This window comes from Bradyrhizobium sp. RT6a (genome assembly GCF_040547675.1).
Lineage (GTDB): Bacteria > Pseudomonadota > Alphaproteobacteria > Rhizobiales > Xanthobacteraceae > Bradyrhizobium.
Genome location: NZ_JBEPQC010000005.1, coordinates 1 through 57671 on the forward strand (window position 1 = coordinate 1; position 57671 = coordinate 57671).

42 protein-coding genes and 8 pseudogenes (1 of these 50 running past the window's edge) are annotated in these 57671 nt (G+C 57.8%); 27 read left to right on the top strand and 23 right to left on the bottom strand.

The features are described 5' to 3' along the window. The 3 genes from ABIC03_RS25450 to tnpA all read right to left on the bottom strand — a co-directional run. A partial coding sequence (locus tag ABIC03_RS25450) for an IS66 family transposase (protein WP_354062050.1) occupies positions 1-314 on the bottom strand: 314 nt, incomplete at its 3' end. Positions 315-383: 69 nt separating this feature from the next. After that, positions 384-740, bottom strand: coding sequence for an IS66 family insertion sequence element accessory protein TnpB (gene tnpB / locus ABIC03_RS25455; protein WP_007606730.1), 357 nt, complete (start codon positions 738-740; stop codon positions 384-386). After that, a complete protein-coding gene (gene tnpA / locus ABIC03_RS25460) occupies positions 737-1171 on the bottom strand; it encodes an IS66-like element accessory protein TnpA (protein WP_354062052.1) in 435 nt (144 codons plus the stop codon). Before tnpA ends, tnpB begins: the two co-directional genes overlap by 4 nt. Positions 1172-1410: 239 nt before the next feature. Here tnpA and ABIC03_RS25465 point away from each other — a divergent pair, with 239 nt between their 5' ends. Next, positions 1411-1692 carry an IS3 family transposase gene (locus ABIC03_RS25465; protein WP_354062054.1) on the top strand — a complete coding sequence of 94 codons (282 nt, stop codon included), beginning with the start codon at positions 1411-1413 and terminating at the stop codon, positions 1690-1692. Next, positions 1581-2063 (top strand): IS3 family transposase, encoded by a 483-nt coding sequence (locus ABIC03_RS25470; protein ID WP_354062629.1) that lies wholly within the window; start codon positions 1581-1583, stop codon positions 2061-2063. The genes ABIC03_RS25465 and ABIC03_RS25470 overlap by 112 nt, the downstream gene beginning before the upstream one ends. Positions 2064-2127: 64 nt before the next feature. On the opposite strand, the gene ABIC03_RS25475 is transcribed toward ABIC03_RS25470, so the two are convergent. Next, complete coding sequence (locus ABIC03_RS25475) at positions 2128-3021, bottom strand: hypothetical protein (RefSeq protein ID WP_354062056.1); 894 nt, start codon at positions 3019-3021, stop codon at positions 2128-2130. Further along, positions 3014-3253: a hypothetical protein gene (locus ABIC03_RS25480; protein WP_354062058.1), complete on the bottom strand. Its 240-nt coding sequence runs from the start codon at positions 3251-3253 to the stop codon at positions 3014-3016. The genes ABIC03_RS25475 and ABIC03_RS25480 overlap by 8 nt, the downstream gene beginning before the upstream one ends. Positions 3254-4412: 1159 nt before the next feature. Here ABIC03_RS25480 and ABIC03_RS25485 point away from each other — a divergent pair. The 3 genes from ABIC03_RS25485 to ABIC03_RS25495 are packed head-to-tail and all read left to right on the top strand — an operon-like array spanning position 4413 to position 7617. Continuing rightward, the gene (locus ABIC03_RS25485; protein ID WP_354062060.1) at positions 4413-6014 is read left to right on the top strand and encodes an amidophosphoribosyltransferase; all 1602 of its coding nucleotides are present in this window, start codon (positions 4413-4415) and stop codon (positions 6012-6014) included. Continuing rightward, the gene (locus ABIC03_RS25490; RefSeq protein WP_346283412.1) at positions 6014-6697 is read left to right on the top strand and encodes an HAD family hydrolase; all 684 of its coding nucleotides are present in this window, start codon (positions 6014-6016) and stop codon (positions 6695-6697) included. The genes ABIC03_RS25485 and ABIC03_RS25490 overlap by 1 nt, the downstream gene beginning before the upstream one ends. Then, entirely contained in the window at positions 6694-7617 is a 924-nt protein-coding gene (locus tag ABIC03_RS25495) for an NAD(P)-dependent oxidoreductase (protein ID WP_283018053.1), read from the top strand. Before ABIC03_RS25490 ends, ABIC03_RS25495 begins: the two co-directional genes overlap by 4 nt. Before the next feature lie 50 nt (positions 7618-7667). Here the strand turns inward: ABIC03_RS25495 and ABIC03_RS25500 are convergent. Together ABIC03_RS25500 and ABIC03_RS25505 are read right to left on the bottom strand one after the other, a co-directional pair. Next, positions 7668-8045 (bottom strand): annotated as a pseudogene (locus ABIC03_RS25500) (IS66 family transposase); the annotation flags it as partial. Between the two features lie 1131 nt (positions 8046-9176). Continuing rightward, positions 9177-9365 carry a helix-turn-helix domain-containing protein gene (locus tag ABIC03_RS25505; RefSeq protein ID WP_283018814.1) on the bottom strand — a complete coding sequence of 63 codons (189 nt, stop codon included), beginning with the start codon at positions 9363-9365 and terminating at the stop codon, positions 9177-9179. Between the two features lie 991 nt (positions 9366-10356). On the opposite strand from ABIC03_RS25505, the gene ABIC03_RS25510 reads away from it, so the two are divergent. The 5 genes from ABIC03_RS25510 to ABIC03_RS25530 all read left to right on the top strand — a co-directional run bounded on the left by ABIC03_RS25510 (position 10357) and on the right by ABIC03_RS25530 (position 15243). Next, the gene (locus tag ABIC03_RS25510) at positions 10357-10737 is read left to right on the top strand and encodes a hypothetical protein (protein WP_354062062.1); all 381 of its coding nucleotides are present in this window, start codon (positions 10357-10359) and stop codon (positions 10735-10737) included. Positions 10738-10827: 90 nt separating this feature from the next. Next, on the top strand, positions 10828-12615 hold the full coding sequence (locus ABIC03_RS25515) for a PQQ-dependent dehydrogenase, methanol/ethanol family (protein WP_354062064.1): 1788 nt from the start codon (positions 10828-10830) through the stop codon (positions 12613-12615). A 50-nt stretch (positions 12616-12665) separates the two neighbouring features. Further along, positions 12666-13283, top strand: coding sequence for a c-type cytochrome (locus ABIC03_RS25520; RefSeq protein WP_354062066.1), 618 nt, complete (start codon positions 12666-12668; stop codon positions 13281-13283). Next, on the top strand, positions 13280-13933 hold the full coding sequence (locus ABIC03_RS25525; RefSeq protein WP_354062068.1) for a hypothetical protein: 654 nt from the start codon (positions 13280-13282) through the stop codon (positions 13931-13933). The genes ABIC03_RS25520 and ABIC03_RS25525 overlap by 4 nt, the downstream gene beginning before the upstream one ends. A gap of 584 nt (positions 13934-14517) precedes the next feature. Beyond that, positions 14518-15243, top strand: coding sequence for an FkbM family methyltransferase (locus tag ABIC03_RS25530; protein WP_354062070.1), 726 nt, complete (start codon positions 14518-14520; stop codon positions 15241-15243). 393 nt (positions 15244-15636) lie between these two features. On the opposite strand, the gene ABIC03_RS25535 is transcribed toward ABIC03_RS25530, so the two are convergent. From ABIC03_RS25535 to ABIC03_RS25550, 4 genes are all read right to left on the bottom strand, one after another. After that, positions 15637-16644: a LacI family DNA-binding transcriptional regulator gene (locus ABIC03_RS25535; protein ID WP_354062072.1), complete on the bottom strand. Its 1008-nt coding sequence runs from the start codon at positions 16642-16644 to the stop codon at positions 15637-15639. Between the two features lie 48 nt (positions 16645-16692). Further along, entirely contained in the window at positions 16693-18168 is a 1476-nt protein-coding gene (locus tag ABIC03_RS25540) for an aldehyde dehydrogenase family protein (protein WP_354062074.1), read from the bottom strand. Positions 18169-18261: 93 nt separating this feature from the next. Then, on the bottom strand, positions 18262-19191 hold the full coding sequence (locus ABIC03_RS25545) for a dihydrodipicolinate synthase family protein (protein WP_354062076.1): 930 nt from the start codon (positions 19189-19191) through the stop codon (positions 18262-18264). A gap of 349 nt (positions 19192-19540) precedes the next feature. Then, positions 19541-20593: a LacI family DNA-binding transcriptional regulator gene (locus ABIC03_RS25550; RefSeq protein ID WP_354062078.1), complete on the bottom strand. Its 1053-nt coding sequence runs from the start codon at positions 20591-20593 to the stop codon at positions 19541-19543. Positions 20594-20885: 292 nt separating this feature from the next. Between ABIC03_RS25550 and ABIC03_RS25555 the strand changes: the two genes are divergently transcribed. From ABIC03_RS25555 to ABIC03_RS25575, 5 genes are all read left to right on the top strand, one after another. Continuing rightward, positions 20886-22481, top strand: coding sequence for an acyl CoA:acetate/3-ketoacid CoA transferase (locus ABIC03_RS25555; protein ID WP_354062080.1), 1596 nt, complete (start codon positions 20886-20888; stop codon positions 22479-22481). A gap of 14 nt (positions 22482-22495) precedes the next feature. After that, on the top strand, positions 22496-23260 hold the full coding sequence (locus ABIC03_RS25560; protein ID WP_354062081.1) for an enoyl-CoA hydratase/isomerase family protein: 765 nt from the start codon (positions 22496-22498) through the stop codon (positions 23258-23260). A gap of 46 nt (positions 23261-23306) precedes the next feature. Next, entirely contained in the window at positions 23307-24092 is a 786-nt protein-coding gene (locus ABIC03_RS25565; RefSeq protein ID WP_354062082.1) for an enoyl-CoA hydratase-related protein, read from the top strand. A gap of 117 nt (positions 24093-24209) precedes the next feature. After that, positions 24210-25556, top strand: coding sequence for an MFS transporter (locus ABIC03_RS25570; RefSeq protein ID WP_354062083.1), 1347 nt, complete (start codon positions 24210-24212; stop codon positions 25554-25556). A 66-nt stretch (positions 25557-25622) separates the two neighbouring features. Beyond that, positions 25623-26774 carry a glycoside hydrolase family protein gene (locus tag ABIC03_RS25575; protein WP_354062084.1) on the top strand — a complete coding sequence of 384 codons (1152 nt, stop codon included), beginning with the start codon at positions 25623-25625 and terminating at the stop codon, positions 26772-26774. 204 nt (positions 26775-26978) lie between these two features. Here the strand turns inward: ABIC03_RS25575 and ABIC03_RS25580 are convergent. Continuing rightward, a protein-coding gene (locus ABIC03_RS25580) for an IS630 family transposase (protein WP_354062086.1) occupies positions 26979-27927 on the bottom strand; the annotation gives its coding sequence in 2 pieces (ribosomal slippage) (positions 26979-27590 and positions 27592-27927; 948 coding nt in all). A 593-nt stretch (positions 27928-28520) separates the two neighbouring features. On the opposite strand from ABIC03_RS25580, the gene ABIC03_RS25585 reads away from it, so the two are divergent. Continuing rightward, positions 28521-29204, top strand: a complete 684-nt coding sequence (locus ABIC03_RS25585; RefSeq protein ID WP_354062088.1) for an abortive infection system antitoxin AbiGi family protein — start codon at positions 28521-28523, stop codon at positions 29202-29204. Positions 29205-32947: 3743 nt separating this feature from the next. On the opposite strand, the pseudogene ABIC03_RS25590 reads toward ABIC03_RS25585, so the two are convergent. Then, positions 32948-33220 (bottom strand): annotated as a pseudogene (locus ABIC03_RS25590) (ISL3-like element ISMex26 family transposase); the annotation flags it as partial. Here ABIC03_RS25590 and ABIC03_RS25595 point away from each other — a divergent pair. The 4 genes and pseudogenes from ABIC03_RS25595 to ABIC03_RS25610 form a co-directional block, all read left to right on the top strand. Further along, a pseudogene (locus ABIC03_RS25595) lies at positions 33175-33276 on the top strand (SOS response-associated peptidase); the annotation flags it as partial. The pseudogenes ABIC03_RS25590 and ABIC03_RS25595 sit on opposite strands and share 46 nt — an antisense overlap. A gap of 514 nt (positions 33277-33790) precedes the next feature. Continuing rightward, complete coding sequence (locus ABIC03_RS25600) at positions 33791-36991, top strand: hypothetical protein (protein ID WP_354062090.1); 3201 nt, start codon at positions 33791-33793, stop codon at positions 36989-36991. Positions 36992-37090: 99 nt separating this feature from the next. After that, positions 37091-38464: a hypothetical protein gene (locus ABIC03_RS25605; protein ID WP_354062092.1), complete on the top strand. Its 1374-nt coding sequence runs from the start codon at positions 37091-37093 to the stop codon at positions 38462-38464. Positions 38465-38537: 73 nt separating this feature from the next. Beyond that, on the top strand, positions 38538-40793 hold the full coding sequence (locus ABIC03_RS25610) for a di-heme-cytochrome C peroxidase (RefSeq protein ID WP_354062094.1): 2256 nt from the start codon (positions 38538-38540) through the stop codon (positions 40791-40793). A 325-nt stretch (positions 40794-41118) separates the two neighbouring features. On the opposite strand, the gene ABIC03_RS25615 is transcribed toward ABIC03_RS25610, so the two are convergent. Continuing rightward, positions 41119-41289 carry a hypothetical protein gene (locus ABIC03_RS25615; RefSeq protein ID WP_354062096.1) on the bottom strand — a complete coding sequence of 57 codons (171 nt, stop codon included), beginning with the start codon at positions 41287-41289 and terminating at the stop codon, positions 41119-41121. A gap of 410 nt (positions 41290-41699) precedes the next feature. Next, complete coding sequence (locus tag ABIC03_RS25620) at positions 41700-41966, bottom strand: hypothetical protein (protein ID WP_354062098.1); 267 nt, start codon at positions 41964-41966, stop codon at positions 41700-41702. A gap of 129 nt (positions 41967-42095) precedes the next feature. Between ABIC03_RS25620 and ABIC03_RS25625 the strand changes: the two genes are divergently transcribed. Then, the gene (locus tag ABIC03_RS25625; RefSeq protein WP_354062100.1) at positions 42096-42617 is read left to right on the top strand and encodes a hypothetical protein; all 522 of its coding nucleotides are present in this window, start codon (positions 42096-42098) and stop codon (positions 42615-42617) included. Between the two features lie 61 nt (positions 42618-42678). On the opposite strand, the pseudogene ABIC03_RS39280 reads toward ABIC03_RS25625, so the two are convergent. The 6 genes and pseudogenes from ABIC03_RS39280 to ABIC03_RS25655 form a co-directional block, all read right to left on the bottom strand. Further along, positions 42679-43145, bottom strand: a pseudogene (locus tag ABIC03_RS39280) (transposase); the annotation flags it as partial. Positions 43146-43157: 12 nt separating this feature from the next. Further along, positions 43158-43590: pseudogene (locus tag ABIC03_RS25635) on the bottom strand (NAD(P)/FAD-dependent oxidoreductase); the annotation flags it as partial. 593 nt (positions 43591-44183) lie between these two features. Continuing rightward, entirely contained in the window at positions 44184-44318 is a 135-nt protein-coding gene (locus ABIC03_RS25640; RefSeq protein WP_283018076.1) for a hypothetical protein, read from the bottom strand. A gap of 69 nt (positions 44319-44387) precedes the next feature. Beyond that, entirely contained in the window at positions 44388-44846 is a 459-nt protein-coding gene (locus ABIC03_RS25645; protein WP_283018077.1) for a hypothetical protein, read from the bottom strand. Continuing rightward, positions 44843-45436: a hypothetical protein gene (locus tag ABIC03_RS25650; protein ID WP_354062103.1), complete on the bottom strand. Its 594-nt coding sequence runs from the start codon at positions 45434-45436 to the stop codon at positions 44843-44845. The genes ABIC03_RS25645 and ABIC03_RS25650 overlap by 4 nt, the downstream gene beginning before the upstream one ends. Positions 45437-46343: 907 nt before the next feature. Next, a complete protein-coding gene (locus ABIC03_RS25655) occupies positions 46344-46481 on the bottom strand; it encodes a hypothetical protein (protein WP_283018958.1) in 138 nt (45 codons plus the stop codon). Here ABIC03_RS25655 and ABIC03_RS25660 point away from each other — a divergent pair. From ABIC03_RS25660 to ABIC03_RS25685, 6 genes and pseudogenes are all read left to right on the top strand, one after another. Beyond that, entirely contained in the window at positions 46426-46839 is a 414-nt protein-coding gene (locus tag ABIC03_RS25660) for a hypothetical protein (protein ID WP_354062632.1), read from the top strand. The two genes, ABIC03_RS25655 and ABIC03_RS25660, sit on opposite strands and share 56 nt — an antisense overlap. Positions 46840-47667: 828 nt before the next feature. After that, positions 47668-48882, top strand: a complete 1215-nt coding sequence (locus ABIC03_RS25665; protein WP_354062105.1) for an EAL domain-containing response regulator — start codon at positions 47668-47670, stop codon at positions 48880-48882. A 600-nt stretch (positions 48883-49482) separates the two neighbouring features. Further along, positions 49483-49686, top strand: a complete 204-nt coding sequence (locus tag ABIC03_RS25670) for a 4Fe-4S dicluster domain-containing protein (protein ID WP_354062107.1) — start codon at positions 49483-49485, stop codon at positions 49684-49686. Between the two features lie 865 nt (positions 49687-50551). Continuing rightward, positions 50552-50695: pseudogene (locus tag ABIC03_RS25675) on the top strand (hypothetical protein); the annotation flags it as partial. A gap of 3406 nt (positions 50696-54101) precedes the next feature. Then, positions 54102-55141 (top strand): annotated as a pseudogene (locus ABIC03_RS25680) (IS701 family transposase); the annotation flags it as partial. A 156-nt stretch (positions 55142-55297) separates the two neighbouring features. Continuing rightward, on the top strand, positions 55298-56035 hold the full coding sequence (locus tag ABIC03_RS25685; RefSeq protein WP_354062109.1) for a tetratricopeptide repeat protein: 738 nt from the start codon (positions 55298-55300) through the stop codon (positions 56033-56035). Positions 56036-56383: 348 nt separating this feature from the next. On the opposite strand, the gene ABIC03_RS25690 is transcribed toward ABIC03_RS25685, so the two are convergent. Together ABIC03_RS25690 and ABIC03_RS25695 are read right to left on the bottom strand one after the other, a co-directional pair. Then, entirely contained in the window at positions 56384-57496 is a 1113-nt protein-coding gene (locus ABIC03_RS25690; protein WP_354062111.1) for a hypothetical protein, read from the bottom strand. A 161-nt stretch (positions 57497-57657) separates the two neighbouring features. Continuing rightward, positions 57658-57671, bottom strand: a pseudogene (locus ABIC03_RS25695) (class II aldolase/adducin family protein); its annotated part runs 352 nt beyond the window's last position; the annotation flags it as partial.

Sequence of the window (57671 nt, forward strand, 5' to 3'; positions counted from 1 at the left end):
TCGATCAGCATCTCGACCCGCGGCAGATGCGCCGGCAGCGCTCCTCTGTTCCTGCGGCGCCGTGCGGCTCGGCTCGATCGCTCGGCAGCATTGGCTGCATCGGTCGCGGCATCACTGCTCGCCTCGACCTGCTCGACCTCCTCCAGGCCGAGCAGCAACTGGTCCTCCGGCAGCGTCTCGGCCCGGCGGCCGAAGCGATGACGCTGCAACTCCTTGATGATCTGCTCGAGCCGCGCGGCGCGCGCCCGTTCGGCCAGCAGCATCGCCTTGAGCGTGCCGGGATCGTCCGGAAGCGTGTCGGCCGTCGTCGCCATGATGCGATTACACCATGCGTCGCGGCATCCCGCGAGCGCGACATGCATACTGATTCACTGTGCCGCAGTTCAACTCGCCTGGATTGGCGACGGTGTCTCGCGCGCGGCGTGGACGCGCTTCCAGTCCAGTCCTTCGAGCAAGGCTGACAGCTGCGCCGCGGTCAGGCGAATGACGCCGTCCTGCACGTTGGGCCAGCAGAACGAACCGGTCTCAAGCCGCTTGGCGAACAGGCACACACCCGTGCCGTCCCAATAGATCAGCTTCACCCGGTCGGCGCGCTTGGCGCGGAACACATACACGGCGCCGGAGAACGGATCGGCCTGGATGCTCTCACGCACCAGGGCCGCGAGCCCCTCGGCACCCTTGCGGAAGTCGACTGGCCTGGTCGCCACCATCACCCGCACCGCGCCCGTCGGACCGATCACGTGCAGGTCTTCAGCGCATGGATCACGGCCGCAACCGTCGCGGCATCCGCGCCGCGGCCGACCCGGACCGCGACGCCGTTGATCTCGAGCTCGATGATGCCGCTGTTCTCGGCGCCCTCGGGCGCCTTCCGGAGGCGTCGGCGCTGCCGCGGTGAGCGCTCCGGCGGCGTGGACGATGGGGTAACGACAGCGGGCACGAACGTCTGCGGCTCGGGAGCCACAGGGATCGCAACCGGCTGTCGCATTTGCCGGCGCCACGTAAACAGCTGTTGCGGCGACAATCCGTGCCGCCGCGCGACCTCCGATACCACGGCTCCCGGGGCCAGCGTCTCCTCGACGAACCGCGCCTTGTCGTCGGCCGAGAACTGCCGGCGTCGGCCGCTCTCCGTGATCACCTCGACCCGACGAACCGAGGTCCTAGGCTCAAGCATATGGTCAAGCTTAGACACAAGCCGATCTCCAATCAGAGATCGATCATTCCTCGCTCGACGCCTTCAATGGAAGGTGGGACCGAAACAGCGCTTACGATGGGAATAGCCCGCTCCACGCTTTACGACGAACCGATCCGTCAGGCTGACGACATCGCCATCGTCGCGGCGATGTCTGGAATCTGCGACGAGTTCGAGCACTATGGCTGGCGACGGGTCCAGGTCACCTCAGGCATCAAGGAGTGGTCGTCAATCACAAGAAGGTCCGCCGTCTTATGCGCGAGCATGACCTTCAGCCCAGAATGCGGCGCCGCTTCACGACAACGACAGACAGCAATCACGACCAGCCGATCTTTCCAAACCTCGCTAAAAACATCGTCCTGAACGGCCCGACCAGCTCTGGGTCGCCGACATCACCTACGTCACCGTTGTCGGCAGCTTCGTCTATATTGCCGTCATTCTGGATGCCTGGTCCCGGCGCGTCGTGGGCTATGCCATCAGCCGTTCCATCGACGCTCTGTTGACACTCGCTGCACTTTCCGTCGCGATTGAGGGAAGAAACGCGCCGCTTGGCTGCGTCCATCATTCTGATAGAGGTTCCCAATATGCTGCCAAGGTGTACCGCGACTACCTTGCCGAGCACGGGATCAAAGGGTCCATGGGTCGGCGAGGAAATCCGTACGACAACGCTAAGGCCGAAAGCTTCATGAAGACGCTGAAGGTTGAGGGCATCTATCCAATGGCGTTCGAGACACTCGCTGACGTCGTCGAAAATCTTCCCCAATTCATCGACCACGTCTACAATACCCAAAGGTTACACTCAGCTCTCGGCTACATCGGCCCTGTACAATTTGAGAAGCAACACGCCCGGCGGACGGTCAATCCAGTAGCCTGATCCTGTCCGCCCCGAGGGGCCCACACCACAGGCTGGTAAAGGCTCACCCAATGAGATGAGACCTTCAGCTTCTTGCTATCGAACCCGTTTTTCCAACCATCGACGAGGCCGAATAAACTGGCGGTGTCGTATTCATCATTTGAGACGGAAGCTCCTTTCTCCGATGAGATGTTCCTGAATGTCTCGGAGGGATAGAGGCAGTGACCGACAATAAGCCCGTCCGAGTAAATCGTGATCCGAACTTTAGTCCTGGCGCGTAGAAGCGGCCATGGACGTAAATGACGTTTATATCGTCAGGGATTATGCTGAAAGACTGTAGATCATTCAACGTGCGACAGGGCGGTCGCTTTCTCGCTCCCGTACTCACGAATGCCGTGTCGAGAGAGGGCGATTCGAGCTTGTATCGCTGGGAGCCCGGGTTGAAGATGGCCTCGACCAAATAAGTTTCACCATTGATCGCTATTCTGAACGACGACGAGAGCTTTCCGTCTGAGGCCGCGGACGTGCTCGTGCGATCGACGCAAAGGTCGTCGCTGCTCATAAGGTCGCCAGTGTCTTTGTGCCTGTATTGGTCTGAGTTATCGAAAATATCGAGCAGCAGATTTTTTGCCGCTCCGTTGGTGACAGCGGACGCCGAGAGCGCCGCATAGCGATCGTAAACGGCGTCGTAGCGAGCGCCGGCATCCATCTGGTCAGTAAGCGATCCGACCCATTTTCGGAATGCGTTCAGGCGGAGTGGCGGGCCCTGTTCAGAAACTCTTCCGCTCCCGATCCCAATATATCGCCGGATTAAATCTGCGGACAGCGGGGTGCTCACGTTCCCGGTCGCAGGAGGCGCGATGCCCACTATGTTCATCTCCTCATCGACGAATTCACCGTACTCCAAATCGTCGATGACCTTCGAAGCGGTTCCATTGTATCCAGTGACAGTTGAAACGATATGACCGTGTTCATCCAAAATGGGCGGAACTTCCGCGATTGAGGGCGGAGATGATGCTCCTGCGCACCACGCGATTTCCTAGATTGGTGTTCTGGGATGAGACGCTGCTGATGCGACCCAATTGCCCCGGCATGACGAGACATTCAAGTTTTTCCGGCCCGATCGATTCGAGGTGGCCCAACCCCTCCGAACCGGCGCTCGAACCCGCTCCGGCGACGGCGAGCATCTGGTACTTCGGCATGTGGATCAAGAGCCGGGCACCATGCCGCACTTCGGCAAAGTATAGCGTGTTTAGAAAGTCCGGGACGAAGATGAGCGCAGGAGATCGTCGCGCGGAGCGCGCACGCCGTCGAGCCGACGAGTCGTATAAATAGGACGAGCCGCAGGTTTGGCGTGGCGCCGATCGGCATCAGAATGTTTATGCCACGCTTTGCCGGCCATTCATAGGCGAGTACGAGCTATGGCGTAGAACCCAGGTAAAGGGCGTTGCGTTCACTGCCTTCAAGAAGGGGTGGAGCGCAATTGGGATCACGTGTTTCCGCGGTCTTGGTATACGGACACGACTGCCGCGGACATGGAAAAGTGGCAGATTCCGTCCTGCGTTGTCTGCAACGACCGTTACAGAAAACTGGAACGCGATTTGATAGGCCGGTTGGGACTGGTACTTGACGCAAGCAACGCCGGTTCAGCCGGGCTCGCTGAGAAGGCATTGCGCGCAACAACCCCGACGCCGCCAACAGCGAGGGTGACGCAGCGGCGCGCGACGCTCGGGCAAAAAAGATTCTACGCGAGACGTACAAAGGAGAAGAGCTCAAGGGAAAGAACGTGGTGCCCGGCCTGGGGAGCGTTGGGATCGTCCTCTTGCGGAGCAGCTCGGAATCAGTATCCCGGAGCGTAGTCTGCCCGGAGCGCCCCGTCTCCGCAACCCCGACCCGCTCCGACGGGTCGAGCGCTACCGTCTTGCCGAATGGCTTCAAAAGAGAATTGACATCAATCCGCAATTAAAGGGCCGATTGACATGTGACCGATAGCTCGGTTGCTGGGTCAGAACGCCTAGCGCGGCTCGAAATCGTCATGCTCGCTCATGCGAGGGGACCGCGTCGCACACAGGCTTGAGCGCCAATGTGTGGTGGGACGATAGGACCACGAGGACCAGAGTCAGAGCTTGGCTCTTTTCGTACTAACGCGTCGCGCTCCAGACAACGTGTCAGGAATCGGACGACGCGAGATCAGCTAGGCAAACCAAATGGCTGAAATTCCGCCGCTTTGGCAGCGAGCCGTGTCGTCTAAGGACTGGTACGTCGCTTGCTTATTGAGAAGCGGAACCACGTCTTCACGCCCTGGCGGTTAAACACATTCGGCTGTGATGGACCCGGGACATCGGTTCTTTGAATAAGAGGGCTAGTAGCATGTCCGGTGTTGCCGCTGCGTTTCTATACTCTTCAAACAACTCACGGGCGACGGTTTATGATCGCCTGAAGCACATGATTCCGAAACTTGCACTTCGTGGGCAGGCGGGTGTCGGCGTTGCTGCGTTCATGCACAACGAAGGGATTCGATATGCGAGAGCGCTTCAATCATCATGCGACTCCGTGCGCATTGAGCCCGATCAACTGGATCCAAATTTTAGACCTCATGTTGCAATCGCCCACATTCGTAGCCGAGGCTGCGGAACCAGCGATGGCGGCGAACTTCCGCCAATTCACCACAATGCGAGCACCACCCGCCATTTGGCAATTTCTTTGGATGGAGCTTTGGTCAATGCCCGTGAACTCAGGGGGGAATTGCTTGCCCATGGCTATAGGTTAGGCGGCAACACGGATGCCGAGCTCTTGCTGAAATGGATTGAACGCACTTGTGAAACAGACTATTGGCGGCACGGTCTGCCCGCCAATTATGAGAACGTCTTTCGCGACATTGATGACCGTATAGACGGCGCTATTAGCGCGCTTTTCCTGGACGGAGAGGGAACTCTGGTTGCATACCGGAATCGATGTGGTTTGCGACCATTAGAAACTATGCAAACAGATGACGGGTTCTTGCTTTTTGCTTCAGAAAATTGTGCGTTTGCCGGTCTAGAGGGTAAGACACAGCAAATCTTGCCAGGCCACATCAAATATGTGGACAGGAAAATGGGGTGCTGCGTTGATCGTTCCGTGAGCAACGGGCGATACAAAGCCAAACTCTGCGCCTACGAATCTCTCTACTTAGGAAATCCGAACACATCGATCGAAGGCCAATCACATTTCGAAACCCGTTACAACATCGGAGCCGCCCTTGGCGGCCTTGTCGCGAAGCGATTGCAAGGAGAATCAGGCTCGGTGCTCACAGTCGTTTCCTCGATGCCGCATACTGGAGGTCCGTACGCTGATGGTCTGTTTGCCTCTCTCGCCGAATACGGCATGCTCGCTCAGCGTCGGGAAGTAGTCGCAACGCAATTTTCTCAGCGAACTCTCCTTGGTATACCCAACCAACGAAAGTCTCGCATTGCTCTAAAGTACTGCGTTTCGGGAACTAGCCTTGCTAAAACTACGATAATAATTGCCGACGAGGCCCTCATTCGGGGCGACACCAGTCAGGCTGTCACGAAAATGCTGCTTGCCGCTGGAGCCAAAGCCGTACATTGGGCGATCGGCTCGCCGCCTATAGTGGCTCCGAATTACTACGGCATGGGTATCGACACACTAGATGAGTTGGCATTCTGGCAGATATGGAAACGATTGCCGCCCGAACAGCGCGCGCAAAGCCTTCGCTTTCACAAGATGGGGTCGCAAGTTCGCAAAACCATCGAAAGTAATATTGCCGCATCCATCAACGCAGCCACGATAACGTATCTGCCGTTTCCACTTCTAGTATCATTGTTGCCCGGCAGCCAAGACGGCTTCGATTTGTCGCCGTTTACATTCGAGATGCCAACTCCTGCAGGGCAGGAGCGCGCGAATAGGAGTTTGCTCGACCTCGTGGCCGACCTTCGCTATTCGGAATCATCCCTGCTTGAGGTCAGATCATGATGAAACCCGTTCTCGTCTTCGATTGGAATGGAACGCTGCTCGACGATGCGTACGCACTGCTCGAAACGACCAATGCCATACTAAATCGCTTTGGTCGTGCAACGATCGACATGAAGACGTTTCGAAAACATTGCGACGTTCCGCTATCTCGTCTTTATCTCAGGCTCGGACTGTCGCAAGACGAGCTTGCAACAGTGGATCGCGATGGGAGTGCAATCTTTCACGACGCCTACGAGCGTCTTGCGAATAGAGCCGATCTGCGCGAGGGCGCCCGCAGAGTCTTGGAGTTGGCGCGCATAGAAGGGGCTTCGTCCATCATCGTGAGCAACCATATAGTCGACCCTCTGCGCTCCCAATTGAGACGACTTGGAATCAATGACTACATCGACGATGTGCTCGCCTTTGAAAGCCGCGACACCCAATATAAATCGATGAGCAAAGGAGAGCGGCTTCGTCTATACATGCAGAAGAACAACTTGAAGCCGACGTCAACCGTTATCATTGGCGATATGCCGGTCGAGACGGATATTGCACGGAATCTCGGACTCATAAGTATATCCATTACCGGAGGATTTGTTTCGGAGTCGCGCTTGCGGGCAGCGCATCCAGACTACACCATTAGCAACCATCATGAGCTCTTGCCAATCTTACGAAGCCACGGTTTTTTTCGGAATGCATCATGATTGGCGAGGAGTTATCATCCAACGTCACTCCTGAAACAGTGAAGCAGAGAATAGGCCTTATCGGAGCTGGACGCATGGGAACCGGTATGGGCATCAGCCTGTTGCGTCAGCAAATCGAGCTGCATATCAAAGCCAACAGGAATCGCTTCGGTGCGGATCGCTTGACTGGTGCGGGCGCCCGTGAACATCCTTCAATCGCTGAGTTGGCGCGGCATGTAAGTGTCGTTCTGTTATCCTTGCCCTCCAGCCGCGAGGTTGAGGCAGTCTGCCTTGGGCAAGATGGGCTGTTCGTCCATATGCCCCGAGGAGGATTAATAATTGACTGCTCGACCTCTTATCCTGCTTCGACGGTTGCACTCGCTGAGCAAGCCCAAAAACGCGGCCTAAGCTTTATAGATGCTCCAGTAACGCGGAGTCCCGAACAAGCAGAGTTAGGCCGTCTCAACGCGATCGTTGGGTCGAATGAAAAGCTGTTTCCTGTGGCTGAAGGCGTTCTTGCTGCATTTTGTGAGACGGTTCTTCATGTCGGAGATGTCGGACAAGGTCACAAGCTCAAGCTTGTTTACAACAGCATGACTATGGGGATAGCGGCGGTAGCCGCGGAGGTTTGCCAATTTGCGTGCGGTGTTGACGTCGATCTCGGAACGCTCCGCTCTCTGGTTGGTCGGGGCTCCACTAACAGCGGAATATTTCAAGGCTTCGTGGCCTTTTTGTTGGGCGAGAAACCCGATGTTCTGGCAATCTCAATTGCGAACTCCGCAAAGGATATTGAGTGCGCTGTGCGCCTAGCAGGCGAGAGCGCAGTTTCGGTGCCGGTGTTGGCCGCCGCCGCGCACAAATTAAATGCCTCAGTTGTTGCGGGCAAAGGCGAGCTCACACTCCCTCATCTGTCCCGCCCCATGAGGATTTCGGCGTGCTGATAGCGTTGCAGAGTCGGCTCAAACCGCTTGGCCGGTGGGTGGCTAGTCTACTCGCAGTCACGGCGAGAGAACGGTTCCCGCGCGCTCTCGACCACCTTCCATAAGCGGCGGTACCGCGTCACATCCTAGCCTCGCTTGCGCAGGCGATTGCGGCCGCAGCACACGCGCAGTAGCCGGTGGCTCGATCACCAAGCGCTCACTGGGCAGATGCTCGGGAATTCTGACCCTCAAGCGCGATTGCGGACGCACTGCCGCACTGTGGCAAACTTGGCCAGAGTCACTTCTGACGCCAGCTCGTGTTGCGTGGCATCGGCGCCCAACTCTAGGAGTGCAGACGGCCAACGTTCGATCAGCCGCGCCGAACGTTCCGAACGCGGGCTGTAGACCTGTTGCTTTCGTTTGGCTATCTGGAGCCTCTGATCGGTCAGGTCTTCTGGCTAACGATCACCTCGAGCGCGGTTTCGCCACGCTCGAGCTAGCGCACTTCAGTGCTCCGGGCATCTTTAGATCGACCAGGGTCTTGCGATGCGGTGAGCACTAAGGGGACAATCTCCAGGAACTCATTGCGCTCTGTCTGATGCGCCATGCGCTGGAAGACCGCCGGGTGGGAGTGATCGGGTCGCGACGATGCCACCGGTACGAACGATCATGATCGGCTCGTCGCGGCGGCGATCGGTGGCCCCGAGGTGAGGCGTCTCCGCCGCAAAGGCTTCGTTGACCATGCACTGTGGGCGCGCGGTTGGGAACGCCGCCGATCGCCTCGGAGGCCGCCATGTGACAGCGCAGGACCGTTTGCATGCTGGTGTCTCGGAGGCAACCTCGAACGGCGTTTGCGATCCGCAAAGGGAGGACCGCCATAACAAAGCTCAAGCTTGGACCGCTTGCTCACGACCGAGCTGCCGGCGGCGGTCCGAGATCTCAAAAGCTTTCGCTGAGAGTTTGACGCGTAGCGGAGGCGCGACGACAGCGGCCGAATCGGCAAAATGATTGTCCCGATAATCGAGCGTTTCATGACAACCGACCGCGCCCTTCCGACGGCGACGAAATGCTGCTCAGCCGGCACCTGAGCCAGCCCGGATACCACGAAGCCGGTCGAGAAACGGACGCAATAGGCGCGGAAGCTCAGCCGAGTTGGCCTCTCGTCATCATGCACCTCGCGAAAGGTGAATCCCGGATAGGCAGCGCCACACCCCAGCCGGCGCCCACCGAGGTGAGGAGTCGGTCAAGCGCCACATCAAGACGAGGCACAGGGCATGGATCGGTAGTTCCCATTTTGCTGATGAGCAGCATATGAAATTCCGGTTGGGCGTCATTCTGTGACAACAAAATCGTTTCGATGCCTCAGTTCGACCCAATGAACTACATTGTGGGCAGTCAACGGATGGTTCTCGGGAAGAGCAACAATGACACGTTCGCGCCAGATCAATAGATGACCTATCGCTCGCACCTTGGACTGGGTTCTGCCACGAAAGTGATGTCAATAGCCGAAACTGAGAAGGCCAGAGATCAGATGGTCCCTCGCTCAGTCGGTCTTGAGGCGAGCCGCCAATGCTTTCGTATCATCCGCGATGCGCAGGGGCGGCATCGAAGAATCCCTGACCCTGGATCGTCGGTCGCGTGCCCCCGTTTGTCTGCTCGAACAGCGTACTTCCAAGCGTCTGTTCGAGATTTCGCAGGCAGCGACTGGGCGTCGACTGCTTTACTCTGAAAGTCTCTGCTGCTTGGCGAAGTCTTTGATTCCGGGACATGGCGACCGCCCAACGTAAATCGCGAAATTCCACTGACACGATCGAAGCCCTATGGCGAGTTGTCGATGACCAAAGCTTGAAGGGGACACGCCATTTTTCGGCAATGCTCAGTCCTTCTTAATGTTGCGGTCGCGTGGTCGCTTCTCAGGTTGTGACGTGGATATCATCGTTGAGTTGCTGAGCGCGGCCGCGAACCGCGCGCTGCATCACTCGGCCGCCGCAAGTTCGATCTGCGGCAATGGCGTATTGGAGTTGAGCGAACTCGACATTCACATTTCGGTCTATCCCGAGCGATTTAGTAGAATCATCGTATCCCATGACCATCTCGTCCACCCGCAAAACAGGGCTATAAGGTTGTATTACGATTTTGAAGATTTTTGCGTTAGGACCACAACGTGGCAACTCCACCTCGTTCAGGCTGTGGCGCGCACACAATTCCGCATAAGACCCTAGAAATCTGGCTGAAACAGAAAAATCTCAATCTGAATGATGCCCGCGGCGAGGCTCGAATCGCCGGTCGACGTATTTTTAGTTTTTTGCGGCCCTGGTGGCCTTGTCCAAACGCTCACTCCTCACCGAGCTTGTTGAGAAACCGCTCGACGGTTGCGGTGCCGACATTCGCCTCGCACGGAATGTGTCTGATCGTCAGCCCTTCAAATGCCTGCCTCCAGTAGTTGATGGATTTTGATCAACGCGGAACGGGATTGCAGGCAACGGCTTCGGTATCACTGAGCTGACAATTCTGATCTTCGGAAGAATTGAAGACAAAAATGGGAGGAGGACGACAGGCACGGAATTGCGTGCGGGGTGAATCAATGCCCAAGCGGTGAGCCACGCTCCTTATTGAACTCGATTAATTCTATGGACAGCTAAGAGACTGCGTGTCTCGGAGCTCGGGTGGTGTTGTGCGTCTGCCCGGGCGTATCGCTGCCCCAATCGTCTATCGCTTGGTTCGTAGACCGGAAGGCTGGTGCGCTGGAGGACGTCCGATATGAGTATTGAGGTTAGCCAAGGAAAGCTGATCATCCCGCGCGTGGAGACCGCGATCCACAGCGGCTTTGCTGTCAACCCCGAGCGGATTCGGTCCCAGATTGAGGGGGCGGCGGTCATGGGGCTCAACAATTTCATCGGCGAGATTTCGTTCGCGAAGGGCCGCGACGAGCAGGGTAATTTTGATAACTATCCAGTGGCCCGCATCGACAACGCACCGATAAACGTGCGTGCTTACATCGTTTCGAATGGTTCTGACGTGCCCGCGGGCGGTGTCGGCGAGCCGGGACCGCCTTTTCTGCCGGCGCTCCGCAACGCGATCTTCGCCGCGACGGGCCAACGCATAAGTTCGCTTCTTGGAGGCAATCAGATCCGAGTCTAGACGACCAGATATCAATCGTCGATCGCCTCGGACTGCGATCGAGCGCGAACACAATCAACAAAACAATTTACCACTAAAGGAGTGAAAGGGATGTCCAACGTAAGCAGGACAAAAGCTGGAGTTTTGGGTACCGTCAGCACGGTCGTGGGGATTGGCATAATGGCAGGCCTCCTCGGGAGTGCGGCGGTCGCTTCCGATGAAACGTCGGAAAAGCGGCTTCTCAATGCGACGCAGGAAACGAGCAACTGGTTGCATCACCACCGCGACTACACGGCACAGCGTTACTCTCCGCTCAACCAGATCAATCGCAACACGGTCAAGGGGCTGCACGTGGCCTGGACAATGGCTCTGGGCGGTATCGAGGGTGGCGGTATTTGGAGCCACGGCGGTCTCGAGGGGACTCCGATTGTCGAGAATGGATTCATGTATGTCACCGACGGGTGGGGATCTGTCTACAAAATCGATCTCCACGGCGGGAACGGAAACCTGATCTGGAAAATGGATCCGAAGACCGATCACGACTGGGCGGGCGCAATTGCTTGTTGCGGGGTTAACAATCGAGGCGCTGCGTTATGGGGCAATTTTGTAATCTCTCATACCCTCGATGGGCGATTGGTTGCGACCAATAAGGAGGACGGCAAAGTCGCTTGGGAGCGCAATGTAGCCGATCCCGACAAGGGCGAAGTGATCACTGGCGCGCCGTTGATCGTCAAGAACATGGCTATTACGGGAGTAGCGGGTGCCGAGTACGGCATCCGCGGCTGGATTGCTGCCACTGACTTGAAGTCTCAAAAGGAAGTTTGGCGAACCTATACGATTCCGGACAAGGGCGAGCCAGGTAACGAGACGTGGAAGGATGATCACGATTCGTGGAAAACCGGTGGGGGATCTACCTGGGTGACCGGGTCGTACGATCCCCAAGCTCACTTGATCTACTGGGGCGTCGGAAATCCTGGGCCGGATTTTGATACTGAGTACCGTCAGGGCGACAATCTCTACACTGACAGTACTCTTGCGCTGGATCCGGACACCGGGAAGGTTAAATGGCACTTTCAGCACACACCAAACGATCCGTTCGACTATGATAGTGTTGCGGAGAGAGTTCTCGTCGACCTCCCGTTCAAGGGAAACGCGCGCAAGGTGGTACTTGAAGCCGATCGCAACGGCTTCGGTTACGCGCTCGACCGCACCGACGGCTCTTTCCTTTGGGCAACCCCGTTCGTGAAGAAGGTGACCTGGACCAAGGGCATCAACCCCGAGACCGGAAAACCGATTGAGTACGATCCCAGCAAAGCGGTACAGACCTATGATCCTCAGGCGACGCTGAACCGGAAGAACACGCATGTCACCGTTTGTCCCGGACATAACGGTGGCAAAAACTGGCCGCCTACTGCGTACAATCCAGACTTGAAGACCTGGTACATCCCGGTCATCGAGAGCTGTGACGAATTGGATAACAAGGAGACCAAACCTGGCGATTGGAAGGCTCGTGAATTCTTCACAGGGGGCGGTCCAGTCGTGAAGATGTCGATAACAGGAAGCGTAACCGCCATTGACGCGACCACAGGTAAGGTCACGGGCAAATATGAGACCAGGTATCCAATGCTGGGCGGGCTACTTGCAACGCCCGAATTGGTGTTCGCTGGCCACCCATCCGGAGAGCTCTACGCTCTCGATGCCAAGACTCTGAACAAGGTATGGGAATTCAATACGGGTGGCGGCGTCAACGCTCCCCCCATGACGTTCTCGGTCGACGGAAGCCAATATATTGCGATTCTCGTCGGACTGGGCGGCGCCTGGGACAAGTGGAACCTCGATTCCACAAAAGGCCTTGAGAAGGTCCCCCCGGGCTCCATGCTGTACGTTTTCAAGCTGTGATCCGCAGCGCCGAAGCGTGCTCGCCCCACTTCGTAATTTAAGAGGGAAGAATGGAATTCAAGATCGTGCGCCCGAACAAACGGGCAAACTGCGCGATTCGCGTTAGCGTGATCTGCTTGATCGTGGGTGGTGGCTTGGCCCTTCTCGCGACAGGAGACTTTGCTTGGGGCGAAGGTGGCGCGCCCGTACCGGGGCAGGTTATTAAAGGCGCACACCGCACGCAGGATGAAGGGCAGCGCATCTACGAAAAGGCAAATTGCGTAGGCTGCCACAAATGGCATGGCGATGGGGGCGGCGGCTATGGAGGCGCAGCGCTTTCGTTGCGAGCAACGCAGCTCACTCGCGATCAAATCGTCGAGATTGTCCATTGCGGGCGGCCGGGATCGGGAATGCCGCATTTTGATCGCGACGCGTACAAGGACTACCGATGCTATTCGGGCGTCACGGCTCACGATTTGGGCGAGGACCTGCCTCCGGATGCGGCTACATTTCTCCGGCCGAAGGAAATTGAGGGGGTCGTTGATTATGTTCTAGAGCACATCAAAGGTAAGGGAGCGACAAGCTATCAAGACTGCATTGACTTCTTCGGAGACGGCTCGAGAGCCTGTGAAGTCTATAAGAACAGCTCGGGCCATTTGCAAGCAACCGGAACGGCAGAGAAGCGATGAAACATCGACGATGGGTCTGGGCGTTATCGCTGTTGCTTCTCTTGGTCGCTTGCGGCGATGCGAACGCAGGCGAAGCGATCGACTTACGCGACCTGAATCTTGGGATGTCAGTCGCTAGCATCCCGTCCGAGGAGTACATCAATCTCGCATGCGCCGAGAAGGAGGGCGCCAAGCTAGCGGGCTGGAGCGAATTTCGGACGTGTCCCGCTGATGAAATGGGTTTGCGTGGTATCTCGTTTCGTTTCAACGACGAAGTCAATCCGCTGGCGGCGCTGAGCGATAAATATCAAGGTACGAAGCTCGGCGGCCATCCCGTGCTGCTGACAGGGCTAGTAGACAGCAGCGGCGCGTTGCAAGGTATTCGGATCGACACGGATCCGAACGCACGTCTCTTCTGGCGTAAGAAGGCGTATCTTTTGGCACTTTCTGTGAGAGCTCGGTACGGCGAGGCGGGGTGGATGTGCCGAGAGGCGGAGTCCTATGACGGAGAAAATCCGGTGGGCGGTCTAATTATCAAGGAGCACTGCGAGAAGCGCTCAGAGCGGCGTCACTTGATTTTGGATCGGGAACTCTATCGGCGCGCCAGCCAGCCTCTTTCGGACTTTGTCAATGCGACGCACCTCGTCATTGAACAGACGACAGATCGCTGACCGGACATTGGTTGCGAACGACCGGGCTACTTTGATCTAGCGCTCTTCGGGTCGGCGACCACAACAGCCGCTGTCCATGAAGGTGGAGAATCATTGACGTCCGAAGCGTGATCACCGCTCCGCGCCCTCTCGTCGTGGTAGAGCAGGATTGGGTGGCGATTCACCGCCGGTCCCCAGGCGCGCCCTGAGGACCGGCGGCACGATCAACTGAGGAACTTTCGAATGGCCCTTCTGGGGAGAATCACTCCGGCCTCAAAAAACAGAACCGAGATCGAGCACTGCGACAGCTGTTTTGCCCTTAGAAGCATGCTTGAGATCAGTTGGCTCAGAACAGTGACACCCGCCAGGCGTGAGCTGTGGCCCAGCTTTGGATTGCCCGAAGCCGGCGAGCGACCTGTTTATCAAGTAACTGGAGTTGATGGGGACCTCTCATGGTTCTATGGGCGGCTGCTCAGACGCAAGAGCTTTGTCACGAACCACAGGCAGCTCCGTCAAGAGTTGTCAACTATCAGCATCGTCAGTTGCCGCCGGGATGGCCACCATGCGACAGCTATTTTTGACAGCTTACATTGGAGGCCGAGTTTATGTTTTCCGAGTTTGAAAACGAGTGCATAAACCGGGAAGTCGAGAGGCTCAATCTTCCCAACTCTCGGATCAAGCACTTCGCCCCGGCTAGCTACGCACAAGCCGGAGAAGACGTTATTCTGGAAGGAATTTTGGCCGCGAAACTCTGCAAAAGCCAAAGATCTTGGGAGAGTGTGTTCTATGTCGAGATCGGCGCCAATCACCCCATCTCCACCTCGAATACCTACCTTATGTATCAAAGAAGCGCGCAAGGTGTTCTCGTCGAACCCAATCCTGAATTGGGAGCGCTGATCCGGACAGTGCGCCCGAGAGACGTTCTCGTGCCGTCCGTTGTCTTGCCTGCTCCGCAGGCCTCTGCCACCCTCTTCATCGGAAACGCCCATGAGTTGTCTTCTTTGGACGAAGCACATATCAAAAGCTTCGGAGACTTCGACGGCGTAGGAGGTGTCCGAGAGCATATCGAGGTGACCGCTGTCGGCATCAACGAACTATTGATCCCTTATGCAAACCAAATCGATTTCTTGTCGATCGATTGCGAAGGACTAGATTACGATCTCGTCGAGGCCATTGACCACGAGCGTATCAAACCTGCTGTGATCCAATGCGAGCCAAGTGAGCATTTTCTCGATGGCAACACGGCTCGGATTATAAATCTGATGGAGAGCAGAGCGTACCGTCTTGCTGCAATTACTGACATAAACGTCATCTTCGAGAGATTGAGCTAATGCAGCCACCAGAATCAACCCAGTCTATGAGTCTCTCCGGCGCGTCCCATTGATTGACATGCAGGCGCACGATCTCCATCAGACAAAGACGTGTCGTGGTGAAATGTCGAGCGGCATGGGTAATGCGTCAGCATGGGCAATGGGTCAACCAATAGCCCGCGAAGCTATCTGGCCGACGTGCTGGAGCGTGCCCGATAGCAACCGATCCGCTGGCAGACCGGTCTCGTCTGCTTCCTCCCTCGACTTCAGCCGCTGTTGGACAGGTCCAGCAGCGGCCTTTTTTCTAAGCTTACAGGGCCCATGGTGGGCGAGGCGTCAGGCCTGCTACTCACCTGGCGAAGCCGATCGCACCCCGTTGCGAAGATTGGCTATCGTTGCAACCGTCAGATGCTGCTAGAGATTTTGCGCGGTGATGGTGAGAAACTGGACGGGGGCACTGCTCACGTCGACATCGATTAGTCCGAGACGGTGAAGCACTGTATCCAGCGAGCGGCGCGCCTGGGTTTCCGGCGCCCCGTCGATGCAAATGTCCATCAAGCCGGACCGGAGACATCTTGCAGTGCTTTCAGTAAGCGCGTGTCCGATCCAGAATACCTTGGCAGGATGAGCCTTCAAAGCCGAACCGATTCCCTCTCTTCCGGCGCCGACACTGTACAGTCCGATAACGGAATCATCGTCACGCAGCGCTTCCGTCAGCCTCTCTGCTGAAGATAGATTGTCGTCATGTCCGAAAATGACCCGGTAGAAACTATGATCGGCATTCATGCGCTGCGTCAGATAGTCGGAGAAGCCACGGATGCGCTCCCTATGCGCCCGGTAGGCTCCGCTGTGGCAGATGGCGAGCAAAGTCCCGCGACTTCCTCGCAGCATACGCGACATGTAGTAGGCGGCGGTCCTTCCGGCCGCGTAGTTGTCGATGCCGATATAGGGCACATCCTCGCCGGCGCTTCCCGTAAGCATCTGTACGACTTCTACGCCCGATATGCGGACTTGGCGGATGCTCTCTGTAATCTCAGGATGGTCTGGAGCCAGAACGATAAGGCCGGCTCGGCGAAGAGGGGGCTTTGCAATATGTTGAGCGACGCCGGTAATGTCGTCCTCGCGAACGAACGTCCGGTGCACTAAAATAGTCGGGTCCAAGGAGGCCGAGATCCGTTGGAAGGTAGCGTTGAGGTCGGCATAAAAAACCTCGGCCTCAGGCTGAACCAAAAGCACCTCAATCCGAATGATGCCGCGGTGAGGCGTCAATCGCCGGTCCCCATATTTCAGCTTCTTTGCGGCCTTGATGACTCTTTCTGCAAGTTCCGTCCTCACGCCGCCGCGGTCGTTGAGAACCCGCTCGACGGTTGCTGTGCCGACATTCGCCTCTCGCGCAATATCTCTGATGGTCGGACCACTCAATGCCTGTCTCCGATCAACACGGAACGGGAATTTTCGGCTTCCGCGCACTCACTCCCTCGACTTTGTCTTGTGCACGTAAGGACCGTTCCCGGCGAAAGTGTAAGCGGTCTTCACCATCGTATAGAATTCCTGCGCGTAGCGGCCCTGCTCGCGCGAACCATAACTGGAGCCTTTGCGGCCGCCGAATGGCACGTGGTAGTCCACGCCGGCCGTCGGCAGGTTCACCATCACCATGCCGGCTTCTGCATTGCGCTTGAAGTGGCTGGCGTATTTCAGGCTCGTGGTGCAGATCCCCGACGACAGGCCGAACGGCGTGTCGTTGGCGAGTTCAAGCGCCTCGTCGTAGTCCTTCGCGCGGATCACGGTGGCGACTGGCCCGAAAATCTCCTCGCGCGCCACACGCATCTCATTGCTCACTTCCGTGAGCAACGCGGGGGCGAGATAGAATCCGGGCGTCTCGCGTTTCAGCAGCTCGCCCCCGGCAATAAGCACGGCGCCCTCCGCCTGGCCTATGCTGATATATTTCAGGTCCTGGTCGAGTTGCCTCTGGTCGACCGCCGGGCCGACATGCGTGCCAGCTTTCAAGGCATCGTCAACGACAAGCCCCCGCATCCGCTCCTGCATGGCGGCCACGAATTGATCGTGGATGCCATCTGTCACGATCAGGCGCGACGCCGCCGTGCAACGCTGTCCGGTGGAGAAGAAGGCGCTATTCACGGCGCATTCCACTGCCAGCTTCAGATCGGCATCATCAAGCACCACCATGGGGTTCTTGCCGCCCATCTCGAGCTGAAGTTTCTTCATGGGTTCAGAAGTGATGCAGGTCTGGGCGATCTTGCGCCCCGTCGGCAATGAGCCGGTAAAGGAGACGGCGGAAACCTTCGAGCTGTTCAGCATCGCCTCGCCGACCACCGAGCCCCGGCCCATGACCAGGTTGAATACACCTGCCGGCACTCCGGCGCGGACGATGATCTCGGAGAGCGCATGAGCCGAACCCGGTACGAGCTCGGCAGGCTTGAATACAACGGTGTTGCCGTAAGCAAGCGCTGGCGCGATCTTCCAGGCTGGAATTGCAATGGGAAAGTTCCAAGGCGTGATGAGTCCGATGACGCCGACCGGCTTCCGGGTGATCTCCACATCGACGGACGGCCGTACCGATGGCAGGTTCTCGCCCGTCATTCGGAGGCACTCGCCAGCGAAGAACTGGAAAATCTGTCCGGCGCGCGCGACCTCGCCGATGCCTTCTGGCAAGGTCTTGCCCTCCTCGCGGGAGAGCAGGCCGCCGAGCTCGTCCTTGCGAGCTTGGATCTCGTCGCCAATCGCCTTTAGAATGTCATGCCGCGTCTGGATGGTGGAGCGGGACCAAGCCGGAAAGGCGTCATAAGCAGCGGCAATCGCGCGCTCAGTCTCGGCAACCGAGGCACGGGAATATTCGCCCACAACATCGTTGGTATTGGACGGGTTGATATTTGGGGAGGCTTCCGCGGCCGGTAGCCATTCGCCAGCAATATAGTTGTTTGTCATGGATGAGCTCTGAACTCGATTGAATTGTGTAGGTGCATAAGCTTTCGGCCCCGCACGTCAGCTCTCCGAGTAAGTCGCTTCAGGCAGAACCATTCAGCGTCCCCAGCGGAGGGCCAACGGGTTGACACTGCGCGCAAGCTCAATCAGCCCGGCTTTCGTTCTGGGATGAATTTGCTCCAGCGGATGCCGCACAGCGTCACATCTGATAACGTGGCCTTCCCTCATCACGCTCTTGGCAGCGCGTAGACCGCATTGACGGTTCTCGTAGTTGATCAACGGCAGCACTTTTGCATACGCGGCGGCCGCTTCCATGCTCCGACCCGCCACATGATAATCGAAAACAGGGCGCAACAAATCGGGACATAAAGCGCTCGACATCGTCCCGGTCGCACCAGCTTCCAGATCTGCCATCATGGTAATGGCCTCTTCTCCGTCAAACGGACCCGCTATTGCAGCGTCCCCTGCCTCGATCAGGCTGCGCAGCTTCGCTGCAGCAAACGGGACTTCGATCTTGAAATAGTTAACGAGCGGCACCTCTTGTGCCAGCCGCACAAGAAAGGGTACCGAGAGCGTTACGCCGCTGAGCGGCGCATCCTGAACCATGATCGGGATTTTTGCCGCATCGGCCACACGAGCGAAATGCTCGATCATGTGGACCTCGTCGGCCTTCAGACCTGAGCCGTGGTAAGGCGGCATCAGCATGAGAAGGCTTGCGCCTCGCTCGGCCGCATAGAGCGCGCGCTGCACCGCGATACGAGTGCTGAAATGGCTGCATGTCACCATGACCGGCTTGCGGCCAGCGACATGTGATAGGCAGAGGTCAACCAGCAATCTGCGCTCCTCGTCCGACAACAGGAACTGCTCGGAATAGTTGGCCAGGATGCAAATTCCGTCGACCTTCTGATCGATCATGCAATCCAAAATGCGCCGTTGCCCCTCGACGTCGAGATCTCCAGAGTCCGTGAATGGCGTTGGCGCGACGGGAAACAGGCCATTATAGAGCGCGCGTTTTTGGACTTGCATGAGTCAGGATCTCTTTTCGGTGATGAGGATGATAGGGACGAGCAGCTCCGTTTAGGTGATGTCGACCGGAGATCGTAAATGTTCCATCGGACACGGTATGTGAGAACTGGCCTCAGTTCTGCTCACCTAGTACCTGCCAGCATCACCGTCCGGCCGATAGTTGGACTAATGCCAGCCCCCCTGCTGTTCGGCGGCGATTGGAAAATTGGCCGGGGTCGGTGCGAACATCGATAAGGGCCTGCGAAGCGCCTCTAACAACTGTCGTTCGACCTGTGAGTTCAATGGCACGTTCATACCGATTGGTACGGAGGAGATCAGACCGGGTAACAACATGCGGATGCGCTTTCTGTCATTGCCGATCTCTCGCCGGCGCAGTTGATTGTCGAACGATCAACCGCGTTTCGAGCTCCACCCTGGAGTGTATATCCAGCGAATTTTGATCTGCCAGAAAGTAGGTAGCTGCCTGTTCGCCCATCAGGCGAGCCGGGACGTCAACCGTCGTGAGGCCGGGAGTGAGATATTCGGCAATATCGAGGTTATCGAAACCGATCATCGATATGTCTTGAGGAACGCTCAATCCAGCATCCTTGCAGGCGCGCAGTGCTCCGACAGCAAGTACGTCGCTACCGCAAAATATCGCCGTTACATTTCTATTTTGATTGAGAATGATTTTAGCTGCGGCTCGGCCACGGCTGAACTCGTAGGGCGATTCCACAACGACAATGCTGGAACGATCTATTCCACGACGTTCAGCCATGTCGAGGAAGCCCTCAAGGCGACCAGATGCACGGTCGTTCTCGCGCGTTACCCCAGCGATGACTGCAAGATTCTTGTGACCGAGGTCTGCAAGGTAGCTTGCTGCCAAAGCCCCACCACTGCGATTGTCAAAACCCATGCTGGGAATCGAAACATCTTCCGAGAGGGCGTAAGTTACAGCAAATCTTACCCTGTGTTCACGCAGCAGTTTGAGGGTTTCCTTTCGATGGCAAGAGCCCACGAGAACAATGCCGTCGACGCCCTTTTCGATAAGATTACGCACGACGCGAATTTCTCGGTCCAGATCGTAACCCGTTGCAGAGTAGACCAGCGACGCGCCGGCTGGTGCTAGCCGGCTCTCCAGACCGTCAAGCATTCGAGTGAAGATCGCGCTGTCTAATGTCGGAACTATCAAGCCAATCAATCGGGAGCGCGAGGATCGCAGCGCGCGTGCCGATCCATTGGGAACGTAGCCGAGTTCATCCACGATCCGGAGAATGCGCTCTCTCAAATCGATGGCGACGGTTTCCGGTCGATTCAACACACGCGAAACCGTGGCGATAGAACATCCCGCGCGTTTCGCTATCTCGACGACGGTCAGTGATTGCCTGCCTTGGTCAACACTGGCCATTTTTTCCAACGCCATAAGCCTACTTCTTTCCCGCCCGCCAGACGCATATCATGAAATCGTTACCACGATACATCGAACTCCGGGGTCGATCAATTGGGGTAAAACGCCTTCGAATTGGGCAACCTGGCTATTTTCTTGCGCTCTGGCAATCTTTTTCCTTGCAAAGCCGATCCAGTGATGTAAACCTTTTCAGAGATTAGACCCCGTCCAAGGCAGGCGCGCTCGCAAGCGGCACCGGCGTTCGGCTGCGAGGCTAGGCTGGCGGTGGTCAGCAGTAATGAGCCGGCGTTTGGCCAGTGGAGAAAGCATGCAAGCGAAGAACAAACGAACGGGCGAGGTGCCAATTATTACGGCTAAGCAAGCCGTCTCGTTGATTTCCGATGGTGATTGCGTCTATTTCGGTGGTTCAGCCGGAGTTGCGATCCCCGAGCTAATCATCGACGCGCTCCGCGACGTTCATTCCGAGCAAGGGTCTCCTAAGAACTTGATGCTGGTTGGTACGGTGGCCATTGGCGATTGGGCCCAGACCGGGTTCAACAAATTGGCGGCCGCGGGTCTGGTGCGTCGAGTTGTGGCGAGCGGTTTGAACAATTGCCCTGCGCTTGGCCGACGCGCGCTTGCCAATGAAATTGAGGCGTACACTATCCCTCAGGGCGTCTTGGCGCAGCTCGCTCGCGAAAATGCAGCCGGGCGCCCCGGCGTGATTACGAAAGTGGGGCTCCGGACATTTGCCGATCCTCGCATCGGCGGCTGCAGGCAGAGTGAGTGCAGCAAAGAGGATATGGTTACTGTTGTCGATATCGAAGGCGAAGAGCACCTGCTCTATAAGACCTTCCCGATCCAGGTCGCGATCCTGAGAGGCAGCATTGCGGACGAGAAGGGAAATATCTCGCTCGAGGACGAAGCATATGTCGGCGAAAGCATGTCGATCGCCGCTGCCGCGCGCCGCTCGGGTGGATTAGTCATTGTCCAGGTCAAGCGGGTAGCCGCTTCCAATACGCTAAACCAACGAGAAGTAAGAATACCTGGAGTTCTCGTCGATTATCTGGTCGTCGATCCCAATCAGCGACAGACCTATGCCACGGAGTACAGCCCAGCCTATGCGGGAAAAATGCGCGTGCCGGATGGTAAAATCGCGTCGCTGCCCTTCGATGTGAGAAAGGTAATCGCGCGACGCGCTGCGCTGGAGTTGACCCCCGGAGCTACCGTCAACATCGGCTATGGTATCTCGAACGGAATTGCGGTCGTGGCCGCCGAAGAAGGAATATATCGCTCAGTTACACTGACGGCTGAGCAGGGGGTGATCGGCGGCATTCCTGCGCCCGGACAGGATGCCGGCGCAGGTACGAACTACGACATGATAGCGCCGCAACCGGATCAGTTCGATTTCTACGATGGCGGCGGGTTGGACATCGCGTTCCTATCTTCTGCGGAAGTCGATCGACACGGCAACGTCAATGTGAGCCGCTTCGGCGACAAGATCATAGGACCAGGCGGCTTCATAAACATCAGTCAGGGCGCCCGAAAAGTCGTTTTCTCCGGCACTCTCACGGCGTCCGGATTGAAGGCGGTCCCGGACGGGGGGACTCTCGTCATTGCTAATGAGGGAACGGTCAAAAAGTGGGTGAAGGACGTCTACCAAATCACCTTCAGTGGCCCTTTTGCACAGGAGCGCCAGCAAGAGGTCGTCTTCATCACCGAGCGTGCCGTATTCAAGCTTACGCCGAACGGCCTGATGCTGACCGAAGTAGCGCCTGGCGTATCAGTCGAAAAGCACGTGCTGCCGAACATTGAATTCGACGTACTCGTGTCACCCGACTTAAAGCTGATGGATTCGAGGATATTCAAGAATGAGCCAATGAACTTGGCGGTGCGGTTCCATGATGGCGCAGCCCAGGCATAAAGGGAGCGGCTGACGTGAGGTTCGTTTCAAGAGAATACGAGGACCAGGTCGAGATCCTGGCGATGAATAGGCCAGAGCGACGCAACGCTCTGGGCGAAGACATTCTGAAAGATCTGGTTGAATCGGTGGGCAGGGCGGCCAACGATAAAGACGTCAACGTGATATTGCTCGCTGGAAACGGTCCCGGTTTCTCAGCCGGTGCAGACCTTAAGGATTTTTCGGGCGGCGGCATCAACGACACCTTCGACCTGAACCGCCGACTGGCTGCATTTGTGCGCTCTCTCGCTCTTGTCAGAAAGCCTGTCGTCTGCGCTGTCGATGGCTTTGCCTTGGGCGGCGGCCTCATGCTCGCAGCCTCATGCGACGTTGTCGTAACGGCTCGAGTCACGCGCTGGCATTTGCCGGAAGTGTCTCTAGGCTGGTTGCCGGGCTTCGGACTGAACACGTTAGCTGCACGCGTTGGGCCGTTTGCGGCTCGCTCCTTGAGCTGGAGCCCGACTGCGATCGATGGCGTGGAGGCCCATCGGTTGGGACTGGCTGACATTCTGTCGCCTCCAACTGAAACTGCTCGCGAGGCGGCGCTCCGCTACGCCAAAGGACTGGCGGCAATGCCGCCTCATGCCGTGCTGACCACGAAACAATTTTTCTCTACTTCAGTAACCGCGAGGGCAGAAGTCATGGATGACTTGGCGAACCGCTACTTTGCTCAGGACATCCTTCACGAGACGGCACGTGCGAGTATGCAACGCTTTGTTCCGAAGAAGACCGTGGGCGCCTAGCGGCTACATAAAAGGCTCTTCACACGGGTTGTTTTCAAGGAATGGTATGAACCACGACACCCAGTCCCTCATCATCGTCGAGCGGCCTGACCCAGCCATACTCATGCTGCGGCTCAATCGCCCAAGGCAAAGAAATGCATTGAGTGCGGCCCTGCTGGGTCAGCTTGCCGACGCGCTTCGTGCGGCTCGTTCCGATGAGTCGGTGCGATGCGTAGTTCTCAGCGGAGATGAACGCGCCTTCTCCGCTGGTGCTGACATCAAGGAGATGCAGCAGCACGGCTTCGAGGCGCTGAGCGATCCCACACGGCAGGCTGCATGGGATATCATCGCCGGTTTCCCCAAGCCGCTCATTGTGGCCGTTCGAGGCGTGTGCCTGGGCGGAGGCCTCGAACTTGCGATGCTCGCTGACATCCTGCTGGTGGCGGAAGACAGCGTGCTCGCGCAGCCGGAAATCACGATCGGGATCATGCCGGGCGATGGCGCTACCCAGCGGTTGACGCGGATTGTTGGCAAATCCCTAGCCATGCAGATGGTGTTGACAGGTGAGCCAATCAGCGCGGAACGGGCAGTGGCTGCGGGACTCGCATCCGAAATGCTGCCGGCCTCCGAGTTGGTAGGACGCGCGCTCGCGATAGCGCGCGTCATCTCGAATCGTGCGCCGATCGCTGCCCAGTTAGCCAAGGAATCGATTCAGGCAGCCTACGAAACCCCACTGTCGGCCGGCTTGGCGATCGAGCGGCGCTCGATCCGGTACGCGTTCACCACCGATGATCAAAAGGAGGGTATGGCCGCCTTCGTCGAAAAACGGCAACCAGTATTCTCCGGACGCTGACGGGGGCAGAACTCAGATCGCCGATAACTTAGCGGTCGTCCGCATGCGGCAACACTCAAAGAGGTGCCGTCGCGCGGAAATGTAAACGTTTTCATCATAAAAGATCGGAGGAAATGAATGACCACTATTGTTGAACCCATGGCTCCAGCCGCGTCGCAAACCGTGGCGCCAGCCACGCCGCATGGAAAACAAGTTGCCACCAAGAGCATGACCATAGCTTTGGGCGGTGGCGTGGCCCTGGAGTGGTACGACTGGACCGTCTACGGAATGATGGCTTCTTTTCTGTCGCCGCTCTTCTTTCCCTCCAGTGACCCGACGACGTCGCTGCTCGCCGCACTTGCCGTGTACGGCGCGGGCTTCTTGGCGCGACCGGTAGGAGCAGCGATACTCGGTCCGATTGCCGATCGCATCAGCCACAAGCGGGTAATGATGATCTCCGTCACCGCGATGGCATTGTGTTCGCTGCTGATTTCCGTCCTCCCGGGTTATAAGGAGCTTGGCGTTGCCGCGGCGGTGATATTGCTACTCGTCCGGCTCATCCAAGGGCTCGCCACCGGCGCTGAAGCGGGTGTCGCCAACGCCATTGCGATCGAACTTGCACCGCCGGGCGAGGAGGGGCGATACCTTGGTCTGATCAGTGGTACATTTATCCAGCTCGGTGTCTTCGCATCCAGTTTGGTTGCCTTTGTCGTGAGTGCCTCGGTGGCTCCCGAGACAATGCACGAATGGGCTTGGCGCCTGCCCTTTGCGGTCGGCGGAGTACTCGGCCTGCTGATCATCTATTTGCGCAGTAAACTGCCAGAGACCTTAATCAAGCACGTCATGCATCGCGACGAACTGTCGCGAACTCAGGAGACCACAGGCCACGTGTGGAAGACGCTCTGGAGCGTACGGCTTTCGCTGCTCGCCGTCATCCTGGTCGTCGGAGCGGTGCAGATCGCGAACTACGCCTGGAACGCTGGTTTGCCCAACCTGGCGAACGGCGTGTTCAAGGAGAACAGCACCTGGGTGTACGGGATTACGACTCTTATGGGCCTGATCTGGATCGTCACAGCACCCTTCGTGGGCGCCTTCGCAGACAAGATCCGGCCCTCGCGCGCATTCACGCTACTCCGGTTGCTGCTCGTCGCATGCTTCTTCCTCACGTTGGTTTATTCAGAGAAAAGCATTTTCACGTTCTTCTTCGTGATGGTGTTCGGAGGCGCGATCGTCGGCTTCAACATGGCTCTCTACAACTTCATCGCAACCACCCTGATGCCGCGCGCGGTGCGTACGACCGGTATCGCTGTCGGGTATGCACTCGGGGTATCACTATTTGGCGGGACGTCACCCTATTTGTTGGTGTGGTTGCAGCATGCGCAGATGGCCTGGATGTTTCCCGTCTATGGTTCTGTAGTCGCGGTACTGAGCGTCGTCGTTTATCACGTCGCAAAGAAGCGCGGTCACGTCTACATCGGCGACTGACGTTAAATCCTGTCGCTAAGCAGTTCTGGCTTCGCTTCGAGCCCAAACGGTTTCATGGGAGAAAACATGTCGAGCAACGACTTCTTCGCCGCGCGCGAGCGCATGCTGACGCGCATTGCGCAAACGCGGGATGCTTCCACAGCTGGCCTGCCACATTGGGCCCGCGCCGAGAATGGAAAATGGACGTTCACGTCCGATGGTGATTGGACCGGCGGAGCCTTCGTCGGCGAACTCTGGCTCGCCCATCTCGCCGATCCGCAGCGCTTCCCGATATCCGACGCGCATGCCGGGCTGGCCCGGATGCTGCCTCGCGCCCAGCGCCGGACGGCATTCAAAGGCTTCGGCTTCTACCATGGTGCGGCGCTTGGAAGCATCCTCTTCGGGGATGAAATGGCACGCGATGCTGCGCTCACGGCAGCCAGGTCGCTGGAGCAGATGTTCGACCCCAAGCTGGGCTTAATCCCACTGGGCCAGGATGCCGAGGAGGCTAACGCTGTCGGTATGGCCGAAAGCAGTATCGACTCGCTCCAAGCCACGGGCCTGCTTTATTGGGCCTCGGACCAGATGGGCGACCCGCACCTGGAGGAGGTCGCTAACGCCCACATGCGGAGGGTCTTGGAAATTCACGTGCGAGCCGATAGCTCGGTGATCCAATCATCCACACTCGACCCGCAAACCGGCAAGGTGCTGAGAACGCACACGCATAAGGGATACAGCGATGTGAGCACCTGGGGACGAGCGCAGGGTTGGGCGACGCTATATGCCGCTCATGCGGCAATGGTCCGTCCGAAGGAGCCCTTGTGGCGCGAATATGCGGTGCGTGTGCTGGACTGGTGGATCGACCACGTGCCCACTGACCTGATTGCGTACTGGGACTTTGATGATCCAGCAATTCCGAGTACGAGCAGGGATACCGCGGCCACTGCTATTGCCGCCGCAGCTTCCTTGAGACTAGCGTCCGCACTGGGCGCGAAGGGTGGCGCCAAGTATCGAGAGTTCGCGGAACGTACAGCAACCCGGCTGGTCTCGGGCTACCTGACCCCCATCGAGCCCGGCGACCTGCGTCCGATTGGGATGCTCACCGGAGGATGCTTCACCCGAAAAGCAGTTGCGCGGGATATCGACACAGCGCAGGACGCAGAACTCATATTCGGTAGTTACTTCCTGTTTGAGTCTCTTGTGATCCTCACCGGCCTCGTGACTGCGGGTCGAATCTGATGGGATCGACGGATTAGGTCAAAAGCAAGGGCGATGTCCCAGGTGCGGTCGGAGGGATGTCGCTGTGAAGTATCCGCAGGTCTTCGCCAAGTTCGTGAAGATCATCCGGGAAACCCAGGCCTATATCTTCGCTCATCCGGCCGAGTCCGTTGCGCTCTTGGCCTCGTAGGAGCTTGGCGTGTGCGAAACCACAACTAGAGCGTTTCACATTTTGACGGAAGCATATCCGGCATTTTCGAAGTAGTTGCTGCATTCGCGAGGTTGGATGGTGGTGACGAGGTGACCGAGATATCGCCAAGTGTCTTCGAGGGTGCGCTTCTGAGCGATGCGCATCCAGTGCTTGATCTTGGCGAAGGCCTGCTCGATCGGATTAAGGTCGGGTGAGTAAGGTGGCAGGTACCAGAGCCTGGCGCCGGCCCCGCGGATGAGGCGGCGCAGAGCAACCGACTTGTGGCTGCCGAGATTATCCATGATGACGATGTCGCCGGGCCTGAGAACTGGAACGAGCTGCTGTTCGACATAGGCTCGGAAGCACTCGCCGTTGATCGGCCCGTCGAAGACGCAAGGGGCGATGAGGCTGTCACAGCGCAGAGCGCCGAGAAAGGTCAGCGTCTGCCAATGGCCGTGCGGGGCAAAACCCCGCACCCGCTCGCCCTTCGGTCCCCACCCGCGTAGCGGGGCCATGCTGGTCTTAATCCAGGTCTCGTCGATGAAGACGAGGCGCTGGGGATCCAAGCCGGCCTGCCACGACCGCCAGCGGCGACGCCGGCGCGCAACGTCAGAGCGCGCCTGCTCAAGGGCGAATAGTGTTTTTTTTGAACCGCAGTCCTTCGCGCCGCAGGAACATCCAGACCGCATTGTGCGAGACCTTAACCCCACGCGCGGCCAGTTCGTCCTTCAGCTTGTGCAGCGTCAGATGCGGCGTCTGGCTGATCCGCTCCTTGATGAACGCGCGATGGGGTTCCAGCAACGGCTTGCGGTGCCCGCCCATCTTGCCCGGTGCCACCGAACCAGTCGCCCGATGGCGCTGCGACCACTTCACCACCGAGGACACTGCCACGCCAAATCGGGTCGCCACCGCCCGGCAGCTCTCACCACCAGTCACCGCGGCAACGACACGCTCACGTAGATCATTGGAAAGAGGTCGGCTCATCAGATGCTGGCCCCCAACCCAGCCAACATCTTGAATCACAAACCGACCCTCAGGGGAATCCCTACCGATTCAGCCTAGCCATGAATTGCTCTAGCAGTGGATCAAGGGCGAGGTACAGACGCGGTCAAACTGATCAACGAGGGCTCGACAGCGGCGGAGATCGCAACCGAGCTTGGAAGGTATATTGCCTCCGTCAAACGCGTGGCCGGGGACATGGGCCTCTTACTGCGAAGCGAGAGGGGCGCTGCACAGGGACTAGTCTTGCTCGCAGCGTGCGTCGTCGGTGTTTCTTCTCCTACTGGCATTCGCCCGATAGGGGCCGACTGCGGACGCAAGAGTTAGCGCGCAGCGGCGCGGTCAAGGTTCGCGACCCGCTCTGGGATAAGAAGCAGTTTGAGGAGGTCTATGCGAAGCTTCAGAGCACGCGCGAAAGCGTGAAGATGGTGCGACCGAGTCTAACCGTCACCATAAGCCAGGAAGGGAAGAGCGAGCTGCTGTCTGCCTATACCTACGGCTCGTTGATGTCTACCAACATCGGCGGCAGCTACTACTGACTCCCTACCACACGGGCATAAGAATAATTGGAGCAGCGCATGGCGTCCCCGTTCTTCGGAGAGAACAAATCCAACTGGAGCGATATGTCCGACTACGTCGTCCACTTCGCGAAGGACTATGAGGAGAAGAGCGCCTACGACAACATGCTCAGCATTTTGGGCGGCCGCGTCATCAAAGCCAGGAATCCGTTCGGCTTGATGCGGGAAAAGGCGCCGGACCCAAAATCGCAGCGCGTCGCCTGCTTCAGCGAGATTCCGTTGTATCGCTTAAGGCGGCTGGCCGAAGCCCGGTCCGAATACGGCATCGTATTCAGGAAGGATTCCGTCATTCATAGAGGCGCCAATCCGATCATGTACGCGTACAAGGACCACGACATGACGGCCGCGCTGAAGCAAATAGCGAAGAGCGCGAAAAAGGACGCGGATCATCCGATTTGGAGAATTACCCCGTTCGTCGATGCCCCGGGTAAGTACGGCAACAAGACCTATTTCTTCGAGTGGGAACGGGAGTGGCGCAAGACCGGCCACTTCAAGTTCTCCGAGGACGACGTGGCGTTCCTCATCATTCCCGAGAAACTGCACAAGGCGGCACGCGGATTCTTCGACGATGCGAAGGTCGAGAACTTAGGCCCCAGTTACGAATGCCCCTTCATAGACCCGTTCTGGAATCGTAAAAAAATTAAACCCCTCCTGCCCAAATACGCCGAGGAGAACGACGCTTAGCCTGCGGTCGGCGAGATCGGCTGGCTCAGGCCGCGGAGCACCTGCGCCGCCCATTTCAGCAGGCCCTTCAGCACCGACATGCAATTGCTCCGCCTCAAGGACGCCGAAGAGCATGGCGTCGATGCCGTCGGGCAGTTCACCATACACCCTGCGATAGTCAATCGCGCTCTTCGTCATGAAGACATAGGCATCGGAAGCGTCGCACGACGAAGTGAGCAACGAGGTTTCGCATGCGCCGATAGTTCTCTATCTCCTCCAAGGCGAACTTATTCGAGCCGGTCCAGATGGCGGGTGACTGTATCGCTTCGGAGACCTGAGCCATCGTCGGCTTCTGCGTCTTCCCGGCCCAAGGCTCATGGACATGCCTTGCTTATCCATCGTCTCCGCCGTGTAGCGCAGGATGAAATCAAAGGTGCTGTAGATATGGGTGATTTCCCCGAAGAGCGCGTAGTCTTAGTCCCTCGGCTTGGCCCAGCCCAGCATTTGCTCGGGGCCCGCTTCCTCGACGATCTTGCGGAGAGCCAGCGTGCGTGGTGTTTCGGTTGAAGCAGGTAGGACCATCGGACCCCGCGGGAAAGCGGAATGGTACACTGAGGGGCGCGGCTGGTATCGGTCAATTCCAGTCTAGGGGATGTGGAGGCAAGCGCCTTGGCGCCGAGCGATTAGAAAGCTCAAGCTTCGGAAAGGGCTAGGGCAGAAACGTGAGCGCAAAAGAACGGTCGCGCCGTGCAGCCGGATCAACTCTCCCCGTACTTCTCCCGACTGCAAAGCGGTGGATGCGCCCCCGCTCCGTCTGACAATCTTGAGGGTTGCGCGCAAGACGCGACCGGAGCTTCCAGCCTAAGCCGCTTCGTCCGCCCGCGCGCCTCCACACGCGGCACATTCCGTTCGCAACCAAGATCGACAATCCTAACGCCGGTGTTCTCCTCACCGTAAGTCGACTTCCACAACTCGCTAAGCCTGCCGCCGAGATTTGCGATACGATTTTCCGATGTGACGAATACCCGGCTGAAAGAATGCTCCGGTGGCTGCAGCAGGCAGTCGAGGGCAAGCTCGCTAAGCATCGCGGTCACGTAACTGAGTTCGATCGGACCATACGGCTGATAGTGAGCGCCACACGCCGGCTCCTCCTGATTGGCGTCTGCGCCCTCCGGCCAATCCACCACCTTGAACGACGGCGCTCCCGTCCGGCCGATCTGGCATTGTAGGCACCCGCCAGCCTCAGTGATCGCCACCCCGTGTCCGGCGCAGGCATGCGCCGCCGTTGATCCACTCGTGCGGACAGAAGACTAGGGGCGCCGCATCAATTTCGAGGCCGTCATGCCTAATCGCGTCGCGCGTGCCCATTCGGCCAGCCGATTCCCTCTCGCCGTTTTTGGGATGGATGCTCACGGGTGGGATAATAGTCTTGGGAAATTTCCCATCTGTTGTGTGCGAACGGGTTCGGACCGTTGCGCCTCGCCTGAGGAGGAGCCCTGCTGGCGGGCCTAGTGCCTTGGCATCAAGACGTCGCGCACCGCGGTCATGGTGGCGGGCGAGGCAAAAAGATCAAAATGGCCTGCGAAAGGGTAACCCCAATGATGCCGCCCACCACCCTTTGAGAGACGTCAAAAAACTCCGGCTCGTGGTCAGGTGTCAACGCTTGCAGGAGCTCAAGCAGGATAGGCACGCTTGTTGCCAGAGCACTAGAGAGCGTGAACCGACCGGATAGCAAAAAGGAAAGCAGAAATCCTAGCAGGTCATATGCGCTGAAACGCTCGATGACGACGACCCAATACGTTTCAGCGTGGCCCAGTAACGCTGGTCGAGCCGCTAGTCTAGCCAACGTGGCGTAGACAATCAGAGCGAGGCAAATTCCCATCGCAGCGATTAGGCGATTTGGGTTCATGCCCCGACAGGTTAGACCATTGGTCGGCAGCAGCGCAGTAAAGCTGGGAGCATCGTTAAAAGGGACTGTGCCTGGCGCCCGAGCCGGCAGCTTGCCGGTTCACGCTGGCGGCCCGAACGTCGAAGGCCGCAGCGAGTTGATCGCTGCGGCCCGCGCCGTGTCAAAAAAGCCGGGTTAAAAGATCTAAGTGAAATATGCAGCCAGCCCCGGTGAGCAGCAACCTACAGCAGCTCCGCCGCAGCGCAATGTCATCCAGGTCACACTTGGAAACGTATTTAACGCGCAGAGGGAGGGCACCGCCGGGGCTGGCTAGCTAGCGGGCCTTCCACCCAAGCGCAGGGCAGCCTCGCGCTGCCCTGACTTTCGAACGCGCTGAGTTCTCATCTAGCGCATGATTCGGCCCAAAACGAAAGTCCGCCGGCATCGCCGCCCGGCGAGACTTTTTGCGGCACAGCGTTCACTGAGCCGATGATTGAGACTCGTCGGCGGCGAGCCAGCCGAGAAGTTGCGCGATCAGTTCGGGTGAAACCCTCGATGAACGAGAAGCCCGCCGGTTCACGCTGGTGGGCCCCTTTTTCTGACGCCTTCCAAGGTTCCGTTGGCCTTGAGCAATCTCAAAGCGGCTTCGTCGAATCCTCTTACGTTAGCTCTCGTAACCGAACGGCCGGCCGCGCCGGAAGCTGAGGTTATGGCCCCTGGGCTCCTAGGCACTCCGGGGGTCGCCTTGCACTATCGAACCTCTTCGCTAGAATTGCATCACGGCTTAAATATACTCTTAGGTTTAGAGGTCCTTGGTTTGGTGCTATGTTCGACGACGCGATTAGATTTCGCCGTGAGTATGAGGAATGCCGCAGGCAGGCGGAAAAGACGACCGCTCCCTCGTCTAAAGCTCAGTGGCTCTTGTTTGCCGCCGAATGGCTAAAGCAGGCAGAAACCGCCGAGGCTCTGGCGAAACGCGAGACAGCTGAGATTGTCTCCGCGAAGTGAGGCCGCCTGCCCTGGAACAAGTGTACACATTGGGACTTAGCGAATCGCTCAGCGGCGAGGCCGTGTCAATGGACCGCGATTTTAAGAACCAAGTATTTTCCAGCTACGACCCCAACCCCATGCGATCCTGCAACGAGTGCGGCAAGAAGCCTGCGCTGGTTCGGTCAATGCTCGACTCGCTCACCGGACGAACTGTGCACATGTTCAAATGCGAGTGCGGTAGCCAGATCTGGACCGAGGATAAAGGGTAAGGCGCTGGCCTGTTTTTCGACCTCAGTGTCCTAGTTTGAAAAATGCAAGCGCCTAATTTCGATAGTGACGTGAATTTTGATCGGATCTAAAATCGTTCTCGCCTCGGAACGAGGCGGTGTTTTGGATCTGGATCATGCGGGGATTTCGCGCTTACGTAATCGGAGAGGACGGGCACACAGCTCTTAGAATTGACATTGAGGCGGCGGACGAAACGGCTGCAAGGGAGCGAGCCAAACAGCTAGTAGACGGGCACGTCGTCGAGCTCTGGGAGGGCACGACTAGGCTTGCCCGATTCGAGCCGATCCGTAGGCACTAAGGCCGCCTCAGTTGGCGGTTTGCCCAGCATATATCCGGTATCGTCCCGGCGTGGTCATTCGCAGCCTGCCCTCAAGATGGACCATGTAGCCCAGTGCTATCAGCCGGGCACTATGTTCGGCGGGGATCGTGGGCACAGGAGCTTGTACACGCGTACTGCCAACCGTAAGCAACGACGCGAACTCTTCATCGGTAAGTACTTCGGTTTCTGAGGCCATGACGCAAGCATGGACCGTTTTGGCAATCCTTCATGATCAATTTTGATCATGCCTTTACTTGCCCTTCGCCTGCAGTCACTATAAGCGCAATCGCTGATGACGCGGAGCGAGCCTCGAAAGCCACGCGCTCTTAAGCGGCGCCAAAGTTCGGCTCCATTGCGGTAGCCGGACGCCGATTGATCGTCGAGCCATGGCAAGTGCGGATCCAGCGAACTTTGCCTGGTTCGGAAGACGTCGTGACGTTCGCCGCGGACCACCTGTCGCACCAGCTTCCTGCTATGGCCAGTCTCACGTACGATCTCCTTGATAGGTATGCCACGAGTATGTCGGCAACCTCGCTTCAATGCCTGGCGTCTTCCCTGACTACAAAGCTCCGATCGTCCGGAACGGCACCGGCCGCGAGCTCACCACTGGCGCAGGCGTGAGACCAAGGATTAGGATCGACACTTGAGTGCGCGCAAAAGCTGCGCAGTCAGCCAATCAGGCGCATAAATTCAAACTCTAGCCGGACTAAATTTGAGAAACTTTGACTTAAAGGTAGGGTACGTTGACCGCGCCAGGACCTGTCCGACGGCGAGTAGGGCGAAGACGATCTATCGAGTGGAGACCGAGGAATGTTGTACGCAACGCACAAAGGCGTGTGCTTGCCGCGGGGACCGGCAATGCAGCCAACGAGTTCGTTATAGTCTCGGTATCCGCGTCGAAAAACTGTTGAGCCACCGTCGACAAAGCCGGATTGCTACTGTAGGTTAAGTCATAAATTTCGGCGCTCTTCTCGCGAGCGCGTCCATAATTATTTTGTTGCAGGTCCCCTGTATGTCCACGGGCTCGATCCTGTTCAGTACTAGCAGCACGAATGTCCGGAATCCGCGTCTGCTTGACTAACTCGGTGAGTATCTCCGCAAACCTCTGAGGGAAATGTTGCGATGACTGTGCGCGAACAGCTCTTTGCTCTGTTACGCAACCTCCGGTGGATGATTGTCCTGTCGATAGCCGTCGCAATATTGCTATATCTGCCAGATCAGATCCAGGAGCTCTATCGGATAGCCGCTGACGACATTGGTTGGGTGACCGTCAGGGAGTTCGCGGCCCTGGGCGTGATTGCCGTAACGATCTGGGCAGGCGCGTTTCAGCTCACAACTGCGTCCCTCCCAGAAATCGCGCACGCTACGGGCCGTTTGGCCTTTTACATAAGACTTGCGCCCGTTTTGCTTGGGGCGCTGCCGATAATCGCCGCGACGGCAGGTCAATTCGCGTCGCGCCCAGCGAGAAAGGTCGGTGAGGTCGAGGAAGTCGGAAGTATCTTCCGCATTCAGGACCAGGCGCTCGCGTTCGAGCGTAACATACTGCTCATCCTCGCAATCGCCATGCTGATCATGCTCGTCTGCTTCGTTATATTTACGTGGCGGATGGGATCAAGAGATCGATCGATTGATCTCGCGAGCCGCGCCAACAATACCTACTTCATCCGCTACAGGTTTCTCGCGCTCACGATCGGCGGCATCGTCCTGTTGACAACAGCATTCATTCTGCTGCCGGATAGGCTCGCACAATTTTTCGGATCGTTCGGCGTGATCGCTCTCTTTGCGGTTTGCGTCGTTGGTCTCACCGTCCACTTTGCCCTACTGACGATCAAGTTTACCTTTCCATTTATACCGGTTGTCTTTGGCGGCTTGTTTCTGCTTGCCTCCTTGTTGGGAGGCGACGACCACGAACTGCGCACCGTCGCTGAAGCAAACAGCCTGCCAAAAGACACGCGCATGTCTGCGGTCGCGGCGTTCCGCGAGTGGCTCTTACAGAAGCCGCGGCTGGAGGAAGCCAGGAGGCTCGGCGAATATCCCGTCTTCATTGTCGCGGCTCAAGGAGGAGGTATCTATGCTGCGAATAATGCGGCGCGGTTTCTTGCGAGAATGCAGGATCTCTGTCCGGCATTTCGACAGCATCTGTTTGCGATAAGCGCTGTCTCCGGAGGCAGCGTCGGTTCCGCCATCTTCGCCGCTGCGCTCCACGCCGAGAATGCGTCCCTCGATTCGAATGCCGCCGACGGAAAGACATGCCCGAAAATCGCGGACTTTCTGGCCGGTGTCGGACGAGTCCAAGATATTGATGCCCCTGGGCCGGTGGAGCAGCGCGTTGCAAGCGTCTTAGCGACCGATTTTCTGTCGCCTTTGGTTGCCGGCTTCCTGTTTACCGATTTCACTCAGATGTTTTCTCCGGTCGCGATCCCCGCCTTCGATCGTGCGCGTTTTCTGGAATATACTTTGGAGAACGCCGGCGACAGAATGCTCGACAGCCACAAGGGCACCGGCGATCAATCCAATCTGCTAAGGGCCGACTTTCAGTCCCATTGGACAGCCGGCAACAACATGCCGGCGCTGTTGTTCAACACGACAGATGCCGGCAGCGGCAAACGGGCTGTCATCTCTCCTTTCGATTTCGATCCTCTACACCCGATTGACACGGACCTGTGTATTCTCGCGGGACTCGAACGCGTGGCAACGGGGGCCGACCAAACGGTCAAGAGCCACTCACTCCGGATTCCGCTCAGCACAGCCGCGTTCACGAGCGCGCGATTTCCATGGGTGACACCGGCAGCGACCGTCTCATTGAAAAATGACTGCATAACCACTAACCCGCAGGCGCGCCTGGTGGATGGCGGATATGTGGAGAATTCGGGAATCGAGACCGCGCTCGACCTGATTGAGAAGCTTAACAGCATCAAGGGCACTTCTGACGCACCAAAATTCCGGATCTACCTGCTGTCCCTGGTGAGCGGGCAATTCGGTGATCATGGTTCATTCATGTTCGGTGAGCTTATGGAGCCGGTACGCGCACTCTTGAGCACGCGAAGCTCCCGAACCTATGTCGCGCTCAATCATGCAACCAGCATCGATCGTCGGCCGGACGCGGAAGTCATCCCCAGTGTGCAGCGTTTTCCAACCTTCGGCCGAACCGACATAACAGGTTTGTTCTATAGCCTTCCGCTCGGATGGACGTTGTCCCAGAAGACCGAAGATATCATCTCACTGAGCAGTGGCCGGTTTTGGGACTGCGTGCCGAAGGACGACTTCGATCAGTCCCGCCAGAGGCAAAGCAACGCTGACTGCCTGCAAGTGAAGTTGTTTCATCTTCTGAACGGGTCGGTCGCCTCCGCATTTGAAACGCTCAAAGACGCCAAACTCGCACAGGCTGCCTACGCCGACGAGCTAGCCGAGGAATATCGACCAACTCCAAAGATCAAGCCGCAGCCATTGCTTGCCTGTTATGAAAGCAATTGGTTGCAAGAGCGCGGTTATGAGAAATATCAGGATAAAGTCGCCGCCTACGCGCACCAGCTGACTGAATCGAGCAAGGACCATTCGCCGGCCCCTTCACCTGTTCCGCCATATCGCAAGAGCTATATGGCATATTTTCAGGCCGAGCAGGTCAAAGCCTTGTTGCAGGAATGGGATCGCGTCGAGGAGACGGATCCCCGCATCCTGGCCTATATTCTAGGATCAGTCTCCTACGACAGCTCCGACTTTACGCGCAGCAGCGAGAACTTCTCTTACAGCGCGGTTTCTCAACTCCCGCAGAAATGGCACGATCGCATCGACAAGAACAACGCAAAGCTTGTGGCTGCAAACAGGCCGCCCGTCGACGTGAACTCATTGCTTAACCATCCCAAGGAGTTGGCTAACTTCGTTCTTGGCTACGACGGCAACCCGTTCGGAAACCAGCCCGGAACGGATGACGGATGGCTGTTTCGTCCGCGAGGAATGTATCAATTGGTCGGGCGCGAACAATATCTGGAAGCGCAGAGGCAAACGCAACAGCTTGACGAGCTGGAAGGACTTGATCTGCTAACGCTTCCCGACGCGCTAAGGGATGCAAAGATTGCAGCCAAAGTGACGTTCGCTCACTTTCGAATCAGTCCTTACGAAAACCATCAGACACTGTTCGAGTTGCTGAAAGATCGTGCGAAGGATTGGACGGCCGTGCGTGCATTGCAGACGGACATGGAACATGCCCCGGCTGACGGCGCCCGCGTCAATGCAAGGAGTGAGATGTTCCTCGGCTGTATCGAGGAGGCGTTGCATCCGACGAAAATCAAGACCCTGCAAAGCCAGTTCTACGGTGAGGAATGAGAAGCCTGACCCGCCGGTCCGTTTTGCTTGTTGAGTGAGCGTTGCGTCGAGATTTCGACGACTGATGTTTGAACTTTTTGGTCTCAAAGGGGATTGCCAATGACGGCAAGGGGTGAAATGTGCGATTCAAGGTTTCGTCGACGGCTTGCAAGACTGTTTGCGGCGGGGGTGGTGTTCGTCACGGCTTTGGGGACGGAAGCAGCTCCGGCGCAAACGGCCGCAAAGCCGCTTTCGCGCAACGATGTGTCCATCCTCTTCCCTCCACCGCAGTCGTCGGCTGACCTGGCCAATCTGATCGCGGCATCCGATCTCGCCGGCCCCACTGGATCTCCGCAGCGACTTTTTTCCGACGCAGACTTCGCACGCTTTATTGCCAACGCCGAGAATCCCGAGCGTCCGGGAGTGCCAGACTCAGGTGTACGCCACATCCAGCTGCCCGATGCCGTGAAAAAGATCGACGCCTGGTTTGTTGCCGGTATCAGAATCGACCCGGGCGCGCCGGGATTGTCGCCGGATTTCATTGCCCAGTTTGGCCGACAACCGCAAATCCGCCTCATCATTCAGCCGGTAACCAATGGACCAGACGGATTCAAAGTTCATGACACCGCCGGCCACCTCATCTTTAGCTTTAACCTCGACCCGGATACGCCTCTCGACGGTTGTGCGCCGTTTCCGCGGTTCAAGCCGGACGATGAAGCCTTCAAGGCAATCATTCGTGACGTCGCGACCTTGCGCGATCAACTTGCAGCCGGACATTTTGGCAATGTCAAAGTTTCGACTGCTGGTGATCTGAATGTGCATCCGGGCCTTGTTGGGGCGTCGGCAAAGGCGTTTCGTGATGCCCTCAAGGCCCTACTTGAGAAGCATCTTTCACCGCAGCGCCTCAACACCATGGCTGTCATGGGCATCTCGCCGCCCGAGCCCTGGATTTTCGTCTCGATGTTAAGGGTCCCGCAGGCTGGCTTGATACCCGTGCCTGGCCCAACGCTTGATGGCGTACACGCAGCGCAGATGTTCAGCATCATCGGCGGAAAACACGTCATCCCGCAGCCGGTTACCAACAATCAGAGCCCGATCACCTGTCGTCACGCGGCGTTGCAGAATCCGCCTTTAGCAGCCGCCGATCGCAAGGGTGTTTCGACATCCGAGTTCATTGATGGCAACGTGCCCAACAGTCGCATACTCGAAATCGTCAATATCATTGCCGACCCGAAGAAAAGCCACTTCTTCAATACCGATTGCGTCAGCTGTCACACCGAGACGGCGCAGCCACTCGCCAGGAAAGTTCCAAACTTCGCAGTGCCAGGGGTGGACCGAGCGGTCTTGCCAAAGGAAAACTGGAATGTTCGTAATTTCGGTTGGTTCCCATCGTTCTTGCAGGGCGGGCCGGCGGCGGCGACGATAACGCGACGCGCGGCAGCCGAGACGGCCGACGTGGTCGCCTTCATCAATAGCCAATTGCTGAACAAGTAACAGACGCTGTCGCCGTTTGCGGCTGCCCGCCGGCCCGGCTGAACGCGCGAAAGAGATAGATGGAGTACTTGCTATGGGGAGACGTTCTTTCGGCTCTCGCCTTTATTCCTGGGTGAGGCGCTGGCCTCATGTCGCCGGGCTGTTGTTCGCAATCGTCGTCGTCGCGATTGTGTCGGCCGGCTTGGTGTATTTCGCGCCTGAGAAGGTTCGCGATGCAGCTCTTAAAATCAAGAACGACGCAAATCTCCTCGCTCAGCTGCTGCCTGCTACCTTGCCGGAGCCCTCGAAAATCGAAAGCGCCTATTGGCTGCCGCAGAATTGGAGCTCGCGCCAGCGTTACTGGTTTCACCACACCTCGCAGGGGACGGCGACCATACCTGTCCCTTATCAATGGTTCCTGGCGTTGGAGCGCCCGGAGCTGTCCTTCTCTTACACGAGCTTGACGGACGACGACTACTTGCGCCGCCTTGGCTTTATCCCGAGTCCTAGCTCAAAGGATTTCGCCCGTAACGCGCCCTCATACGGTTATCACGAAGATGGGTCGAATGCGGGCGGTGGGAGCCCCGGTTGGACTCCAAACCTACCCGACAATCCAAATGGCTTGCCTGTCGGGTTTGCCATCCTTAAGGGCGGCGTCGACCCGGCGACGGGAGGCTCGTACGAAGATCAGATCGGATTGACCTGCGCCGCCTGTCATACGGGGCATCTGGAGTACAAAAATGTCAGCCTTCGGTTCGACGGTGGGCCGGCGATGGTCAATCTCGGGGAGGTTGAACGAGTCGTCGGGCTGTCTATCGGCTACACGCTGATTTTGCCGTGGCGGTTCGAGCGTTTCGCCAGCAGACTGGAGCAGATCAAAGGTCAAGGCGTTGATCGAAAGCAGCTTCGAAGCGATCTGGACCTTGCACTTCGAAAGATCAAAAAACAAAAGGCGCAGAGCGATAGCCTTTTGACGGAACAGGGAGTTGCGGACCTCGATGAGGGTTTCGGTCGACTTGACGCGCTGAACCGGATCGGGAACCAGGTTTTCTATAGCAACCTACTCGATCCCCTGACCGGCGAACTCACGGATCCACTCCTCAAGGGCAACTTAGCCCGCCACGATGCGCCCGTGAGCTTTCCGCCGATCTGGGACACACCGTATTTCCTCTGGGCGCAGTATGACGCCTCCGTCCTCAACGAACTTGTTCGCAATTCAGGCGAGGCGCTCGGTGTCAGCGCGAAAATCAATATGACCGCGCCCGCGCCCGGACGGCCACTGTTTGCCTCATCGATACATCTATCCGACATCGCGCAGTTCGAAGAGCTTCTGCGCGGCGCCGATCCCTTTTCGGCGGCCGATGCAAGCGGAAAAAAATTTACCGGGCTTATAGCGCCCAGGTGGAAGGACGCACAGAAAAAATTTCGGAGCGACCCGGCATGGGGCATTGACGAAAAGCTCGTTGAAAATGGCCGCGATGTCTATCGCGCGCACTGCTTTGAATGCCACCGAGGACCGGTCAACGATCCTGCCTTCGACAGAAGATGGCCGGAGGATTCGTTCTGGAAGCCTGAGAACCCCGATCGCTCCGCCAAGAACGAGAAGAATTGGGTGGACATAGGGGGCCGGCATTATTTCAATGTGGTTCAGATGCCGGTCACGGCGATCGGTACCGATCGTCAACAATCCGATGTCCTCACGACGCGCCGCGTTCACCTGCCCGAGTCACTTGGATTAAGTCCAGTCGACGACCTCAACAGAGCCTGGGCTTGCGGCCTTCCAGTAAGCAAAGGGGCAGATCCTCTTTTCGTACTCGCACTCATGGACGTGGTCGGAAAGACAATTGACCAATGGATCATTGCGAACGGCACCTCGCAAGAAGCCAAGCAGCAGATCTGGGGACCCAGGAAGAATTGCCAAAACCAACGAGTCTACGTCGGGGCTCGGGCGAGCCATAACGGAAAGGACGAAGATGTTCTTGCCCTCGAACCTCAATATCGGGCGCGCCCGCTGGATGGTGTTTGGGCGACAGCTCCGTATCTGCACAACGGGTCCGTTCCGACGCTAAGAGACATGTTGTTGCCGCAGAAGGAGCGGCCGACGTCCTTCTGCGTTGGCAGTCGCGAATTCGATCCAATCAATGTCGGGCTTGTTACGAAAACACAAGCGAGCGACGCCTGTGCGGCTGGTCTGACGGAATTCAATGTGTCGCTGCTTGGAAACGCCAATCGTGGACATTCGTTTGAAGGCAAGGAAACCGACTTAACGAAGCTGCCGCCTGGTGTCATCGGGCCAGAATTGAGCGACGCCGAGCGGCGCGCACTTGTCGAGTATCTCAAGACGCTGTGAGAGGTCCGTTGCGAGCACGTGGAAAGTCAAAGCGAGACCCTTCGAATTGTCGAAGCCGTTGGCTCATGTCGTCCATACGAGCAGCTCTTCCCTCGGTCGCTTCTCGTGTATTCCCCTGAGGTGGGTCAAACGCCGTCGCATATCACAGATTGTCGCTGTGGAACCGGCTTTCGAAGCATCATTCTTTTTGCCGCAGGGGGTCGGCAGCGCCTATGCGGGGACGACTACCGAACTACCACGCGACTGCACGCGATGCGATGTTTCATAGTTACAAGGTGGCATTTCTGTCCGACCTGACCGGCCTGGATATGGGCTACGGAGCGCTCTAGCCGGAGAGGTCCATTCTTGCGACGCTCGCGATTTTGGCTTCTTTACTGCGCACATGATGACTGCCGATGACCTGATAACTCGCCTGGAGCTCCGTTAGCGATCGGGCCGAAAAGCCCACTGGATAATGGCCGACCGTGTTGATCATCATCGGGCCGATGATCGTCACGACGACAAGTTAGGAAGAATCGGATCTTCACTGAACGGACGGTTGATAACCGATAGCGCATCAGGAGCAGTGAATACGCGGTTGCGGGCATAGCCGGTCCGTCCACGAGAATCTTGCGCTCGACAAGCTGCTCCGCTGCTTGGGAAGCTGCCTGCACGGTGATGTCGAGAAGCTTAGCCAGGCGCTTCACGGTTAGAACTGGATGATGGGGTAATACATTGAGCGCGAAGACTGCCGGAGCCCTGCCGGAATTTTCGACCTTCGCGCCACATAGCGCCGAGTGTGGCCGAGGCCTCGCGAGTCCTGAGCAGCTCGTCGGTTGTGCCGACCATTGCATCTGCCATGAATCCAACCGCTTCATGCCCTCAAGGCGTTGCTGCGCCGCCTTGAGGGAATCATAATAGGCAGTTTTATGGTATCCATTCGGCGTAGGCCGCAGGGTTACCGCCTGAGCAGTCCAGGTTCTCTTTGTAGAACCTGATCATCTCGATGGGACGTTCGATGCCGAAGTCGGTGAACGCCTGGATGCCGCCTTCGCCGACGCCATAGACCCAGATGGCTCCGTCCTCGATCTCCATTTCATTGGCGACGTCTCGAAGCCAATCGTCTTCGCCGAGGTCCCTCGCGACCTGGGTGATGGTGGTGACGTGATGGACCTTGTTGAGGTGGGTGGTCATGGCGCTCGAGCGGAAAAATACGCAGTAGGGGAATGCACTTTTAAAATGACTGGAAGCTCCAAGAGGCGGCGCGTATAGCTCTGCTAGGTTTGATCGAGTCACGAAAATCAAAATTCAGGGAAAGCGCGTATGACGCCGGAACAGTTCCAAGCACTATACCCTCACTTAATGGGTTGGATTCATCAAACACTACAAGCATATTCGAACCAGGTAAGGATCGTAAGTTCGCTTGGATTCCCGAGACTGTCGCAATACTTCAGCGGAAATCTCTTATCGTCGACCAAGGTTGCCGTCGTCGAACGGGTTCCGATGCCGCCACTATCATCTTTAGGATTCAGCCAGTTCGCCGAATTCGAAGACGGCGATTACAACGGTATCACGTACCTGGACACATTTTTCGTAAAGCGTCGCGCTGCGTCCAGTGAGCGGCTCCACTTTCATGAACTAGTCCATGTTGTACAGTGGCGATTGCTTGGTCCTGAAAGGTTTCTCGCGACGTACGCCGATGGATTGGAGAAACATGGGTATCGCCAAAGTCCGCTAGAGGCCATGGCTTACACCGCCGAGGACGCATTTTGTCAGTCCAACGAGAACTTTAATGCCGAGAAGCTGGTTGCGGACGAACTGGATCGAATGTCAGGGGGCGTTTAGCGAAACGCGTGCACGATCGGGGACACCGTCGCGGATTCATCGCAGTGAGAAAAAATGGCTCAATCTCAATGCCGTCGTTGAATCCGACAATTGCGACGACGTTGGGCAACGGATTTGTGCCTTTGAGCCGCCGCCAGGTCGTTAATGTGGTCATCACCAGCTTGAACACCATCGGCCTGGCGGTGGTTGGCGACAAGGAGCCCTTCGTCCGAAAGGTCCTGTATCGCCCGGTGGCGAACACATGCTCGATGGGATAGGTGGTGCGCAAGTGATCCCCAATGTTCGGCAAGAAAATCCTAGAAGGCCAGCAGTGTGTCGCGATCCTCGACCAGGCGTTCGACCGCCCGGCCATACTTGGCGAATGCTTCTCGGCGAAGACGTCGGTCGCGGGTTCGGCGGACGCTGGGCTCGCGCCCGATAGACCTCGCGAAATCCTTCTTCATGGTGGCCTGCACCGAGACTGGGACCTTGTTCAGGACGTTCACGGTCTGTGTACCCAGCATTATGGTGGCGTGTGCGGGGAAAGACCCCATGCTGCGCAGCGGCACGGGACTCAATCTCCTCCAAGCCCTTACGTCCGACCCCACAATGCAAGGTGCCGGCACGTTCCACTTCACATTCGATGTCGTGCTTTTCGACAAGTTCGAACACTTCTGCGTCCGCGGCCGAGGTGTTCAAGCAACCGTTCTCCAAACGGCGCGCGGAGTGCGTCCGGAAGCGCGACAGGCATGAGCCACATGCCCGCATTCACGAGCCCGACATTCTGCCCGGAGCCGCCGAATCCTATTTCAGACGCCTCGAAAAGCGCAACACGCGCTCGGCCTTCAGCAAGATGAAGGGCCGCCGACAGCCCGGTATATCCGCCGCGAATCACGACGATATCCGCTGCAGGTTCACCGGTAAGGGAAGCAGTTTCCGGCGCTGGTGGCGCAGTCAGCGCCCACAGTCCGTGTGATCGTCGATTGTTTCGCATCCGCCAATCCCGTTCAGCTAGCTTCTTGATCGACCCGAGGTCCAGCAGCTATCGTGAATAGCCGTGCATCCGATGACAGCGATGTGTCTGCGGGAGTTTTGGAGGTTGGTGCGCTGCCTCGACCTTAAATAAAGGCCGGCGGATAATTCGCCCACTCGGCTAGATGGATGTGACGGGTACTCTGTCGGTGGTCAGGACGGCTGCAGTCCCAGTCGCAGTTGAACCACCCGAGGTCGTATCCCGCGTTGGAGAACACGGTGCTGTCCCGGGCCGGTGGATGATAGACTTGACCCAGCGGCCGACGGCCAACCGCATCCACGAGTCGTCGCCGACGATGCCTGCCGACGTGGCGGCCGTGCGTCTCGACGATCTGGACGTCCGGTGATGATCGCGTCGAGATCAATGTCGGACGGCGAGCCATCGCTCGGTCCGAACGGCCGCCACTACCGGGCACGACGTGCTGATGGAGGGCAAGAACATGAGTGGCATAGTCGACGTGAAGTGCACTCGCGCCGAGACCGGAGGCGAGACCCTTGCGGATCGAGGTGATCGTGACCAGCCGCGGCGAGGACCGTGCATCCCGAGCGCGTTCGCTACTCGCTGCTGAAATCCCCGGCCTCAGTCAGCATGTCGCGCATCGTCAGCATGGTGCGCGGGTCGTTGCCGAACGTCGGGAGCTTCGCGCATCCGCGCCTGATGTTGCCCTTGGCCGTGATCATGGAGTACATGGCCCGCCAGCGTCCTCCAGTACAAGAGGAACTTCGGTCCGGGCTTGGTCCTAGACTTCCTCGGACTCACTAGAACCTCCTGGTTGACTTGCCGCGCTTCGTGTCGTGAATTCGCATCAGGGTCTCGTACTGCGGCTCGTTCAGGTAGCCCTTCGCTTCGTAGTACTCGGACAGCGACGCGAGAAACATGACGGTGCTCAAGTCGTGTCTGCGCTTGGTCAGTTCCTTGAGATAGGTTCCGATGTTGTCGTCGTATATCTTCTTGGGCTCGGTCTTCGGCCTCCGCGGATCGGCCCTGCCGGACTGCCTCGTCCCCCGCTTGCTCGGCGGAGTTCGGTAGTCGGTCGAGGCGGGGGAGCCGTAGGACTTGGGCGCCGGAGTCGCGAAGCCGGACACGACATCCTCCCACGTCTTGCCTGCGGAGCGTATCAGCTTGTTGGCCATGCGCATGGCGGTGATGGCCTCGCCGTCGTGGTCGGACGCCGTGAGCCTCAGAAACTTGAGCAGGCGCTCGCGGTCTATTATCATCCCCTCGTCTCCTCTTCGATCGCAATCGCGAGCCACTTCCTGATCTGCGCTAGGTTCTTGTGACCGACACCCGGAAGAAGCAGCATGTCCCGGTCGGACATCGCCGCCACCGTCTCAGAATCGATTAGCTCGATCGTGAGATGGCGCATGATGGCGTGACCACCGCGCATCTGCCACAGCCTTATGAACGCCGGGCTGAAGAAGTACAGAAGCACGGCAGTCGGCGCGCCGATAATCGGAATCGACAACTGCAGAGGCCCGGAGCGGTCAGTGACCAGACGACAGGTGCCGCGAAATGCGCGCGGTGACCGGGGAGGCGCTGGCGTCAACGCACAGAAGATAGCGAGTATCTTCATCTGGTGCCGGATGTTTGTGGGTTTGCACCTGAGTCTCCATTTCGAATGAGCCAGGCAGCACGCGTCGGCCCGCCGCGTCTGGTCGACCTCGTTGCGGGCCGTCCATCGTTGAAGAGGGAAATTGTCGAAGTTCCCCTCCTCGAGTCGGTCCGACAGGGCTCTGCCTGCGGATTCAAGTTTGAGTTCGCGTCCGCGAGTCATCGCCAGCGCGGCCTTGGATTTCGGCTGAGGCAAATCCAGTCGACGCCGGCCTGGACCGGCAGCCTGCCGTTCGTCTCGATCAAGGTGAGGAACCCGAACTTCTCAAGCGCTCTCACGAGATGGTCGCCGGCCCGCAACAATGGTTCTCCTCCCCTAGGACGCAAAGACGATAGCCCTTGCCGCGCGTCCATTCGGATGCGGTCGCGTCGGCGAGGCTCCCTTGTGCCGGCGTCTTTCGCTCCGTCGACGCCGATCAGTCCCTGCCACAGACGCGACGCCGATCCTGCTGGCGTCCGGACCAGAGATTGTAGCCGTGGCGCGTACAAATCCGAGAAATCACGAGCAAGAACGAGCCTCTGGGCTAGTTCATTGCGTGTGCCATGCAGACGATGCAGCGTCCACTACAAGATCCGGTAGATGCCAAAGCCAACTTAGGCCCTGGGGTCCCGCCCTATTCCCCCGCCGATCATCACGGAGGAAACAGAAGTGAACGCAAACGGCGAGAAGCCAACAAGGGGCAGAGCGGCACAATATGACCGGCATAACCGAGGTGGCCACGTCACGTACAGCTCAATCGGGGTCCTCACTATTCTGCTAAGGCACCTAGTCGGTTACGATAAACGGGGACGTATTCCTACGGAAAATCGACCTGGCAAAATCAGCTTGTGGAACGTCAACCGAGCAATCACGGCGATCGACCGGCGCAGACGAACTTAGCCGCGGCCGTGCAAGATCGGATGCGGAGAGCGCTGCGCTGAGTACGCGGTTCAGCGAATTTGGAAACGCTCGCGACACGTTCATCCATGAATGAGCGGATACGGAATTCGCCATCGACAACGAGCGCAATGTGATGCCCAAGAAAAAACAGCACGTCGAGTTATCGGACCCGAATCTCCCGGCCTTATCCTGCGGCTCGCTATTCCATCTGCTGTTGGATGCGCTACAGCAGCTCGTCAGCGCGACCGTTGTTGGCGCAACTTGGCGCGCAGGCGATCGCAGCTGTCAGCATGACCTTGCCGATCGTGGTCCTGCTCGCGGCAGCCGCACAGGGGATCGGGGTTGGAATAGCGTCGCTCATATCTCGTCATCTGGGCGCTCGTGAATACTTAGAGGCGAGTCGAGGCGGAAGTACAGCGCTCGCGCTCACTGCCCCGATCCATAGCTACCGGCGCTCTGCTTCCAAATCTGCCAGGGATATTCGCAGCGCTCGGAGCAACTCCAACCATCATGCCCGTGGCGCTCGACTACGCGGGAACGCTTTTGTTTGGGTACACTCTCATGACGATGGACCAAAAACGGCGGCGCTTCCTCGCATGCCTCCATCGGCGACGTCTTCGTCTTGGCGCCGAACGGCGGAACGATCGCCCGCATCAAGTCCTGCGCAGGGGCGACCTTCACGAACCTCGTATTGGACGCGGCGCACGACGCATTGCTAATCACGGAATCCTCTAGCTGATCACTGTTGAGGGTTGCTCGATGACAAAAATGCAGCCCCCTTCGGGATCCTGAATAAGGCGCAGACCCGCCTGCTTCGCGCGTTCAAGGCTGAACTCTCGTCCGGGGCCACCTAATTCAGAAAGTAGCTTTTCAACCGCTTCTGCGATCGCGTCCTCATCTCCTGGCGCGCCTCTGCGCGAAAGCCGTGCCCCGTGGGCGGGCCTTGCGCTTCAGCGCCAACACGAACATCCGTCACGTCAATCCCTTTTGAGGAAATCCGTCGTCAAAAGGATACAGAGAACTCAACTGAGAGCAACTATCAAGCTCGGTAGTGAATAGGGCCTCCGCACCGCTATAAGCAACAGAGGTGAGGTAAGTGCAAGATGCTGCCGTTCTCTGAATGGACCGCGGCTTGACCGGCTGCGAACTCATGATGGACTTTCTTCGATTGGAAAATAAATGAACCAGACGGCACATTCGCGCGTGCGCAAGCCGGCCATGCCGATCAAACAGTCGTAAGAGTGGTTGCTGATCGTCACTCACGAGCTATCATTCCGTAAACCGTGCACCATGATCATCGCCGCGCCATAGGGCGCATCAGCCCGAAGGTGAGATTCCCGACAGTCGCGTGCGTCACTCAACAAAATTACGCGAAGAGGTATCATGCGCGCGCCCGACAAAATCGTCAGAACAACATCGCGAAGGATTCTGCCTGCTCATGCACTATCTTAAGCTTACCTCGAAGAAACGATAGATAACGACATGCGCAGCTTGTTTGGACCTTCGCTCCTCGTTTAAAGGGTCGTCACGGAACGGGAGTGGTTGCGATGGAGTATGGGCAGGCCGAATTTGTCGGAGGTAAACCTGTAACCTTCGGACGGCGTAAGGTGCGGCCGCGAGCGTGCGTGGCCGTCGGCAAGCGGCATCTGCGCGCATTTCTACGGGATGTGCTGGAGGATATGGGGTTTATTATCAGCGAATGCGGGACTGCTGACGAGCTGCCGCACGTACTCTGCACGGAGCTCCCTGATCTGATCCTGCTCGGCATTGGCTCGGATAGCAGCGAGCCTGGACGATTGCTCGAGATACTCGTACGCGAAAAATTTGCAGGCAGAGTGCTGGCATTCGGTGCCCGCGAATCGATCATCATGACGGCAGTGGAGCAGGTCGGGGGCGAATATGGACTTGCTATGCTGCCGCCGCTGAGGACGCCGTTTGCAGCCGAAACGCTGCGCGATCGGGTCGCCATGCTCTTGCCCAGAGAGCCGGCGCTCCGTCCCGCGGTCCATGTCGGAGAAGCCTTACACGCTGGATGGCTTGAGCTCTGGTATGAGCCGAAGTTTGACGCGTGTACCCTCAGCCGCCGCGGCGCCGAGGCGCTTGTGCGAATGCGGCACCCGACCTGGGGCGTTGTTCCACCGGCCTATTTCATCGCAGAGCCGCACGATCCGCATTTTAGAGAGTTGTCGGAGTTCGTGATCGACCGCGCAATCAAGGATTGGCGGTATCTTCTGGAGCAGAAAACTTCAATCGATCTCTCCATCAATCTCCCGGCAGCATTCCTGATGGACCCGCAGGCGGTACGCGATCTGTGTCAGCGCATGCCGTCGCACCCCGCTTTCGGCGGCTTGACGATTGAAATCGAGAGCGAGGAAGCCATCCGCAATCTAGATCTCCTGATCGAGGTCGCGCGTGAGGTTCGCTTTTACAACATAGGCCTTGCAATCGACAATGTCGGTGCCAATTGGCCGCAGCTGATGGGGGTGGAGAGATTCCCGTTCATGAAATTGAAAGTGGACCGGCAGTACGTCTCGGGTTGCGGAAATGGGCCCCTGAAGCGAACGGTGTGCCGCCAGATCGTCGATCTAGCCAAAGAATACAGTGCGCGCACCGTCGCCGAAGGTGTGGAGAGCCATGCCGACCTGATCGCAGTGACCGAACTCGGCTTCGACCTTGCGCAGGGCCATCTGTTCGGAAAGGCCATGCCGTTGAAGCAATTTGCGCAGTCATCTTTCAGTACTCCTCCACTTCTTCCAAACTAGATGCGTGAGGAGTGGCTGAGCACAGTCAAGCAAAGCGTAGCAGCGCGCGCCCACACCGCATGCTTACTTGGCGCCAGGCATGAGGCTGACTGCAATTATCGGTCAGTTTGCAAGGCCAGCGTCGCTCCTCCCGGCGCGACTTCATTTCCCACCGAAGCTTATTGTAGCACAAATCCGTTTTTGCAAGCCTCCAGCGAGTCAAGCCGCGGAAGTAAAGTTGCAGCCATGAGCGAGGCTTGCACAAACCTCCAGTCAGGGCGTGTGACCGGAGGTTTGCCGAGATCCGGCCTAGACGTGCGTCGGCTCGCGGCTTTTAGTCGCGCCGCCGGTTTCGGAATCATCCAGCGTCGCGTGGCCCCGCGCTGCCGTGCCGTACAATCCGACGGAAGCTCGCGGCGGTCGAGTCGCGACTTGCCCTCGGAGTACTGCCGAGGGCTCTCATAGCTTGAATTGGAGCGGCCTGTTGCTGTAGCAGATGCAACATGGTCTCAGCCTCCGGACAGCAAAATTGCGCAAATTGCCCGCCATTGAGCCTGTCTGTGTCTGGCACGGCATTTGAAGGATCGCCAATAGCATCGCTCGCCTAAGGAGTCGCAAGGCATGGCTTACAAGATCGTCTCTTCGCAATGCACCGTTTGTGGTGCATGTGAGTTCGAGTGTCCCAACGCGGCAATCAGCGTCAAGCGCGACATTTACGTTATCGATGCCAAAAAGTGTACGGAGTGCGAGGGCCATTCCGACACGCCGCAATGCGCGGCCGTCTGTCCGGTGCCTGACACCTGTGTCCCGTCTAAGACAGCATAAGCAGCCCGCGTAAGGCTTCATCGATGTCGTGAACGAACTAGTCGAAGTCGAGCTCGAAGGGGCTCTGTCGGAGGACACCTCAAATTTATCTCGAATAATGACAAGGCCGCTTCGGTGCTCCAGTGGCCGCGTTAGGGCTTGTCGTCGCTGGCGGACGAGGCGAGGCGAGGTGGATGGGCGTTAATATCTCAAGATCGCTTGCTGAATGTCTAGAACTGCGTCACTTCGGAGCCGAAGAGCCGGTCTCCTCGCGCGACGAGATCGTTCCGGAGATCCTGAAGAGGTACGAGAAGCTCGACCTCCGCTTGCCCGTCGTCACCGTGCACGAGTGCATGGAGTGTAGGGTCATAGCCCGATCCCGCCGCCCGCGCTCTGGTTGCCTGCTCCAGTTTCGTAACTCAGAATGCATCCTGAGGTCAGGAGCTGTTCCTGCATATCGCCCGCGTCCAGGCTCCACTTGCCAAGCGGCGGCGGACGCATCGAAGGCGCGCGTCAAAGTCGCTCAGCACGTGAATACCTGCCGCAACGAGGAGATCATCTTGACCAACGGCACGGAGGCGATCGAGCTCATGGCTCGTCGCGGGGCCAGCCGAATACCAAGCTGTCCGACCTGATCATCCCTGCGATTCTAGAGTAATCCGGCATTGGCAATTCCTAAGGAGCCTCATGGCGGTGTGATCAAACGGACGCCGGCCGAGGATGATCGCAACTTCCTGACGGCGGGTTCGAGAAGCTGCTGACGGAAAACCAGGGCCGTCGCGGTCACACAGATATCGAAAGCGGGCCGAGCTCGTTCCGGCCGCGGAGCTCATCCGGTTGCCCGAACGGCGTATCGAAGGCGAACGCATTCACAGGCGGAGCCTCCAAGCAGCTTATTGTGTTGGCGCCGCAGCGAGTGTCTGATCGGCAGCTCTGGATCAATCCCGACTGCGGGCTGAAAACTCGAAAGTGGCAGGAGGTGTGTCCCGCGTTCGTCAATATGGTGGCCGCACGCGAGCTGCGGGCTGCGCCACGATGGTCCCGACCGTTTTGCCACGCTTTTGTGAATGAGATATACCCGCTTTGGGGGCTTGCGATGTCCTTGCGGCTTCCCAAAGGTCCAGAGACGGGAATGCCGGCCGGCGCTGGCCGAGGCGGTCGCATAACAGCCGGCGACAAGCTCGATCCTCGATCCGACGGCCGATAGCCTGCCGGCGATGCCGATCGAAGTCATTAACGGTCGATGCTAACCACAGCTCTTCTTTTCATTTATCCATCGCGTGGATGCGTCCGATCACAACAATCGATTTTACCTCCCTTACGCAATGTCATAGGAGATTGGCGCCTTGGCACGATATTCGGGAAGATAATCGAGCGTTGCTGGTGTTTTGGGGATGCCAAATGCTGCTGCGCGACGACCAGCGGCCGCTTGAGTGTCAGGGCGCGGTGCCCAAGCCGCTTGCGCGAAGGATCCCAGTTCGATCAAGGCACTGCCTTGCCAACCGGACGCGGGCGAGTGGTGGGCAAGTCCTGAAGTGTCCCACAGGAGCGGAAGGCAAGCGGCTCCAGATTTTGCGCGGAGGCGATATCCGCTTCTCGTTGTTTAACGGCGAATGCCCTTGCCGTAAATCGGTCGCCGGTAGTCCTCCCTACCGACGAAAGCTGGTGCGATGCGTAAAGCAGCGTCGCTCCTGCGTGACTTTCGCCCGGCCTCCCGAGTAGGCCGGGCGCTTTTTTATAGGCGTGGCTATGAGTGACGGCACGGGATCATTCATTTTGACGTCATTGCGTGACCCCGGGTACGTGCGTGGCATCTGCTACACCAAGCATGAGGCCGGTGCTGTTAATCCTATCTATCTATGGCAGGCTTTGGCCCCGTGTTCGTAGGCGTGGGTAGATACTCGATCCAGGTACCCGCCCGGTCAGCGAATGCAGAAACGCAACGATCTCTTGCTTATCGCTAAGCCTGGCGCCGAGCTGGATTTCACTCATCAGGGCAAACGCAACGTTCCGCAAGGGCGCCGCGCGGAAGACATATTCGTCACCGACTGCCTTGGCGGTGGCGCAGTATGCACCGGATCCTCTGAAAGCGAGGCTACATCAAACGTACGATTTCGAGATGCCCGCTGCCGTCGTTCGCGCACGAGGGTTTGGGCCTTATTTGATTCGCGAGTGCGCTTTGAGCCAGGTCACGACGTTCGTGTTGGTAGATCAGACTAGCGCCGCAACCTTCGGCGTGATGGTCGATCTGACAACAACGGGTGTGCCGCAAAAGGGTAAGCTGTCCGGTGGCCGCATCGGTGCTCCATCAAGCGATTGGGTGGCCAATACGCTCCCGCGAAGTTGAGCGTATGCTTATTACGCCGCTGGTCGCGCTCAGCGCTCACCCTGTGGCTGGACAATAGCACCCGCCATGCCAGTCGGTATCTGAGGTGCAAGCTGTATTTAGTTGCAGAACGAGTCCGGGCGAACAAACAACGTCGGATGTTTTGGCTTGATGAATACATGCGGTGTTACAGACGCGACAAGCGCCGGTCCCGGCTAGGCATCATCGCACAGAGAGTTTGTGATGAGATCGAATTGCCAGCTTGTGGGCCGAACGCGAGAACGGCGGTACTAAGGTCTACGCAGGTTTGGCGAGACACTGGGCCGAGGCGCCAGGCGCTGCGCATCGCTCGCGATTTCGCCGAGCCCTACCGACTGAAGCCTCTCAGACTCATATCCGGGCCGCTCCGGGGCGCCGCCGCCGCAAAATCCCCCTCCTTTGTAACGGACCAGCCCCAAGCCTGAACATGGCTTGCCTTCCACCTGAGGTTCGCTGGCATGACAATTGCCGTTCTCAAATCCGAAAGGCGCGGTTACCCAGAGCTTGACGGTGCGACGGTCCGATTAGTCGGATACCCCCATTCGACACCAGCTTAAATCGCCGGCCTGACACCAGATCAGGCCGGGTGTTGGTTGGAATAAAGATAAACCACTTCGGCCCACTGACGGGCGAGCGGCAGCTTTTGAAATCCTGCGCGCTGATGGCAAAAGCCGCTGAACTTCTGCAGAAGCAACCGTCACTTCGTGCCCTTGCGTTGAACGACTGCGATACAAGAGGACATGCTGGGAGGAGATCGTGACAGATGGCCAGGTCGTGACATGTCATCGGCGTCTTCCCCGGAACGACGTGATTGACCAGCTGTCCATGGCTGGTTCAGGTTAAATACGGTAAGCGTGATGGCTTCGATTGACGATCGCTTGAATGAGATCAGATACGTGCGGAATGACATTTGGCGTTGTCGCAGAAGGCTTCAATGTGAGCTGAGTGATCTCGAGCGTAAGATCCTCGAAGAGCGTCTGCTTGAGCGGCAGTCTGCCTTCGACCGGCTCCTGGCGACCACGTTTCCTTTTACATTGACACCGTGAAGAAAATTTCGGGAACCTGTGCCGCGGGGTATTGGCGCGGAAATGGCATCCGCCCGCAGAACGCCTTCGCCCGCGTCAGGAACGTAGCGCTCCGGCGCCGCGGGCCGTCGCGCCCCTCATGGCCGCTGCCGAGCTGAAAGGCGTCGGTCCATAGCCTTGGTTCACCGACGTGCTGGCCCGCTGCGCGCCGTGAACGCGGATAATGGAATCGTTCGGGCACCCATCCAGGGGCTGTCGCCGGGGATTCCGATCGCCTCGTTTCTGCGACACCGCCGTCACCGTGAGTAGCTTTCATCCGACAGAGCGATCGAAGAAGCTTGAATCGGCCGTAGCGTCAGATTGTACAGAGCAGGCGAACGATATTCCAGACCAGGTGCAGCCGAATGATAAGACCCATTCTCGCTTTTGTATTATGTTCCGCTCTCGAGTTGTTCGGGCCAAGCACGGGCGCGCTTGCGGACACAAGGCGGTACGCGTGCACGATCACTGCCGCCGATCGAGAGCCGGTCGGAGTTCGGAATGAGCGGGTCATTCTCAGCGTTCAATATGGCTGCCGGATCGCGGGTGGTCTCTTGAGCGACGCGGGGATCACAGCAGTGTCGGTCAGCGAGTGGGCTGCTGACAAAGGATCATACGTGGCTTCCCTGGAATTTCACCGCGCGCTGGAGGGAGTTGCAATTGGACAACTCTCCGAGGCGACCGGCTTCTCTATCATGGAAGGCGAGCAAGGCATTGCGGTCGCAACTTCCGGCACGACAGTATTCAAGTTCGCATCTGGCTCATTGGCAGCCCTTTCAGGGAAGACCCTTAAATTCACGACCAAACCCACTGGCCCACGTAGCTTCGAATTGGAGTTCACAGATTGGCCAGAATCTCTCCTATAGAAGTGAACTCGTGTCTTACGCTGATTTCCGCAGGTGCTCGGACGCACGAATTACCGTCCATACTCTTAGCCGCACACAATACGTGCTCCCCGGCCTGTGTGCTGTCCTCCAAGGCGAGCACACCCGCAACAAGTTAAGCTAAACGAGGGTGTTTTGGCCAAAGTGGGCGAGATGGTACTGCCGGCGATGGAGCGCCATGGGCCGATCGAAGCGTGGATCATCGATGACACCGGTTTTCCCAAGAAGGGAGCGCATTCCGTCAATATTGCGGGCAGCTCGGCAAGCAAGATAACTGCCAAGTCGCGGTGTCCCAGTCGCTTGCCAATCACCACGCCAGTCTGCCCGCGATGTATCGTCTCTATCTGCCGCAGGATTGGGCAGCAGATAAGAAACGTCGGCGCAAAGCGGCGTGCCCAAGGAGATCAGCTTTAAGACCAAGAGATCGCACTTGAGCAGATCGAAGCGGCCTGCAGAGCCGGGCTTGCTCGCGGCGTGTTGCTGATGGATGCCGGGTTTGGCTGAAACACGGACCTGCGGACCAGCATCAGCGCGTTGGGGTTGACCTATGTGGCCGGTATCTTGCCAAACACCACGGTGTGGACATCCGACACGGCGCCGCTGCCGCCAAAAAAATGGTCGGGCAAAGGGCGACCACCAAAGCTGCTGCGCCGCGACCACAAGCATCAACCGATTTCGGTCAAGGAGCTTGCTCTTTGCCTTCCTAAGGGGGTCTGGCGCACGATCAAGTGGCGAGAGGGTGCGGCCGAGCGGCTATCGTCGCGCTTCGCTCGCGCGCGCGTTTGCGTCGCGCATCGAGATTACCAGCTCACCGGAAGCCGACCGGAAGAGTGGCTTTTGATCGAATGGCCAGAAGGTGAGGACGAGCCGACCAAATACTGGCTTTCAACGTTGCCGGAAAAGATCACTTTCGGAAAGCTAGTCGATCTAACCAAGCTGCGATGGCGCATCGAGCGCGATTATCAGGATCTCAAACAAGAGGTCGGGCTCGGACATTTCGAAGGGCGAGGTTGGCGTGGCTTCCACCACCACGCTACGCTGTGCATCGCGGCCTACGGATTCCTGGTCTCCGAGAGGGAGACGATTCCCCCGCGGGATCTCGTTCCGCTAGGCCGTTCAAGAAACTTGCGGTTTCCAACGGTTACCGACCCAGAGGCTCCGCCACGGCGACCCGAACGTCACATCCCGAACTCGATTGCGACGATGCGGCGAAGAATGATCGTTGCCATCGCCCGGAACCTCTCACGCTGTCCCATTGTTTCGTCGCGCTGATTGCGATATCAGGAAGCCTGCGCTGTTGTTGTGCTCCCGGATGTCACATGCCCGTCGCCTTGGTCGTTCTGCTGCTCGATATCACGCTGATTTACCATGCCTCGCGCACCGGGCGATTGCGGCCCTGGGCTTTCATCATCCTGCTGGTGCCGATGATGGGCGCGCTCGCCTATATCGCGGTCGAGCTCATTCCCGAATGGTTCTCGAGCCCTGGTGCACGGCAGGCGCGCCAGCGCGTCGCCAACCGGCTCGATCCGGAAAAACGCTACCGCGAACTGTCCGACCGGCTGGCTGTCACCGATACCATCGCCAATCGCGCGGCGCTTGCCGAAGAGTGCACGAAGATCGGCCGGTTCGCTGAGGCCGAGCAGCACTATGATCACATTCTGACACTGCCGATGGGCCACGATCCCATCTACGCGCTCGGCAAGGCGCAGGCCGAGTTTTCCGCCAAGCGTCCGGCCGATGCGCTGGCGACGCTGGACGATCTCCAGAAGCAATGGCCGGATTTCGATTCCGCCGACGCGCACCTGCTCTACGCCCGGGCGCTCGCCGAGGTCGGCCGGCTCGACGAGGCGCTGGAGGAATATCACGCGGTCGCCGGCTATTTCCCCGGCGCCGAGGCGCGGGTGCGCTACGGCATGCTGCTGCAAATGGTCGGCCGCAGCGCCGAGGCGCGCGTGGTCTTCAACGAGCTCCTGATCCAGATGCGGCGCGCGCCGAAATATCTGCGCGAGGCGCAGGCCGAGTGGCTCTCGATCGCCGAGAAGCAGATTTCGACCTGAGCGGTCTTATTGTTTGAGCATGATCTTATCGGAAAACTGCTGCGCACTTTTCCGGATCATGCTTTGCGCAGATTCAGCCGTTCCGCCGGCACCGTCATCGCGGCAACGCCGGCCATGACCAGCAGCAGTCCCAGCGCGAGGTTCGACGGCACGCTCTCGCCGAGCAGCAGCACGGACAATCCGACGCCGATCGGAATGGTTGCATCGGCAATCGAAGCGTCTTCTTTTGTGACGCAGTAAGACTAGGTCCAGCGGGCTTTCATAGCGATCCTTCAAGAACTTGGCGGCGTGCTCATGGATTCCTAGTTTTGAGCCAACAACGCCGCATGGATTGTAGCTATCGACGCCTCAAGACAAGCTGAATACGCCGGAGAAGACTGGCAGCTCATATCGGGCGACAATATTGTTGAAGCGAACATGGGTATCTATCAGCTCTTCGAGATCGAACGAGAATGGAATGCCCATTTGCTTTACGACGAACGGTGTCAACACCGTCGGAGCAGGTGCTACGGCGATCTTCGCCAATTCTTCCAATCCATTAATCGTGTTCTCTGCAGCCTCAATTCCGGCCAGAAGGCAGCTTCCGGCTCCGAACCGACCAAACACATCGACTGCGTCGGTAAAGATCGCCATGTACTCTTCAAAAGTGTATTCGCCCTTCAGGCCACGGATATACTTTCTTCGCATTCCGGCGTCGACGATATCGACCCCCGTGTTGAATCGCGAAACGCCAGCATCTCTTAGAACTGAAAGGTAATTTCTTCGCTTATCCCTGTCGTTTCGGATACTCGGCGGAACCACCTGGGATACGTAAATATTCTTTGTATACCCCGCCTCTCTGAGCCGACGAGAGATTGTCGAATGTCGGTCCAATTCGGTCTTCTCATCCTTGATGCTTCCAGTGCATAGCCAAACGATATCGTATTTGTCATCAAACGTGTGGCCATTCCTGTCCGCATAATTCAAACACTCATGAAAATTGGCCCTGTAATTAGTATCACCTCCCTGAATGGCCAGCGCCTCCCATTCATTTTCTTTAAAACAGAAATCGCACGAATAACAGCAGTAAACATGATAATCGAACACGAAACTCCGGGCGCCATTCGTGCGCATCATACCGAAATTGTACATACCCGTAGGCGAGCGTTCGGGGTCAATATGTTGTCGACAACGGACTTGTTTAATCTCGTCGTTTATTGATGCAAGGAGGACCTCTCCGTCAAACATAAATGGCGAGTTCGAATTGATCCGTACGGTGATCTTTTTGACGAACTGCGGGCCAAATATTTCGATTTCGAGTCTCGGTATGATTTGCCCAAGAATTGGAAATGATATATCGGTGGTGAGAAGTTGAATTCCGTCTCTCAGTGCGCCAAGTCTGAAGACTTCCTCGATACGAACACCGTGGCTATTTTTGAGTGCAAGATCGAATTTTGCGATCCTCTTTTTCTGAATGCTCATGGCCGCACTCCACCTGCTGTAACGGATTCCTTAGATCGACCGAGCACCATGCCTGCGACCTAAAAATCCGTCACACGCCACGGCGGCCCCGACGAGATTGCTTGCTTTTGATGTCTGGGGCTTGGAGTGCGGCAGCTGTTTTCATGCTCAGATCTCGAAAGCAACGCTGAGACCG

Bases quoted from the DNA above. Each gene is read 5' to 3' on its own strand.
- ABIC03_RS25505 (WP_283018814.1), bottom strand. From the start codon at position 9,365: ATGTCCCGGAATCAAAGACTTCGCCAAGCAGCAGAGACTTTCAGAGTA.
- ABIC03_RS25690 (WP_354062111.1), bottom strand. From the start codon at position 57,496: ATGAGCATTCAGAAAAAGAGGATCGCAAAATTCGATCTTGCACTCAAA.
- ABIC03_RS25530 (WP_354062070.1), top strand. From the start codon at position 14,518: ATGTTTTCCGAGTTTGAAAACGAGTGCATAAACCGGGAAGTCGAGAGG.
- ABIC03_RS25610 (WP_354062094.1), top strand. From the start codon at position 38,538: ATGGGGAGACGTTCTTTCGGCTCTCGCCTTTATTCCTGGGTGAGGCGC.
- ABIC03_RS25585 (WP_354062088.1), top strand. From the start codon at position 28,521: ATGGCGTCCCCGTTCTTCGGAGAGAACAAATCCAACTGGAGCGATATG.
- ABIC03_RS25540 (WP_354062074.1), bottom strand. From the start codon at position 18,168: ATGACAAACAACTATATTGCTGGCGAATGGCTACCGGCCGCGGAAGCC.
- ABIC03_RS25655 (WP_283018958.1), bottom strand. From the start codon at position 46,481: ATGAGCGACGCTATTCCAACCCCGATCCCCTGTGCGGCTGCCGCGAGC.
- ABIC03_RS25550 (WP_354062078.1), bottom strand. From the start codon at position 20,593: ATGGCGTTGGAAAAAATGGCCAGTGTTGACCAAGGCAGGCAATCACTG.
- ABIC03_RS25670 (WP_354062107.1), top strand. From the start codon at position 49,483: ATGGCTTACAAGATCGTCTCTTCGCAATGCACCGTTTGTGGTGCATGT.
- ABIC03_RS25515 (WP_354062064.1), top strand. From the start codon at position 10,828: ATGTCCAACGTAAGCAGGACAAAAGCTGGAGTTTTGGGTACCGTCAGC.
- ABIC03_RS25665 (WP_354062105.1), top strand. From the start codon at position 47,668: ATGGAGTATGGGCAGGCCGAATTTGTCGGAGGTAAACCTGTAACCTTC.
- ABIC03_RS25570 (WP_354062083.1), top strand. From the start codon at position 24,210: ATGACCACTATTGTTGAACCCATGGCTCCAGCCGCGTCGCAAACCGTG.
- ABIC03_RS25495 (WP_283018053.1), top strand. From the start codon at position 6,694: ATGATTGGCGAGGAGTTATCATCCAACGTCACTCCTGAAACAGTGAAG.
- ABIC03_RS25545 (WP_354062076.1), bottom strand. From the start codon at position 19,191: ATGCAAGTCCAAAAACGCGCGCTCTATAATGGCCTGTTTCCCGTCGCG.
- tnpA (WP_354062052.1), bottom strand. From the start codon at position 1,171: ATGCTTGAGCCTAGGACCTCGGTTCGTCGGGTCGAGGTGATCACGGAG.
- ABIC03_RS25485 (WP_354062060.1), top strand. From the start codon at position 4,413: ATGTCCGGTGTTGCCGCTGCGTTTCTATACTCTTCAAACAACTCACGG.
- ABIC03_RS25645 (WP_283018077.1), bottom strand. From the start codon at position 44,846: ATGATAATAGACCGCGAGCGCCTGCTCAAGTTTCTGAGGCTCACGGCG.
- ABIC03_RS25490 (WP_346283412.1), top strand. From the start codon at position 6,014: ATGAAACCCGTTCTCGTCTTCGATTGGAATGGAACGCTGCTCGACGAT.
- ABIC03_RS25620 (WP_354062098.1), bottom strand. From the start codon at position 41,966: ATGACCACCCACCTCAACAAGGTCCATCACGTCACCACCATCACCCAG.
- ABIC03_RS25625 (WP_354062100.1), top strand. From the start codon at position 42,096: ATGACGCCGGAACAGTTCCAAGCACTATACCCTCACTTAATGGGTTGG.
- ABIC03_RS25565 (WP_354062082.1), top strand. From the start codon at position 23,307: ATGAACCACGACACCCAGTCCCTCATCATCGTCGAGCGGCCTGACCCA.
- ABIC03_RS25640 (WP_283018076.1), bottom strand. From the start codon at position 44,318: ATGTACTCCATGATCACGGCCAAGGGCAACATCAGGCGCGGATGCGCG.
- ABIC03_RS25575 (WP_354062084.1), top strand. From the start codon at position 25,623: ATGTCGAGCAACGACTTCTTCGCCGCGCGCGAGCGCATGCTGACGCGC.
- ABIC03_RS25520 (WP_354062066.1), top strand. From the start codon at position 12,666: ATGGAATTCAAGATCGTGCGCCCGAACAAACGGGCAAACTGCGCGATT.
- ABIC03_RS25685 (WP_354062109.1), top strand. From the start codon at position 55,298: ATGCCCGTCGCCTTGGTCGTTCTGCTGCTCGATATCACGCTGATTTAC.
- ABIC03_RS25600 (WP_354062090.1), top strand. From the start codon at position 33,791: ATGACTGTGCGCGAACAGCTCTTTGCTCTGTTACGCAACCTCCGGTGG.
- ABIC03_RS25525 (WP_354062068.1), top strand. From the start codon at position 13,280: ATGAAACATCGACGATGGGTCTGGGCGTTATCGCTGTTGCTTCTCTTG.
- ABIC03_RS25510 (WP_354062062.1), top strand. From the start codon at position 10,357: ATGAGTATTGAGGTTAGCCAAGGAAAGCTGATCATCCCGCGCGTGGAG.
- ABIC03_RS25605 (WP_354062092.1), top strand. From the start codon at position 37,091: ATGACGGCAAGGGGTGAAATGTGCGATTCAAGGTTTCGTCGACGGCTT.
- ABIC03_RS25555 (WP_354062080.1), top strand. From the start codon at position 20,886: ATGCAAGCGAAGAACAAACGAACGGGCGAGGTGCCAATTATTACGGCT.